Origin of the sequence: Phenylobacterium koreense (genome assembly GCF_040545335.1) — a bacterium.
Lineage (GTDB): Bacteria > Pseudomonadota > Alphaproteobacteria > Caulobacterales > Caulobacteraceae > Phenylobacterium > Phenylobacterium koreense.
This window is the reverse complement of record NZ_JBEPLU010000002.1, coordinates 556,461-609,605: the sequence shown is the minus strand read 5'-3', so window position 1 is coordinate 609,605 and position 53,145 is coordinate 556,461. Positions and strand designations below refer to the sequence as shown.

The following is a 53,145-nucleotide window of genomic DNA, read 5'->3' as shown; positions in this document are numbered from 1 at the left end:
ATCTCGATCCTGTCGACGCCGAAGGGCGTCATGTCGGACACGGCCGCGCGCGACGCGAACGTGGGCGGCGAAGTGCTCCTGCAGGTGTACTAAGATGTCGCGGATCGGAAAGAAGGCGGTCGCCGTCCCTTCGGGCGTGACGGTGACCATCGATGGTCAGACGGTCACGGTGAAGGGGCCCAAGGGCCAACTCGCGTGGACTGTGGCCGAAGAGATCGAGGTCAAGCAGGAAGGCGCCGAGCTGGTGCTCTCCAAGCGCGTCGAAACCACCCGGGCGCAAGCCATGTGGGGCCTGTCGCGCACGCTGGTGAACAACATGGTCGTCGGCGTGACCCAGGGCTTCGAGCAAACCCTCGAACTGGTCGGCGTCGGTTACCGTGCTGCGATGAAGGGCCAGGCCCTTTCGATGCAGCTCGGCTTCAGCCACGACGTGGACGTGCCCCCGCCCGCCGGGATCACCTTCGCCACGCCGAAGCAGACCGAAATCAAGATCTCGGGCATCGACAAGCAAGCCGTCGGTGAGATCGCGGCCCGCATTCGTCGCATCCGTCCGCCGGAGCCCTACAAGGGCAAGGGCGTCCGCTATGCCGGCGAAAATGTCCGCCGCAAGGAAGGCAAGAAGAAGTAGGCCATGGCTCTCAAACCCCGTGACACCGCCAAGCGTCGCGCCGAGCGCACGCGTATCCGCCTCCGGGCGGTGGCGAACGGCCGTCCGCGTCTGTCGGTCTTCCGCTCGTCCAAGAACATCTACGCCCAGATCATCGATGATGAGAACGGCGTGACCCTGGCTGCGGCCTCGACCCTCGAGGGCGACAAGCAGAAGGGTTCCGACAAGGACGCCGCCGCCCGTGTGGGCGCGCTCGTGGCGCAACGCGCCATCGAAAAGGGCGTCAAGGACGTCGTCTTCGATCGTGGCGGTTACATCTACCACGGCCGGGTGAAAGCCCTGGCCGACGCCGCGCGCGAAGCCGGCCTGAACTTCTAAGGGTACGCTGATGGCTCGTGGAAACGAACAACGTGGCGAAGGCGGCGGTCAACGTCGCGGTCGGGATCGTGGCGCCCCGCAGGAAGAGCGCGTCGACTCCGAAATCGTCGAAAAGCTGGTTCACATCAACCGCGTCGCAGCGACCGTTAAGGGCGGCCGTCGCTTCTCCTTCGCGGCCCTGATGGTGGTTGGCGATCAGAAGGGCCGGGTCGGCTACGGTCATGGCAAGGCGCGTGAAGTGCCGGAAGCCATCCGCAAGGCGACCGAAGAGGCCAAGAAGTCCATGATCCGCGTGCCGCTCCGCGAGAGCCGCACCCTGCACCACGACGGGAATGGCCGTTGGGGCGCTGGCAAGGTCATGGTCCGCTCGGCTCCTCCCGGCACCGGCGTCATCGCCGGCGGTCCGATGCGCGCCGTGCTTGAAACCCTCGGCGTCCAGGACGTCGTTGGCAAGTCGGTCGGTTCGTCGAACCCCTACAACATGGTGCGCGCGACCTTCGAGGCGCTGAAGGCTCAGTCTTCGCCCCGCCAGGTCGCCGCCAAGCGCGGCAAGAAGGTCGCCGACGTGCTGGGCCGCAAGGCCGACAGCGCTGCGGTCGCCGCCGCTGACGGAGAGTAATCCATGGCTAAGGTGACCGTTCGTCAGACGGCGAGCCCCATCCGCCGTAAGAAGGACCAGCGCGCGACCCTGATCGGCCTGGGCCTGAACCGTATCGGCCGCGTGTCGGTCCTTGAAGACAGCCCGTCCGTGCGCGGGATGATCGCCAAGGTCCATCACATGGTGGAAGTCATCGAAGGCTAGACCAGCCTTTCGACTGGACCTTTAGGGGAGGCGGCGCCAAAAGCGTCGCCTCTTCGGCCGTTTCAGCGGCCAGCATTTGTTTTCAGCCGAGTCCGGGCCTGGCCCGGGCGACAGATCTCTTGAGGAGAGGCGTCATATGACCAAGCTCAACGAACTCAGCCCCCGCGAAGGCTCCACCAAGAACCGCATGCGCGTCGGCCGCGGCCCGGGCTCGGGCAAGGGCAAGACCGGCGGCCGTGGTGTGAAGGGCCAGAAGTCCCGTACCGGCGTCTCGATCGCCGGCTTCGAAGGCGGTCAAATGCCGCTGCACATGCGTATGCCGAAGCGCGGCTTCAACAACCCGTTCGCCCTGGAATTCGCCGAAGTGAACCTGTGGCGCCTGGAGCAGGCGATCGCCGCCGGCAAGCTCGACGCCAAGCAACCGATCGACGGCAAGGCCCTGGTGGCCGCCGGGGTCCTGCGCCGTGAGAAGGACGGCGTGCGCCTGCTGGGCAAGGGCGAACTGAAGTCCAAGATCGACATCACCGTCCATTCGGCTTCGGCTTCGGCCAAGGCGGCGGTGGAAAAGGCCGGCGGCAAGGTCACCACGACCGCTCCGGTCGCGGAAGCCGCCGAGTAAGCTTGCCGCCGATCCCCGCGCCCGCCGCGGGGACCCACGCCATGTTCTTCGGCGCCGCGCTCAGTTAACGCGGCGCCGGATGACAGCGCAGGACGGACGCCCTATGTACGACGCGTCCTTCAGTCTGGGGTTCTAAATGGCTTCGGCCGCCGAACAACTTGCAGCCAATATGAACTTCGGCGCCTTCCAGAAGGCGACGGAGCTGCACAAGCGCATCCTGTTCACGCTGGGCGCGCTGATCGCTTACCGACTCGGCACCTACATCCCGATCCCGGGCATCGATCCGGGGGCCTTCGCTCAGGCGTTCCAAGGCCAGGCGCAGGGTATCCTGGGCATGTTCAACATGTTCTCGGGGGGCGCCGTCGAACGGATGGCGATCTTCTCGCTGAACGTGATGCCGTACATCTCGGCCTCCATCATCGTTCAGTTGCTCGGCACGGTTTATCCGCCGTGGGAGAAGCTGCGTAAGGAAGGCGGGGAGGCGGGCCGCAAGACCCTCAACCAGTATACCCGCTACCTGACGGTCGTGTTGGCGCTGTTCCAGTCGTTCGCCATCGCCACTGGGCTGCAGAACAGCCCAGGCCTGGTGCTGAACCCTGGCGTCTTCTTCCTGGCCTCGACGGTCGTCACCCTGACCGGCGGCACGCTCTTCCTCATGTGGCTGGGCGAGCAGATCACCGCCCGCGGGGTGGGCAACGGCGTCTCGCTGATCATCTTCGCCGGTATCGTCGCGGTCCTGCCGCGCGGGGTCTGGCAGATGTTCACCATGACCCGCACCGGCTCGCTCTCGGCGTTCGCGATGTTCGCGATCATCGCCCTGGCCATCGCCGTCGTGTTCGCCATCGTCTTTATGGAACGCGCGCAGCGCCGCCTGCTGGTCCAGTATCCGAAGCGCCAGCAGGGCAACCGGATGTTCGGCGGCGACACCTCGTTCCTGCCGCTGAAGATCAACACCGCCGGCGTCATCCCGCCGATCTTCGCCTCGTCGCTGCTGCTGCTGCCGACGACCGCCATGGGCTTCCTGGCGACCGCCGAGCTGCCGGCCTGGGCGCAGTGGCTGCCCGGCCTGGTCGGCCACCTGCAGCACGGTCAGCCGGCGTTCATGGTGCTCTATGCGGCGCTGATCATCTTCTTCTGCTTCTTCTACACCTCGGTCGTCTTCAATCCCGACGACACGGCGGAGAATCTGCGCAAGTACGGCGGCTTCCTGCCCGGCATCCGGCCTGGCAAGCGCACGGCCGAGTACCTGGACTATGTGCTGACCCGTCTGACGGTGATCGGTGCGGCCTACATCACCCTGGTGTGCCTCATGCCCGAGGCTTTGATCGGCTACTTCAAGGCGCCCTTCTATCTGGGCGGCACGTCGCTGCTGATCGTGGTCAGCGTCACCATGGACACGGTGACCCAGATCCAGTCGCACCTTCTGGCGCACCAGTACGAGGGCCTGATCAAGAAGTCCAAGCTGCGCGGTCGCGCTCGCTAGGGACCAGGTACTAGACCGGCCATTGGGGTGGCCGGGGAGGGGACAAGAAAAAGATGAATTTGATCCTGTTCGGCCCGCCCGCTGCGGGGAAGGGCACTCAGGCCAAGCGCCTGGTCGAGAACCGCAAGATGGTCCAGCTCTCCACCGGAGACATGCTGCGGGCCGCCATCGCCTCGGGCTCCGAGCTCGGCAAGCGCGTAGAGGGCGTGATGCAACGGGGCGAGCTGGTGACGGACGAGATCGTCATTGCGCTCATCGAGGAGCGCCTGCCCGAGGCCGAGGCCGCCGGCGGCGCGATCTTCGACGGTTTCCCGCGGACCCTGGCGCAAGCCGAGGCTCTCGATCGGATGCTGGAGCAACGCGGCTCGCGAATCGATCTAGTGGTCCGCCTCAAGGTCGATGACGAACAGCTTCTGAAGCGCGTGGCCGGCCGGTTCGCCGAGTCGGGCCGCCCGGACGATAATCCTGAGAGCTTCTCGGTCAGGCTCTCGGCCTATAACGACCAGACCGCGCCCTTGCTGCCCTACTACCAGGGTCAAAAGAAACTGGTGGAAGTGGACGGGATGGGTTCAATCGAGGTGGTCGCCGCCAGCATCGACCAGGCCCTGGACGGGCCGCGCTGACGGAAGACGCTTTTTTCTGTGATCGCAAGATTCCGAAAAGGTTGCGGAATTTTGCGATTGCGCCATTGACGGAAACGCAACGTTCCCTATAACGGAGCGCTTCCGCGAAAGGGCGCGAAAGACGTGCTGGCCTACCCATCCGGGATTACGGGCCGGGGCGCCGTTCGCGCTTCTCTGCGTGACTAGGAGATTCTACGCGTGGCCCGTATCGCTGGCGTCAACATTCCGACTAACAAGCGCGTCGTCATCGCGCTGCAGTACATCCATGGGATCGGCCAGGCGAAAGCCAAGGAGATCGTCCAGAAGGTTGGTATCGAGGACGCTCGTCGCGTCAATCAACTGACCGACGCCGAGGTGCTGCAAATCCGCGAAGCCATCGACCGTGACTACGTGGTCGAAGGCGATCTCCGTCGTGAGACCGCGGTCAACATCAAGCGTCTGATGGACTTGGCCTGCTATCGCGGCCTGCGTCACCGCAAGGGCCTCCCGGTCCGCGGTCAGCGCACCCATACCAACGCCCGCACCCGCAAGGGTCCGGCCAAGCCGATCGCCGGCAAGAAGAAGTAAGAGAGCTTAAGCGATGGCCAAGGAACCGGCTCGCGTCAAACGCCGCGAACGCAAGAACATCACCTCGGGCGTGGCGCACGTGAACGCCTCGTTCAACAATACCATGATCACCATCACGGACGCGCAGGGGAACACCATCTCCTGGTCGTCGGCCGGCATGATGGGCTTCAAGGGCTCCCGGAAGTCGACCCCGTACGCCGCTCAGATGGCGGCCGAGGACGCCGGCCGGAAGGCTGCCGAGCATGGCGTGAAGACCCTCGAAGTGAACGTCTCGGGTCCGGGTTCCGGGCGTGAGTCGGCGCTGCGGGCGCTTCAGGCGGTCGGCATGACGATCACCACCATCCGCGACGTGACCCCCATTCCGCACAACGGCTGCCGCCCGCCCAAGCGCCGGCGAGTCTAAGTACCGCAGTATCGCACTCCCCACGCGCCGGACCGAGAATTTCGCGTCCGGCGATCCTGCGTTTCGAGGGACATCTCTACGTGATCGAAAGAAACTGGAACGAGCTCATCCGTCCCGAGAAGCCGCTGATCGAAGCCGGAACCGACGCCAACCGCAAGGCGCGTCTGGTGGCCGAGCCGCTCGAGCGCGGTTTCGGGGTGACGCTCGGCAACAGCCTTCGCCGGGTTCTACTGTCGTCGCTGCAGGGCGCGGCTGTGACCGCCGTCCAGATCGACGGCGTTGTCCACGAGTTCTCGTCGCTTGAAGGCGTTCGCGAGGACGTCGTCGACATCGTCCTCAACATCAAGCAACTCGCCCTCCGGATGCACTCGGAAGGCCCGAAGCGCATGACGCTGAAGGCCACCGGTCCCGGTTCGGTGACCGCCGGCCAGATCGAAGTTCCGGCCGACATCGAAATCCTGAACCCCGACCACGTGCTCTGCACGCTGGACGACGGCGCGACCGTCCGCATGGAGTTCACGGTCAATAACGGCAAGGGCTACGTCCCGGCCGAGCGCAACCGTCCGGAAGACGCGCCGATCGGCCTCATCGCCGTCGACAGCCTCTATTCGCCGGTCAAGCGCGTGGCTTATCGCGTCGAGCCGACCCGCCAGGGCCAGAGCCTCGACTACGACAAGCTGATCATGGAAGTGGAAACCAACGGCGCGATCTCGCCGGTGGACGCGGTGGCCTTCGCCGCCCGTATCCTCCAGGACCAGCTTCAGATCTTCATCACCTTCGAAGAGCCGAAGAAGAAGGTCGAAGGCGAAGCCAAGCCGGAACTGCCGTTCAATCCGGCGCTGCTGAAGAAGGTCGACGAGCTGGAGCTTTCGGTCCGCTCGGCGAACTGCCTGAAGAACGACAACATCGTCTATATCGGCGACCTGATCCAGAAGACCGAGGCGGAGATGCTCCGTACCCCGAACTTCGGCCGCAAGTCGCTGAACGAGATCAAGGAAGTGCTCGCGGGCATGAACCTGCATCTCGGCATGGACGTGCCGAACTGGCCGCCGGAAAACATCGAAGAACTCGCCAAGAAGTTCGACGATCAGATGTAAGACCCTGCACGTCGGGCGATCGCCTGACGTGCTCTCTGCGCCGACTCCGTGCCGCCTCGGCGGCAAGGGCCTATGGAAGCCGCAACCGCGGTGGAGGGCCCCGGCGCTTCGCTTTGACCCAGGCGGGAGCAGGCTGGGACTTGGTTAGGCAAGGGACGTAACCCCGAAGATCGGGATCGTCCGGCGGGTCGATCGACCCAGGAGATACGAAATGCGTCACGGCAAAGCCCACCGCAAACTGGGACGGACCACCGCCCACCGCACCGCGATGTTCGCCAACATGGCGGCGAGCCTGATCAAGCACGAGCAGATCGTCACCACCCTGCCGAAGGCCAAGGAACTGCGTCCGGTCGTCGAAAAGCTGGTCACTCTGGCCAAGCGCGGCGACCTGCATGCCCGCCGCCAGGCGATCAGTCAGGTCCGCGACGTCGAACAAGTCGGCAAGCTCTTCGCCGTCCTCGGCCCGCGCTACAAGGAACGTCAGGGCGGCTACATCCGCGTCCTGAAGGCCGGCTTCCGCTACGGCGACAACGCCCCGCTGGCCGTGATCGAATTCGTCGATCGCGACCCGGCTGAAAAGGGCAAGGACTCCGGTCCGGTCCAGGTCTCGGCGTTCGGCGACGAATAAGCCAGGTTAGACCTTTATCGAGCTCTGAAAGGCCCCGGACGGCGACGTCCGGGGCCTTTTGCTTAAGCCTGTCATGGGGGCGCGCTAAACGGAGCGAATGATCAGATTCGCCCGCGCCGCCCTGGCGGCTCTCTTCGCCTGCAGCCTGCTCTCGGCTTGCGCCACGAGGCCCGGCGCCCCGGCCCCGACGGCTGAGCGTCCGACGCCGACGATCCTGGTATCCATCGACGGCTTCCGCGCCGACTATCTGGACCTCGGAGTCACCCCGGAACTCTCGCGTTTGGGGCGGATGGGGGCGCAAGGGGCGATCCGGCCCTCGTTCCCCTCCAAGACCTTCCCGAACCATTACACCCTGGTGACTGGCCTGCGGCCCGACCACCACGGCATAGTCGACAACAACATGCGCGACCCGCAGATCCCCGGGGTCACCTTCCGTCTTTCAGACCGGGGCGCGGTCACCGACCGCCGCTGGTGGGACGATGGCGAACCGATTTGGGTCACCGCCGAGCGGGCAGGGCGGTCCACCGCCATCATGTTCTGGCCTGGGTCGGAGGCGCCGGTCCACGGCGTGCGGCCGACCGAGTGGCGAGCCTTCGATCAGGGGACGCCGGCGACCGCCAGGGTCGACCAGGTGCTGGCCTGGCTCGACGCTCCAGCCGAGAAGCGCCCGCGCTTCATCGCCCTCTATTTCGACGCGGTGGACACCGCTGGCCACAACTACGGTCCCGGCTCGGATCAGGTGAAGGCCGCCTTGCGCGACACCGACGCCGCACTGGCCCGGCTCACCGAGGGCCTCGCCAGGGCCGGCGTGCGCGCCAATCTCGTGGTGGTCTCGGATCACGGCATGGCGGAGATCTCTGGCGCGCGGGTCATCCGTCTCGACGAGGTCGTCCCGCAGGAAGCGGGCGAGACCCTGACGATGGGGGCGTTCCTTACCTACTACCCGGCCGTCGGCCACGAGGAGCAGGCCCGCGCGGCGCTCCTACGTCCCCACGACCACATGACCTGTTGGGCGAAGGGCCAGATCCCGGCCGTCCATCGCTACGGAACCCACCGTCGCGTCGCCCCCATCCTCTGTCTGCCGCAGACCGGCTGGGAGATCGCCACCACCGCCAGCCTTGCGAGGCGGGCCGTCAAGGGCGGCGACCACGGCTTCGATCCCGCCGCGCCGGAGATGCGGGCCCTGTTCCTTGGCGTCGGGCCGGCTTTCAAGCCGGGGGTGCGGACCCCCCTGACCGACAATGTGGACGTCTATCCGCTGCTGGCGCGTCTCCTGGATGTTCAACCGCGCCCCAATGACGGCGGCCAGACCCTGATCGAGGCGGCGCTCGTTCGATAGGTGATTGCGCAAAGTGGAAAATATTGCAATATGACGGAATAAATAACGCAGGGAGTTTCCCCATGAGCGTTACGCCCGTCGCCTTCTATCGCGACCCGATCGCCGCCCTGAAGTGGCTCGAGGCGGCCTTCGGATTCGAGACCTCCGTCCTGATGACCGACGAAAATGGCCGTGTCGGTCACGCTCAGATGAGCTTCCTGGGCAGCGAGATCGGCATTGGCGGCGAGTGGGAGGGGCCGCAGCTCGGCGGCGCCCGCATGCGCAGCCCAGCCTCGCTGGACGGAGCCGGCACGCAGTTCATGCGCATCGATCTGCCCGAGGGGCTGGACGCCCATTGCGAGCGGGCGAGGGCGGCCGGCGCGGCCATCACCCAGGAGCCTGAGGAGCAGTTCTACGGCGCGCGGACCTATCGGGCCCGCGATCCAGAGGGGCATGTGTGGAACTTCAGCCAGATGACACGCGCGGTCGCCGCCCAGGACATGACCGAAGGTACAGGGCTCAAGTTCGACATCGCGCCGAAGGAAGGGTGAGATGAGCGAGCGCAAACCCACCATCGGGCCGCTGCTCTGGTATCTCGATCCGACCGCGGCCATCGCCTGGCTTGAAAAGGCGTTCGGCTTCCAGACGCAGATGGTGGTCGAGGACGGTCAGGGCGGCGTCATCCACTCCGAACTGACCCTGGGCGACGGCTACATCATGGTCGTCGGCCCACCCGATGGGCGATCGACCAGCCCGGCGGCGTTCGGGGGCCGCTCCACCCAATCGGTCCATGTTCAGCTCACCGAAGGCCTTGACGCGCTCTGCGAGCGCGCTCGCGCCGCGGGGGCGCCGATCGAGCGCGAGCCGGCTGACCAGCCTTATGGCGACCGGGTCTTCACCTGCCGCGACCTGGAGGATCACCCCTGGTCGTTCGGCCAGACGGTGCAGGTCCTCTCGGCGGAGGAAATGTCCAAGGCCACCGGCCTCGCCATCAAGACCCAAGGAGGAGTAAGTTCATGACCGCGACCTTCCGTTCGGCCCTGTTCTACCAGGACCCGAAGGCGGCCCTGGCCTGGCTGGAAAAGGCCTTCGGCTTCGAGCTGACCATGCTGATCGAGGACGCCGACGGCGCCCTGGCCCACTCCCAGATGAGCTTTGGCGACGGCTGTGTGATGATCGGTCAGGAGTGGAGCGCCGACCACAAGAGCCCCAAGTCAGTCGGCGGCAAGAACACCCAGACCGTGGGCGTCCATATCGACACCGACATCGAGGCCCATTTCCAGCGCGCCAAGGCGGCCGGAGCGGTCATCGACCAGGAACCGGCGACCCAATTCTACGGCGACCGGACCTACCGCTGCCGCGACCCGGAAGGCCACATCTGGACCATCTCGCAGACGGTCCAGGCGGTGACCCGCGAGGAGGCAGAGAAGGCTAGCGGCCTGAAGATCACCGGATGGGTGTGAACGCCTCCCTCGACACCACCCTGGCGGCGCTGGCCGACCCGCATCGCCGCCGCGCCGTCGATCTTCTGGCGCGGGGGCCGCGGCCGGCCGGCGAGCTTGCCCGGGAACTGGGGCTCTCGGCCCCGACCATGAGCCGCCATCTGCGCACCCTGCGCGAAAGCGGCCTAGTGGAAGAGAGCCATCCGGAGTTCGACGCCCGCGTCCGCATCTATGCCCTGAGGCCCGAACCCATGGTCCATCTGCTCAAATGGCTGGAGGAAAGCGAAAAGCTGTGGAGCGCCCAGCTCCTGGCCTTCAAGGCGCACCTCGAAAAGGCCGCGCCATGACGTCCAAGGTCTTCGTCGCCCTGCGGGTGAAGGCTACGCCCGAGCGCGCCTTCGCCGCCTTCGTGGATGAGATCGGCGTCTGGTGGCGGCCGAACAGCCTCTTCCAGACGACGCCCCGCGATCCAGGGCGGCTCTCCTTCGAGCCGGGGGAGGGCGGGCGGCTCGTCGAGACCCTGGCGAACGGCAAGGTCTTCGAGATCGGCCGGATACGGACCTGGGAACCGCCTGGCCGGTTGGTCTTTTCCTGGCGGCAGGCGACCTTTCCGTCCGACCTTCACACCGAGGTCGAGGTGCGTTTCGAGCCGGTGGGCGAGGAGACGCGCGTCAGCGTCGAGCATCGCGGCTTCGACCAGGTGCCTGAGGGCGCCGCGCGGCACGGGTTCCCCGACGAGGTGCTGCTCATGCGCCTGGCCGACTGGTGGCGCACGCTGCTGACATCATATCGCGACAGCTCGTCCTAAAAGGCCGAACATGGCAGGCAGAACAGAGAGAGAGGGCCACGATGCCCCACGCGGAGGAAACCATGACCGAGCAAGACGCCCCAGTCTCGGCCAAGCGGCGGACCGCCGCGTTCCAGTTCATCTTCGCCGCCGCGGTGATCAACGCCATCTCGTTCGGCATCATGATCCCGGTGCTGCCGAACCTGATCAAGGAGTTCACGGGCGGCGACACGGCCGCTGCTTCGGAATGGAACGTGGTGTTCGGCGCGGTCTGGGGCGTGATGCAGCTCTTCTGCGGCCCGATCCTGGGCATGATGTCCGACCGCTACGGCCGTCGGCCCATCCTGCTGGTCTCGCTCGGCGGCCTGGCGATCGACTTCCTGTTCATGGCCCTGGCGCCCAGCCTGATGTGGCTGTTCGTCGGCCGCGTGATCAACGGCCTGACCGCAGCCAGCTTCTCGACCGCTAACGCCTATGTCGCCGACGTCACGCCGCCTGAAAAGCGCGCCAAGACCTTCGGCTGGATGGGCTCGGCCTTCTCGTTCGGCTTCTTGGTCGGCCCGGCGGTCGGCGGCTTCCTGGGCGACATCGACCTGCGCCTGCCGTTCTTCGTCGCCGCGGGCCTGACGACCCTCAACTGGCTCTACGGCTTCTTCGTGCTTCCGGAGTCATTGGCGCCCGAGAAGCGGGTGAAGAAGTTCGACTGGAAGCGGGCCAATCCGGTCGGCTCCCTGGTCTTCCTGCGTTCGCACAACGACCTCCTGGGCCTGGCCACGGTGGGCTTCCTCTTCCAGCTCGCCCATACGGTCCTGCCGGCGATCTTCGTGCTCTATACTGGCTATCGCTACGGTTGGACGCCGGGCTTCATGGGCCTGACCATGATGGGGACGGGCATCGCCGGGGTGATCGTCCAGACCTTGCTGGTCGGCCCGGTCGTCGCCCGGATCGGCGAGCGCGGCGCCCTGCTGCTGGGCTGCCTCGCCGGGGCCGCCGGCTTCGCCATCTACGGGCTTGCGGCCGACGGGTGGACCTATCTGCTGGGCGTCCCGGTCTTCGCTCTGATGAACTTCCTGATGCCGGGGCTCCAGGGGCTGATGACCCGGCGGGTCGAGCCGTCCGGCCAGGGACAACTTCAGGGCGCGAACCAGGCGCTCCAGGGGATCGCATCGGTCATCGGCCCGGTCATGTTCGGCATGACCTTCGCCTGGTCGGTGCGCCACGACAGCGAGCTCCACGAACCGGGCCTGGCCATCTTCCTGGCCGCCGGGCTGCTGATCGGCGCGTTCCTTCTGTCGTTGAAGGTCGGGCGCGCGAGCAAGGCCGCGACGGTGACTGCCTAGCGCGCTAATTCTTTGCCATTATTGCGCCCCGAAGAGCTCTACAGAGAGAATGGGAGTAAGCGGCAACATGCTTGGAGATTCCATGCGCGCCTATCGCGTCCTGATTCCCGCCCTGGCCATCCTTGGCGCCTGCTCTGACCCCGCGTCCAAGTCGAACGCGCAGATACCGCCCCTGGCGCAACCCACGCGCGCCGCGCCCAGCGATGCGGCCACCGTGAAGAGCTCCTTCGCCCCCGTGGTGAGGCGCGCCGCGCCGGCCGTGGTCAACATCTCCTCCAAGCGCCTGGTGCGCGTGCGGCCTGACCCCTTCTGGGAGATGTTCGGCATGGGCGTGCCGCGCGACCGCATCCAGGGCTCACTGGGCTCCGGCGTCATCGTCCGCTCCGACGGCATCATCGTCACCAACAACCACGTCGTGGAGGGCGGGCAGGAGATCACCGTCGCCCTGGCCGACCGACGCGAATACACCGCCCGCATCCTGCTGGCCGACCCGCGCACCGACCTGGCGGTCCTGAAGATCGACGCGGGCGCCGAGCGCCTGCCGACACTGGCCATCGACGACACCGGCGATGCGCAGGTGGGCGACCTGGTCCTGGCCATCGGCGACCCCTTCGGCGTCGGCCAGACGGTGACCAACGGCATCGTCTCGGCCCTCAACCGCACCGCCGACCCGAACGGTGATCCGGCCAACGCCTACATCCAGACCGACGCGGCGATTAACCCCGGCAACTCCGGCGGCGCCCTGGTGGACATGGACGGCGACCTGATCGGGGTGAACAGCTTCATCCTCTCGCGCTCGGGCACGTCGTCCGGCGTCGGCTTCGCCGTGCCCGCGACCATCGTCAAGCGCGTGGTCGAGACGGCGGCCGGCGGCGGCCAGGCGGTCGTGCGGCCCTGGCTCGGCGCCCGGACCCAGACCGTGACCGCCGAGATCGCCCGCAGCATGGGGCTTGCCGCGCCGCAAGGGGCGCTGGTGGCCGACATCTGGCCGAACGGTCCGGCCGCTAAAGCGGGCCTGCGCCAGGGCGACATCATCGTCTCCGTCGACGGACGCCCGGCCGTGGACGCCGCCGCGGTCTCCTACGCCATCTCGTCGCGCCGCCCGGGCGAGACCCTTCGGCTCGGGATCCGGCGCGGCAGCGGCGAGCAGACCCTGAACTTCCGCACCGAGGCGCCGCCCGCGACGCCGGCCCGCGACCAGCAGGTGATCTCCGGCCGCAATCCCTTCGATGGCGCGACCGTGGTGAACTTCTCACCGGCCGTCGCCGACGAGTTGGGGCTCGATCCCTTCCTCGGCCGCGGGGTCCTGGTGACCGATATCTCCCGCGGCTTCGCCATGAACGCAGGCCTGCGCCCCGGAGACCTGATCCGGCGGGTGAACGGCCAGGAGATCACCAGCGTCCGAGACCTGACGGGCGTGCTCGGCCGAGGCGGCGCCCAGTGGCAGATCACCATCGAGCGCAACGGCCAGGAAGTGACCGCGAACTTCCGGACCTGACGGGAGAGGCGAGGGGCGTTAGAAGGCGCCATGGCCGATCTCTTCGAAGCCGCCGGTTTGACGCCCCAGGCGCCGTCGCCGCTTGCCGACCGTCTGCGCCCGCAGCGCCTGACCGAAGTCGTGGGCCAGGAACATCTCCTGGGCCCCGACGGCCCCATCCGCCGCATGGCCGAGGCCAAGCGCCTGTCCTCGATGATCCTCTGGGGCCCGCCCGGCACCGGCAAGACCACCATCGCCCGGCTGCTGGCCAAGGAAGCCGGCTACGAGTTCCAGCAGATCTCGGCCGTGTTCTCCGGCGTCGCCGACCTGAAGAAGGCGTTCGAGCAGGCTCGCATGCGCCGGGCCGCCGGCCAGTCCACCCTGCTCTTCGTCGACGAGATTCACCGCTTCAACCGCGCTCAGCAGGACGGCTTTCTGCCCTTCGTGGAGGAAGGGATCGTCACCTTGGTGGGCGCAACGACAGAAAACCCGTCGTTCGAGCTCAACGGCGCCTTGCTGTCGCGCGCGCAGGTCTACGTTCTCAAGCGCCTGGACGACGAGGCCCTGGCCGGGCTGCTGGAGAAGGCCGAGGCCCACGAGCAGCGCCAGCTTCCCCTTGAGCCCGAAGCCCGCCAGGCGCTGATCGCCCTGGCCGACGGCGATGGCCGCTACCTGCTGACCCTGGCCGAGACGCTGTTCAATATCGGCTCGCCGAAACCGATGTCGGTCAAGGAGTTGGGCCAGGTCCTTCAGAAGCGCAGCCCCGCCTACGACAAGGATCGCGAGGAGCACTACAACCTCATCTCGGCGCTGCATAAGTCGGTCCGCGGCTCGGACCCCGACGCCGCCCTCTATTGGCTGGCGCGGATGCTGGGGGGCGGCGAGGACCCGCTGTTCATCGCGCGGCGGCTGATCCGCATGGCCGCCGAGGACATTGGCGAGGCCGATCCCATGGCCCTCGTCCTCGCCAACGCGGCCAAGGAGACCTACGACTTCCTGGGAAGTCCCGAAGGCGAGCTGGCCCTGGCGCAGGTCGTGGTTCACCTGGCCGCCGCGCCGAAGTCGAACGCCGTCTACATGGCCTTCAAGGCCGCCCAGCGCGCCGCCCGCGAGACCGGCTCGCTGATGCCGCCGGCCCACATCCGCAACGCCCCGACCCGGCTGATGAAGGACCTCGGCTACGGCAAGGGCTACGCCTACGACCACGACGTCGAGGGCGGCTTCTCCGGCCAGAACTACTTCCCCGAGGGCATGGCGCGGCAGAGCTTCTACCAGCCCAAGGGGGAGGGCGTCGAAGCGCGCATCAAGGACCGCCTGGAGCGCTGGGCGGAGATGCGGAACCGCAAGTCGTGAGGCCACGCACGCCGCCGCCCAAGACGCCGCCCAAGGCGCGTCCCGAACCCAAGCCGGTCGTCCTGAGCCCCGACGAGATCGCCCTGGTCCGCAGCCTGGTGATCTACGAGGACGCCCAGGTCATGGCGCTCAACAAGCCGTCGGGCCTTTCGAGCCAGGGCGGCCGCGGCCAAGTCAACACACTGGACGAGATGCTCTGGGCCTTCGCCAAGCCCGGCAAGGCGAGGCCCCGCTTGATCCATCGCCTCGACCGCGACACCTCGGGCGTGATCCTCACGGCCAAGACCAAGCCGGCCGCAAGCTTCCTCGGCAAGCACCTGATGGGGCGGCGCTTTTCCAAGACTTACCGGGCCATCGTCACGCCCGGCGCGCCGGACCGCGCCTCTGGCGTGATCGAGACGCCGCTGCGCCGCGAGGAACTCGGCCGCGAGGCCTATATGCGGCCCTGCGCGCCCGACCATCCCGACGCCGAAACCGCCATGACCCGCTACCGCACCCTGGCGAGCGGCGAGGGCGCGGCCCTGCTCGAGCTCAATCCCGAGACAGGGCGGATGCACCAGATCCGTGTCCATCTGGCTTCCATCGGCCGGCCGATCGCCGGCGACGTCCGCTATGGCGGGGTCCTGATGGTGGGCGGCCAGCCCGTGCCGCGCCTGATGCTGCACGCCGCTGCGCTTTCGTTTCCGCATCCCGACGGCGGCATGAAGCGCATCGAGGCGCCGACGCCGCCGGATATGGAACGCCTGCTGCAAGCGCTCGGGCTGGCGACCGGGAACAGCGGGCAGGCTTGACCGTTAGGCCTGAGAGCCGCAGGCATAGCGGGTCAGTGAGGTGAGACATGCGACGCTTGCTCGTGATCCTTGGCCTTGCGGGCGTGCTCAGCGCCTGCGCGACCGCCCCGACGGTCTATGGTCCCGCCGCCGGCGCTTCCGGCGTCGGCTTCTCCGAGATGAGGATCGAGCAGGACCGCTATCGGGTGACCTTCCGCGGCGGCCCGGGCGCGCCCATGGCCCAGGTCGCCGACTACGCCCTGCTGCGCGCCGCAGATCTCACCCTGGCCGCCGGCTATGACTGGTTCCGGGTCGTCGAGCGCTACATGGTCCAGGACAGCTACGACAACGGGCCGCGGGTCTCGGTGGGCGCCGGCGGCGGCCGCGGGTCCTACCGCAGCAGTTTCGGCGTGGGCCTGGGCACCAGCTTCAATCTTGGCGGCGGCCCGGCCATGAGCCAGACCCTGGAAATCCTCATGGGCCGGGGCGCGCCTCCGGCGGGCGGCGAGGTCTACAACGCGGCCGAGATCCGGCGCGCCATCGGCCCGCGCGCCTGACGCGCTCCTAGGGCGCGCTCGCCTCGCACTTCAGCGAAACGTGAGTGAAGCCCGCCACCTCGGCCACGGCGAAGAAGCCGTCCGAGGTCAGGCCCTGGGCCACCAGCAGCGGCGCGCGTCCTTGCGCAAGCTCGCCGATCTCCAGCAGGGTCGAGGCGACGTAGCTGTCCGTGCCCGGAATGTCGCCGGCGTCCAGGCTCAGGCCCTGCGCGCGCACCTCGCGGATCGGCGTGATGGCGTCCCGTCCGGGCTGCAGGCGCACGAAGACGCCCTTGCAGGCGGAGCCGAGCAGGTTGCAGACCTCGCCGAGCCGTCCGCTCGGCGTGCCCCGATCGACCTCGGTGAGTTCGATGATGATCTGCGATTTCAGGGTCTTGGGGTCACCGTTTGTGGCGAGATTCAGGTTCCCCCGGCCGCGGCGGCTGGTGGCGGTGCGAAAGGACTGCGGCAGGATCAGCGGAAGCTGGCCGCCCGCGGGGCGCAGGCGCTGCGCGAACTCCAACGTCGCGTGGTCGATCGCCTCCATGTCGGTGTCGGAAAGCCGTCCATAGGCCCAGGTGGGGATGATCGCGCCGGTCTTCACATGCCGGATCACCGGCCGGACCCGCAGCGCGGCCGCCGCGCCCTGGCGCAGGTTGATCAGCTCCTCGGTGGAGAAGTCCACGGCTAGGATGCGCTGCGCGGTGGTGGCGATGGTCCAGGGCGGCAGGCCTTCGGCCGGCCCCGCGGATAGCTCTGCTCGGTTATCGCGCGACACGCCTGCATCCGAATCTGACTGGAGGGTGAAGATGCGCGAGCGGCCTTAACCGACCGTTTGCGTCCCGGGCGCTGACCAGCGCATAAGGAGCCCATGGATAAGGTTCTGTTGGTCGCCGCGGGCGTCGGCCGCCTGTCGGCGGCGCGGAGGGTGTTCGCGTGAGGGAGGTCCGCAACATCGCTGTCGATCCGGGTGAGGACGGCGTCCGCCTTGACCGCTGGTTCCGCCGACGCTGGCCGCACGTGTCGCAGATCCAGATCCAGAAGCTCGCCCGTTCGGGCCAGATCCGCGTCGACGGCGCCCGCGCCAAGCCCGAGCAACGCCTCTCTGCCGGCGAGATGGTCCGCGTCCCGCCGCTGCCCGATGCGCCCAAGGCCGGCGAGAAGCCCGGCCTCGACCCGCGCGACATCGCCTATGCCAAGTCGCTGGTGATCTATGAGGACGAGGAAGTCCTGGTGCTCAACAAGCCCTCGGGCCTCGCGGTGCAGGGCGGCACCAAGACGACCAAGCACATCGACCGCCTGCTCAGCGCCTGGGGGGAGGGGCTGGAGCGCCCGCGCCTCGTCCACCGGCTCGATCGCGACACCTCCGGCGTTCTGGTGCTGGGCAAGACGCCCGGCGCCGCCGCCAAGCTCTCGGGCGCCTTCGCTCGCCGCCGGGCGGAGAAGACCTATTGGGCCCTGGTCCTTGGCAATCCCAAGCCGTCCGAGGGGGTGATGGAGCTGCACCTGGCCAAAAAGGGCGTCGGCGACCGCGAGATGGTCGTGCCTGCCGATCCCAAGGACCCGCACGCCGATCCGGCCGAGACCGAGTTTGTCACCGTCTCCCGCGCCGCCCATCGGGTCGCCTGGATGGCGCTGCGCCCGCACACCGGCCGCACCCACCAGCTTCGCGCCCACATGCTGGCCATGGGCCACCCGATCCTGGGCGACCCAAAGTACAAGACCGACGCCTCCGCCGAACTGTCGGGCAAGCTCAAGCTGCAGCTCCACGCCCGTCGTTTGACCATCCCGCACCCTTCGCGCGGCGTGCTGATCCTCGAGGCGCCCATCAGCAAGGAGCTGAAGGAAGGCTTCGACCGCTTCGGTTTCGACGAGCACGAAGCTGACCCCGAACCCTTCAAGTCCCGCAAGAAGCGCTAGCGGCCTGGTCCCGGCCATCCACGGGGAGGGGCGAGCCACCCTCCAGCCATCCCGGCTGGGGCCTTTGCCAGGATCCGGTGTTCATGGATCCCGGTCTTTGGCTTGCAGCCAAAATCGCGACGGCACGATTGGATAGGCTTCCTCGCCTAATCTCCGAACGTCACCGCTAGGGCCGCTTCAGGCGCCAGGAACTTCGCCACCGAAGCCGCTTCGGCCTCGATCGCCTTGCGGTCTTTCGCGCTGACCTTCTCGAACAGGCGAATAGCGACAGCGCAGGTCTTGCGCTTGACCTCGACCCGCCAGGTTCCGGCCACCACGCCGTCCACCAGCACCATGGCCGGGATCAGGCCGTTCTTGCTGGCCATCAGCTTGGTGTGTTCGGGCCGAATGATCCCGGTCCGGTCGGCTCGGCCGAGCACCGCTCCGTCGAAGTCGGCCAGCAGCCGGACCGGCGCAGGCGTCTCGCCGCTCGGCCTCGGCGCGTTCTTTAGGTCGTAGAGCGTTCGGCCCCCCCATCCCTGAACCTCACCAGATCGTCGCCCAGCGCCTCAAAGGTCGCGGCGGCGCCCTTCAACCCCGACCACGCTGCGAAGTCGGCGGGCAGCGCCGGGCCGTGGGACGCCAGATAGCGCCGCGCCAGAGCCGCGGCCTGCGGCTCGGCTTGTTCGTCCTCGCCCAGCCAGGCCTTCGCCATCACGAAACGCCCGCCCGGCTCGTGGCCAAACTCGGTCTCGGCGGCCGCCTGGACCAGCGGCAGGAATATCCGCACGGCGTAGGCGAGGGGGCGGACCGGCTCGACACCCTCGGCCTCCAGCACTTGGCGGATGCTCTCGAAGTCCTGTGGCGTCTCGGCGAAGTGCTGGCGCCCGATGGACAGCACCTTGTCCAGCAGCTCGGGCGTCGGCCTCACGCTTCCCGGCAGGGTGACGTCGCGAGGCGGCATGATCGTCGTGCGGAAGGTCAGCACGTCGCCGCTGGCGGCCAGGTGTAGGGTCCCGCGCATCAGGGTCGAGCGCACGACCTTGCGCTCCTCGATGGCCTTGCGCAGGTCGGCCTTGGAGAAGCCCTTCAGCCGCGCCCACAGCCCGAGGAACGGCGCGCGCGGCAACTGCGCCTGGACCGCGAACAACTGCTCCAGCGCCTCCACGGGCGCCAGTTCCGCCCGCTCCAGCAGCATCTGCCTCGCCAGCAGGATGCGGTTCAGGTCGCGCGGGGTAAGCAGGTCTTCGGCCATCGGGTGAAGGATGCCGGTGCAGTGGTGCTTGCGCAACGCGTCCCGGGCGGTCATTTCCACGCCCTCGCGCAGTGTTTCGCGGCGCAAGGAGGCGAGTGTGCAGAAAGGCTTCATCGAACCCGGCGAAAAGCCCAGGCGGTTCTACAAGGACGTCGCGGTGGTGGCCGAGGACGGCGGCTTTGCGGTCAAGCTCGATGGACGCAACGTGCGCTCTCCCAAGGGCGGCAAGCTTTCGGTTCCGACCCGCGCCCTGGCCGAACTGGTCGCCGCCGAATGGAAGGCCCAGGGCGAGCACATCGAGGTCGCGGCCATGCACGTCACCCGCCTGGCCTTCACCGCCACTGAGGCCGTTCCCCAGGCCAGGGACGCGACCGCCGCCCAGGTCGCGCAATACGCGGCCTCCGACCTGCTCTGCTATTTCTCCGAAAGAGGCGACAGCCTCTACGAGCGCCAGGTCGCCGCCTGGGAGCCTGTGCTGCGCCGGGCCGAACACGAGCTGGCCCTGGTCTTCAAGCGCGCCACCGGCATCATCCACACCGAACAGCCCGAAGACACCCTCGCCAAGGTGAAGGGCCTGGCGCAGGCGCTCGACGACTTCGCCCTGACGGGCGTCGCCTTCGGCACGGCCCTGTTCGGCTCGGCGGTTCTCGCCTTCGCGCTCCAGCGCGGTTGGGTGAACGGCGAGGAGGCCTGGACCCTCTCGCGTATCGACGAGGCCTATCAGGAAGAAAAGTGGGGCGTGGACGAGGAGGCGGCCGAGCGCACGGCGCGCCTGTTGGCCGAAGCGCAGATGCTCGAAGCCTGGTTCAAGGCGCTCGCCTAGCTGCGAGACCTGACGCGGCGGGAATGTTGCCAGGGGGGAACCGTCCGACTACCCCTTCGAGCTTCGGAGTGGAGCCGGGCATGAAGCATATCCTTGAAGAGCTTGAGAAGCGTCGGGAAGAGGCCCGCCAGGGCGGCGGCCAGCGCCGGATCCAGAACCAGCACGGCAAGGGCAAGCTGACGGCGCGCGAGCGGCTCGACCTGCTGCTCGATGAAGGCTCCTTCGAGGAGTTCGATATGTTCGTCGAGCACCGCGCCACCGACTTCGGCATGGCCGACAACAAGGTGCCGGGCGATGGGGTGGTGACCGGCTGGGGCAAGATCAACGGCCGCCTGGTGTTCGTGTTCTCTAAGGATTTCACGGTCTTCGGCGGCTCGCTCTCTAACGCGCACGCTCGCAAGATCGTCAAGGTGCAGGAGCAGGCGCTCAAGGTCGGCGCGCCGATCATCGGCCTGTTCGACGCCGGCGGCGCCCGCATTCAGGAGGGCGTGGACGGCCTGGCCGGCTATGCCGACATCTTCCTGCAGAACACCCTGGCCAGCGGCGTCATCCCCCAGATCAGCGTGATCATGGGCCCCTGCGCCGGCGGCGACGTATATTCGCCCGCGATCACCGACTTCATCTTCATGGTGAAGGACACCAGCTACATGTACGTGACCGGCCCGGACGTGGTGAAGACGGTCACCCATGAGGAAGTCACCCACGAGGAGCTGGGCGGCTATCGGGTTCACGCCCTGAAGTCCGGCGTCGCCGACGGCGCCTTCGAGAACGACCTCGAGGCGCTGACCCAGGTCCGCCGCCTCATCGATTTCCTGCCGCTGTCCAATCGCGAGAAGCCGCCCATCCGGGAAAGCTACGACTCTCCTGAGCGCGCCGAGGCGTCGCTGGACACCCTGGTCCCGACCAATCCGAACAAGCCCTACGACATGAAGGAGCTGATCCTGAAGGTTGTGGATGAGGCCGATTTCTTCGAAGTTTCACCGGACTACGCCAAGAACATCATCTGCGGCTTCGGGCGCATCGAAGGCGCCACGGTCGGCGTCGTCGCCAACCAGCCGCAGGTGCTGGCCGGCGTTCTCGACATCGATTCCAGCCGCAAGGCTGCGCGCTTCGTCCGGTTCTGCGACGCCTTCGAAATCCCGCTGGTGACCTTCGTCGACGTTCCGGGCTTCATGCCGGGCACCAAGCAGGAGCAGGGCGCCCTGATCCGCCACGGCGCCAAGCTGCTGTTCGCCTATGCCGAGGCCACCGTGCCGAAGGTGACTCTCATCACCCGCAAGGCCTATGGCGGCGCCTATGACGTGATGAGCTCCAAGCACATCCGCGGCGACGTGAACTATGCCTGGCCGTCGGCCGAGATCGCGGTCATGGGCTCCAAGGGCGCGGTGGAGATCATCTTCCGCTCCGAGATCGGCGATCCCGACGCCATCGCCGCCCGCGAAGCCGAGTACAAGGACCGCTTCGCCAATCCGTTCGTCGCCGCCGCCCGCGGCTATATCGACGATGTGATCATGCCGCATTCGACCCGGCGGCGGATCGCCCGGGCGCTGAAGAACCTGCGTGGCAAGCAGCTCAGCAATCCCTGGAAAAAGCACGACAATATCCCGCTCTAGCTTGGCCTGAGCGGGCTGTCGCCAGTTCGGAACCCTCGCCGTCACCCCTTCGTTGTCGCTCGCAAGACGAACGATGATTACAGGGAGAACAGCCATGGCCGACAGGTGGATGGACGAGCGCGAGGAGCTTGACCGCCAAGGCCGCGAGCGCGGACCTCACCGCTACCGGCGCTACGCTTCCGACGATCGCTACGAGCGCGGCTATGATCGCGACGAACGCAGCTTCCAGCCGCGCGACTATGACCGCGGCCGGACCTTCGGAGAGCGCGAGACCGGCATGGACTACACCGGCTCACGCTATGGGGGGCGTAACTACAGCTACGACACCGACCCGCGCGGCGGCCGGTTCTACGGCGACACCGGGCGCGAGCGCCTCTATCGCGAAGAGTACGCGCCCTACTCGATCACCCGCGGCGGCGCCCAGCCCATGAGCCGCTACGCAGGCGGCTATGATCCGGATCGTTACGGCGACCGCTGGCGCGACGATGAGCGGGCCTATCGGGTGGCCTATGGCGAGCATCATGGCGACCACCGCGGCCACTACGAGGACGAACGTCGCGGCTTCTGGGAACGGGCCTCTGATCGTGTCGCCTCCTGGTTCGGCGAGGACGACCGCGGCCAGCATCGCGGTCGCGGGCCCAGCGGCTACAAGCGCACTGACGAGCGTATCAGCGAGGACGTCCACGAGCGGCTCACCGAGGACCCGTGGCTCGACGCCAGCGCCATCAGCGTCGCCGTCTCGAACGGCGAGGTGACGCTCTCCGGCGCCGTGCCGGAACGCGAATCCAAGCATCGGGCCGAACGCCTGATCGAGGACATGTCCGGCATCAGTCATGTCCAGAACAACCTCCGCGTCCGCCGGCCCGATCCGATCACCGGCTCAGGCGTCGGCTTTGGCGACAGCGCCAACGCCGAGCGCATCGCCACCGAGGGCGCTCCACCGGCGCGCGGCCGGACGAATTAGAGGAGAGAGGCTTCCCCCGTGATGCTCGGCGCCTAGATTGCCTTGCATGACGGGGGAGCGCTTCCAGCCTTGGCTCGACCTTTGGGGACTGGTCCCCGACGGCGAAGCCTTCACCACCGAATACACCGATAGCCGGTTGCTGCCGGTTCGGCAGGGCGGGCTCGCCGCCATGCTCAAGCTCAGTTCCGCGCCGGAGGAGCTGGCCGGCGGCGCGCTCATGGAATGGTGGGGCGGGAAGGGCGCCGCCCAGGTGCTCGCCCGTGATGGCGAGGCGCTGCTCTTGGAGCGCGCCACGGGAACCGGCTCCCTCGCGGAGATGTCCAGGCGCGGCCAGGACGACGCGGCGACCCTGATCATCTGCGAGGCGCTCGAGGTGCTGCACCAGCCCAGGAGCCGTCCGCCGCCGCCGAGCCTGGTCCCGCTGGACGTCTGGTTCCGCGCCCTGGAACCGGCCGCTTCAGCACGCGGCGGCGTGCTGCTGGAGGCGAACAGGGCCGCGCAGGCGCTGCTGGCCGAACCGCGCGACGTCGTTCCCCTGCACGGGGACATGCATCACGCCAATGTCCTCGATTTCGGTCCGCGGGGATGGCTCGCCATCGACCCGAAGTCGGTGATCGGCGAGCGCGGCTACGACTACGCCAACCCCTTCTGCAATCCCGACCTGGCGAACGCCTTGCAGCCAGGACGCCTCGACCGTTATCTGACGTTGGTCTCGCAGCGCGCCGGCATCGAGCCGCGGCGCCTGCTCATGTGGATCCTGGCCTACAGCGGGCTTTCCGCCGCCTGGTTCCTCGAAGACGACCCGGCGAGGTTCGACCTCTCCATCGTCGAACTCGCCGCCGCGGCCTTGAAAACCTAGGCGGTCGCCAAGGCCGCCTGATCGCCGCGGCCTAGGGGATCGCGTAGCGGCTGGCCGTTCTGCACGAACTCCAGCGACACCGAGTTGATGCAGTAGCGCAGCCGCGTCGGCGGCGGGCCGTCAGGGAACACGTGGCCTTGATGGCTGTCGCAGCGAGCGCAGCGGGTTTCGATGCGGACCATGCCGTGGCTGACGTCGCGCACGCCGACCACATGCGCCTCGTCGAAAGGCGCGAAGAAGCTGGGCCAGCCGGTGCCGCTTTCGAACTTGGTCTTGGCGCGGAACAGCGGCAGCCCGCAGAGGCGGCAGCAGTAGACCCCATCCTCCTTGTTATCGAGCAGGCCGCCGCAGAACGGGGCCTCGGTTCCGTGGCGCAGCAGGACGTCCGCCTCTTCTTGCGAAAGGCCTGCTTCCAGGCGCTTGCGTTCCGCCGCGTCCGGCGGTGTCAGGTCGAATCCGGAAGGGGAGGCGGCTGGCGTGCTCATGGGCTCCAATCTAAGGTCCTCATGGTCTTTTCGAAAGTGCGCCCCTGGAGGATGAGAGCATGATCACCAGCACGACGCCATACATCGCCGAACGCGAAATCTCGCAGACGGTGGGCGTGGTCAGCGGCGAGGCGATCATCGGCGCTCATATCTTCCGCGACCTCTTCGCCGGCATCACCAACATCATCGGCGGCCGCGCCGGGGGCTACGAAAAGGCCCTGCGCGAGGCCCGCGACATCGCTCTGCGCGAAATGTGCGACGAGGCTGCAAAGCTCGGCGCCGACGCCGTGGTCGGGGTCGATCTCGACTACGAAAGCCTCGGGGCCGACAACGGGATGCTGATGGTCACCGCCGCCGGAACCGCCGTCAAGCTGCGCTAGGGTTCAATGTTTTCGAAGATTCTCATCGCCAACCGGGGCGAAATCGCCGTCCGGATCATCAAGACCTGCCGCCGTCTCGGCATCGCGACGGTGGTGGTCTATTCGGAGGCCGACGCCGACTCCATGGCCGTGGAGATGGCCGACGAGAGCGTCTTCATCGGCGGCGCGCCGGCCTCGGAGAGCTATCTTGTCGCCGACAAGATCGTCGCCGCCTGCAAGCAGACCGGCGCCGAGGCGGTCCACCCGGGCTTCGGCTTCCTCTCGGAGAACGCGGGCTTCGCCAAGCGGCTGGCCGACGAGGGGATCGTCTTCATCGGCCCGAACCCCAAGGCCATCGAGGCCATGGGCGACAAGATCGAGAGCAAGAAGTTCGCCGCCAAGGCCGGGGTCTCGACCGTGCCCGGCCACGTGGGCGAGATCGACGACGCCGCCCACGCCCTGAAGATCGCCGCCGACATCGGCTATCCGGTGATGATCAAGGCCTCCGCCGGCGGCGGCGGCAAGGGCATCCGCGTCGCCTGGAAGCCCCAGGACGTCGAGGAAGGCTTCCCCGCCGTCCGAGCCGAGGCCAAGGCCAGCTTCGGCGACGACCGCATCTTCATCGAGAAGTTCATCGAGAGCCCGCGCCACGTCGAGATCCAGGTGCTCGGCGACAAGCACGGCAATGTCGTGCACCTCTTCGAGCGCGAATGCTCCATCCAGCGCCGTAACCAGAAGGTCATCGAGGAGGCGCCGTCCCCGCTGCTCGACGAGGCGACCCGCGCGGCCATGGGCGCCCAGGCCGTGGCTCTCGCCCAGGCCGTCGGCTACGACAGCGCCGGCACCGTCGAGTTCGTCGCCGGCCAGGATCGCAGCTTCTTCTTCCTGGAGATGAACACCCGCCTGCAGGTGGAGCATCCGGTCACCGAGATGATCACCGGCGTCGACCTGGTCGAGCAGATGATCCGCTCGGCCTATGGCGAAAAGCTCGCCTTCGGTCAGGATGGCCTCTCGATCAACGGCTGGGCCATCGAGAGCCGCATCTACGCAGAAGACCCCTACCGCGGCTTCCTGCCCTCCATCGGCCGACTGGTCCGCTACGCGCCGCCGGAGGAGGGCGAGTTCGGCAAGACCAAGGTCCGCAACGACGCCGGCGTCCGCGAGGGCGACGAAATATCGATGTTCTACGACCCGATGATCTCCAAGCTCTCCACCTGGGGGCCTGATCGCACGGCCGCCATCGACGCCATGGGCCGGGCGCTGGAGGATTTCCACATCGAGGGACTGGGCCACAACATCCCGTTCCTCGCCGCGGTGATGGACCAGGAACGCTTCCGCAGCGGCGCGCTCTCCACCAACTACATCAAGGACGAGTTCCCTGAGGGCTTCATCGGCGTCCCGCCCACCGACTCCCAGCGCGATCTGCTGGCGGCGGTGGCCTGCGCCATGCACCGCCGCCTGACCGCCCGCGCCGCGCCCGAGCTCCTGCGTGACGAGTGGGTGGTGGTCGCCGGCCATGACCGCCGCCGCGTGCGCCTTTCGAACGGCGGCGACGCCTTCCAGGTCACCTTCGAAGGCGACCGCGCCGTCACCCTCACCGACGTCGACTGGCGGCCCGGCCTGCCGCTCTTCCGCGGCGCCCTCGACGGCAAGCCCTTCACCGCCTCGGTGAAGCCGGCGGCCGAGGGCTTCGTCATCCGCCATCGCGCCACGACCCTGCACGTGCTGGTCCTGACGCCCCGGTCCGCCGAGCTGCACGAGAAGCTGCCGCCCAAGAAGGCCGCAGACACCTCCAAGTTGATCATCTCGCCGATGCCGGGCCTCGTGGTCAGCATCGACGTCGAGCCCGGACAGTCGGTCCAGGCCGGCCAGGCCGTGGCGGTGGTCGAGGCGATGAAGATGCAGAACATCATCCGCGCCGAGCGCGATGGGGTCGTGAAGTCCGTCGGTCCGAAGGCCGGCGACAGCGTCGCAGCCGATGAGGTGCTGCTGGAGTTCGCCTGAGCTATTGTCCCCGCTGCCGAAAAGAATCTGAGCAGCATTCGATTGGATTCGATCGGATGCTGCTTGGCGAATCCGGGGACTGACGGCGATGAACGGCCAGACCGATTTTGGAGCCCTGCTGCTGTCGGCCGACGGCCGCATCGCCCGCGCGCCGTTTCTGATCGTGGCCGCGGCCCTGCTGGGCGTCGCCTCGGTCTACGAGGCCGTGGTCGGGGTGACCCTGCACTGGCTGACCGGTTGGTTCGTCTATCCGGCCCTGATCTATGCCGGGGCCTGCGTGCTCTCGAAGCGTTTGCACGACCGCGGCAAGTCCGGCTGGTGGGCGGCCCTGATCCTCTTCGCCCTGGTCGCGGTCTGGCCTCGGCCGATCGGCTTCTTCGACTTCCTCTTCGGCCTCGCCCTGGTCTGGGCGGTGGTTGAACTCGGCGTCATGGGCGGCGAGATGGGATCCAACCGCTATGGCCCCAACCCGCTGCGCAGCGGCGTCTAGGCGCACGAAGGGGAGGGAGAAGTCGCTTCTCAGCCGACCAGCGCGAACAGCTCGGCCTGCCGGTTGGCGCCGGTCTTCCGGAAGATCGCCTTCAGGTGGCTGCGAATGGTGCTCTCTGCGACGCCCAGGGCCTCGGCGCAGGAACTCACGGCGCCGCCCTCGGTGAGATGCAGCACCACCTGCGCCTCCTTGGCGCTCAGGCCGTAGCGGTCGCGAAGGACCGTTTCCCGCGCTCCTTCGGCGCGCCTCTGGGCCGCGGCTATGGCGCTCGCCGCCTGCCGCGCGGCGGGATGGCCGGAATCGTAAGCCGCCTTCAACCTTGGTCCGATACTCGGATAGAGCCGGGCATAGGCTTGGGCGGACTTGATCAAGCGCTGGTCGAATGCGTCGTCGTCGCTCATGGTCGAGTCGGGCAGATGAATCGAATTCCATGAGCCTAGCTGAAATTGCTGACCAATTCGTCGCCGGAGGGCGCGTCGAGTTCCGCCAGATGGACGCGCCGGCCGGCCTCCAATCGGCGTGGCGCAGATTCGTCAACCGGACCATGCAGGCCATCGTGACCCGAACCATGCGGGCCACCTTGCGGGCCGAGGCCGCCGGTCCCGAGGCGCTCGCCGCCCACACCGCCCGCCAGCGCCGCATCCACGAGCGCTTTGATGCGCCGATCCTGCCGCGGCTTGAGGCCGAGGCCGTGCGCCAGATCGGCCCCGGCGCGGGCCTTTCCTCGCCGCCCGCGCCCTCCGAGTGGTTCGCCCCGCGCAAGGCGACGCCCAGAGGCTTCGTCTTCTACGTCCACGGCGGCTCGTTCATCGCCGAGCGCAGCCCGAAGATCACCGAGTTGGTCGCCCGGTTCGCCGCCGCGGCCGAGGCCCGCGTCTTTGCCCCCAGTTATCGCCTCGCGCCCGAGCACCCCTGTCCGGCCGCCGTCGACGACATCCTCGCCGCCTGGCGGTGGTTCCATGAGACCTGGCCCGACGAGCCTGTCGTCGCCCTGGCCGAATCGGCCGGCGCGGCCATCTTGCTGGCGGCCCTGCAGCAGGGACGGGACGAGGGCCTGCCCCTACCGTCCGGCGTCGTCCTGCTTTCGCCTTGGGTGGACCTGTCGCTGCAGAGCTGGTCGGTGACCGTGGCTTCCCTGATGGGCACCACGCCTTACACCATGGAGAGCCTGGCCCTGGTCGCGCGGTTCTATCTCGACGGCCGTCCGGGCACCGACCCGATCGCCTCGCCCCTGTTCGGGGACTGGAGCGGCTTTCCGCCGATGCTGATCCACGCCAGCCGCGGCGACATCCTCTACGACGACGCCGTCCGCCTCGCCGACAGGATCCGCGAAGTCGGCGGCGATCTCACTGTCCGGCTCTGGTCCGACGAAACCCACGTATGGGAGCGCATGCGCACTCCAAAGGCCCGCCAGTCCATCGAACTCGCCGCCGAATTCATCCGCCGCCGGTTGGATGCTTAGCGTGGCGAGCAGACCGTCTGGCTCCAATTACATTGTCATCCCGGTTTGCGAAGCAAGATCGGGACCCATACGCGCCGCGCCCGACAAGGATGCGCGGCCGGCCCAACCTGTTTCTGAGAGATCCGGTGTTCATGGGTCCCGGCTTCGGCCTGCGGCCGAAGCCGGGATGACACCGTAAGTCCCGTCACCCCGCCCTAAACCGGCGCCACGACCTCTTCCACCTCGCCGAACACGATCTTGAAGCTGGCCTTCAGGGCCTCGTCCGCCTCGTCCATGGTCACCGGCAGGCCCAGGTCCACCAGGCTGGTGACTCCGTGCTCGGAGATCCCGCAGGGCACGATGCCGGAGAAGTGCGAGAGCTCGGGCTCCACGTTCAGCGAGATGCCGTGGAACGACACCCAGCGGCGCAGTTTCACGCCGATCGCGGCGATCTTGTCTTCGCGGGGAGGGACGCCCGGCGCGCGCCGCTCGACCCACACCCCGACCCGGCCGTCGCGAATCTCTCCCTCGACGTTGAAGCGGGCCAGCGCCCCGATGACCCAGGCCTCCAGGCTGGCGACGAAAGCCCGCACGTCCCGACGGCGCTTGGTCAGGTCCAGCATCACATAGGCCACCCGCTGGCCGGGCCCATGATAGGTGAACTGTCCGCCGCGCCCGCTCTGGAAGACCGGGAATCGATTCGCATCCAGCAGGTCCGACTCCTTCGAGGAGACGCCGGCGGTGTAGAGCGGCGGGTGCTCCAGCAGCCAGACTAGCTCCCCGGCTGTGCCCTCGGCGATGGCCGCGGCTCGCGCCTCCATGGCCGCCACGGCCTCGGGGTAGGGGACCTGACCCTGCGAAACCGCCCATCCGGCGGGCGCGCCGTCCTCGCGGCCGAAGACCGGGGGCTCGGTAAGGATGTTTAACGACCGGTCAAGCATGTCAGACCCAATGTGGTGCTCGCGCGGCGTCTCGCAACGCCCGCGCTTGCCAGACTTCTAGTGTTTTGGGGGCTTTGCGTCTTGGGTCAGGTCGATGCGGTCAATGTCGAGATCTCGGTCCTCCTGGGCCGCTCGAGCCTGCCGATGCAGCAATTGCTGCGTATGGGCCGGGGGGCGGTGATCCCGCTGGACGCCGGCGTGAACGAGGAAGTCTGGATCCTGGCGAACAACCATCCGGTCGCTCGCGGCGAGATCCAGATCAACGAAGATCGCATCTCGATCGCCGTCACCCGTGCGGCAGATGTGTATGACTTCATGGCAGGTGGTCAGTAGGGCTTCACAAAGGCGTGGGGGTTTGCTACCAGCCGCGCCTCACCACGAGCGGTCGTGGCGGAATTGGTAGACGCGCAGCGTTGAGGTCGCTGTGGGGCAACCCGTGGAAGTTCGAGTCTTCTCGACCGCACCAGTGAATCAGGGTCTTCAAGAGCGACTGAGCAAAACTTTGTCCGACGCCTAGGGAGGTCCGCATGAGCCGCGAAACGGCCGACCTGTCCGAAGCCGAAGACAAGAACGCTCCGGAACTCGAAGAAGACCTGGAAGACCTCGCCCTGGGCGAGGACTACGCCCTAAATCCCGAATTCGTGGCCATGGTGGTGGACGCCGCCGATCGCGGCGACGCCGAGCGCCTGCGGGAGCTGCTGGGCGCGCTTCACCCGGCCGACGTGGCCGACCTGATGGGCTTCCTCTCGCCGGACTATCGCGAGGAGGTGCTCGCCCACCTGCCGTCCGACGCTCTGGCCGAGATTCTCTCCGAACTCGACACCGAGATTCGCGAAGAAGTGCTCGAGACCGTCGCCCCGGCGACCTTGGCCAAGGTCCTCGAAGAACTCGATTCGGACGACGCGGCCGACGTCGTCGACGACCTGGAGGACGAAAAGCGCGTCCAGGTGCTCGCCGCCATGCCCGAGACCGAGCGGACGGCGATCGAATCGTCCCTGGCCTACGAGGACGAGACCGCTGGCCGAATCATGCAGCGCGAGGTCGTCGCCGCCCCCCAGTTCTGGACCGTCGGCCAGACCATCGACCATTTCCGCCGCGAAGCGGACGGCCTGCCGGAGCTGTTCTTCGACGTCTATGTGGTGGACCCGGCCTACAAGCCGGTCGGCGCCGCGCCCGTCAGCCACCTCATGCGCGCCCCGCGCAACACGCCGCTGGCCCAGCTCATGGAGCCGGTCACCGAAATCCCGGTCGGGATGGACCAGGAAGAGGTGGCCTACATCTTCGACAAGTACCACCTGATCTCCGCCCCGGTGGTGGAGCCGGGCGGTCGGCTGGTGGGCCAGATCACCGTCGACGACATCGTCGGCGTCATCCAGGAAGAGAGCGAGGAGGACATCCTCGCCCTGGCCGGCGTGTCCGACGCCGGCCGTAACGCCGACGTGCTGGACATCATCCGTGCGCGGCTGCCCTGGCTCGCCCTCAACACCGTCACCGCGGCCCTTGCGGCCAGCGTCATCCGCGCCTTCGAGGGCGAGATCAACAAGCTGGTCACCCTGGCGGTCCTGATGCCCATCGTGGCCTCCCTGGGAGGCAACGCCGCCACCCAGGCCCTGGCCGTGGCCGTGCGCGCCCTGGCCAGCAAGGAACTGTCCGAGGTGAACGCCTACCGCACGGTCTTCCGGGAAATGGCCGTGGGCCTGGCCAATGGCACAGCCCTGGCCTTGGTCACCGGCGGGGTGATCTTCCTGCTGTTCCACGACGTAAAGCTCAGCGTGACCTTCGGGCTGGCGCTGATCATCAACCTCTTCGTCGCCTCCCTGGCGGGGGTGCTGGCGCCGCTGGTGCTGGATCGGATCGGCCGTGACCCGGCCGTCTCGTCGTCGGTCTTCGTGACCTTTGCGACGGATTTTACGGGGTTTTTGTCGTTTCTCGGCCTTGCGGCGCTGATCCTGCTGTAAGCGGCCCCTATCTTGCCGGTTAATGACCGGGTGGGTGCGCCCGTGTGTCAGGATGGGTCAACGGGATCGATGAAATCGCGCAATCAAGTGTCGCGAGCGGCCATCGAGCTGATCAAGCGCTGCGAGGGCTATCGCCGGAAGGCGGCCCAGGCGCCCGACGGGCGCTGGACCATCGGCTATGGCCACACGCTCACGGCGCGCGAGGGCGCCGAGGTTTCGGCGGACGACGCCGAGGCGCTGCTGATCTACGACCTCATCGCCATCTCCCACGTGGTCAATGAGTGGGTCTTCGCGCCCCTCAACCAGAACCAGTTCGACGCCCTGGTGGCCTTCGCCTTCAACATCGGCGCGGAGAATTTCCGCCACTCGGCGGTGCTGCGCCGCTTGAACGAGGGCGCCTTCATCCAGGCCGCCTGTGCGATGGAGCTCTGGCGCAAGGCCGAGTTCGAGGGCGAGAAGATCGTGGTCGACGCCCTGGTCCGCCGCCGCTCGGCTGAGAAGGCGTTGTTCCTGACCCCGCCGAACGGATGGGTTCCGACCCCCAGTCCGGTGGTGCGGCCGAATGTGGACCTCGACGCCACCGGTGTCGTGCCGCGCCAGGTTCCGGCCGCTTTACGCACCTCGCTGGAGGGGACGACGGCTGCGCTCTATCTCGACGAGACCGAGCAGGAACATCCCATCTCCCATGACGAGCCGCCCAGCGCGGCGGCGCAGGCCGCGGCATCCGTCTCCTCGCGCCTGGCCGGGGTGTTCAAGGAGGTCGAACTGCCGCCCGAGCCGCCGCGCCTCGTGGTCGAAGAGCGCAACGCCATGGCGCCGTTTCCGCATGCGGCGGCCGACGCGCTCTTCGTGCTGACCCCGCCCGAGGAAGAAGAGCCGGAGCCGGCGGATCTCTTCAAGGAGCCCAAGCTCGAACTGGTCGCCGCCAACGAATCCGAACCGACCCTGTTCGAGGCCGAATCGGCGCCGGCGGCCCGGCCGCAGGAGGAGCCGGTCGCCGATCTCTTCACCGATCGTCTCGGTCCGCGTCCGCGGGCCAAGCGGAAGGGCGGCCTTGGCCCCGCCGTGGCGCTGGCCGCCGCGGGCCTGGCCATCTTCGGCGGCTCAGTGTTCTGGGCGATGAACACGCCCGCCACCTATGCGAACGGCCCGTTGAGCCGCGGCGCGGTGGTATGGCTCGCCGGAATCCTCGGCGTCGCCCTGGTCGGTGTGGCGGTCTACCTGATCCTCGATCGGCTCGGCCGGCCGGCGCTGGAGCAGATCGACGGACGTCCCGACCGCGACCAATAGGCACGCGCCGGTTTCTCGCTAGGGGCGACGCATGCTAACGACGCATCCGATGATGCGTCTCGTTTCCATATCGGCGATGGCGGGAGCGCTCGCGCTGGCGGGTTGCGCGGCCCTGCCGACGCCTGCCGCCTGCCCGGTGGGGCAGGAGCCGATGCGTACGGCGCAGCTCTTCTTCGGCCAGAACATAGGCGGCAAGCCCGGCGTTTCGGACGCCGAGTTCCGCAGGTTCGTGGACGAGGAACTCACTCCGCTGTTTCCCAGCGGCCTGACCGTGCTCGACGGCGGTGGCCAATGGAAGGGCGACGAGAACCGGCTGATCCGTGAGGCCTCGAAGGTCGTGGTCCTGGTCCTGCCCAACGGGCCGGAGGCCGGCAAGAAGCTCGAGGCCGCTCGCAAGGCCTACAAGGCCCGCTTCCATCAGGAATCGGTGCTGCTGGTCACCCAGGCCGCCTGCGTCGATTTCTAGGCGTTCGCCGCCAGTCGCCGGACGGCCTCGGCCGTGGCCGCATCGGCCGGGAAGAAGGTTTCCAGGGTCAGCTCGGCCAGGGTGACGTCCACCGGCGTCCCGAACACCGTCGTGGTGCTGAAGAACGACAGCAGGCCGAGCTGGGTGTGCAACTGGAACGGCGCGGCCACCCCGCCGTATTCGTCCGAGGCCTTGCGCGGCGTCTGGCCGCCTGGGATCGGATAGGCCTTCAGCTCGGTAAGCAGGTCGGCCAGGCCGGGATCGGCGGTGAGCTGCACCTCCCGCCGCAGCCGATCCAGCAGGTGCGTCCGCCATTCATGCAGGTTGGCGATTCGCGGCGCCAGTCCTCTCGGATGCAGCGTCAGGCGCAGCACGTTGACCGGCCCAGCCAGCAGGTCCGCCTCCACGCCCTCCAGCAGCGGCGCGATCATCCGGTTCGCGCTGACCAGATTCCAGCCGCGGTCGACCACGAGGGCCGGATGCGGCTCATGGCCGGTCAGGATCAGTTCCACGGCCTTGCGCGCGGCCGCCAGGGCCGGGTCATTCAGGGACCTTTGTGGAAACATCGGCGCAAAACCTGCCGATACGAGGATGGTGTTGCGCTCGCGCAGGGGGATTTCCAGGTGCTCGGCCAGCCGCAGCACCATCTCGCGACTCGGCTGTGCGCGGCCGGTTTCCAGGAAACTCAGATGTCGGGTGGAGATCTCGGCGTCGAGCGCCAAGTCGAGCTGGCTGAGCCTGCGGCGCTGGCGCCATTGGCGAAGATGATCGCCGACTGCGATGGCTTGTGCGGTCATGGGATAAGCCTAGCGGTGCTTGGGACCCGGCTCCATGACCTGCGAGGTAATGATCCCTGAAAGACAAAGGGCCGGCTCCCTTTCGAGAACCGGCCCTTCCATTGTCGGACCGCAGTGCGGTCCACGACGCGGCGCTTACTTGGAGACCTCGTAAGCGGCGACCCGGGTCGCGGCTTCCACACTCGGATGAGGACAATGAGACACTGGGTCACCTCCTTTCAGCTGTTGAACAGGACCCCCAGTATGGGACGGCCCCGGGCCATCTGCAAACGGCCTTTCTGCGTCATTGGGCCGCTTTCGTCTCGATCGCCTCGCTTTCGTGCATGCTGGGGCGTCGCCGCAACTCCGTGACCGGATGCTTCAACTTGTCGAGGGCCTCGAGCGTCGCGCGATAGCCTGCCTCCACCGCCGGCTCGAAGGCCGACCAGTCGCGGATTTCCACCCCCGTCAGGTCGGGAGTGACCAGGACGTCGGTCGCCTCTCGCGCCGCCGCCAGGTCTCGGCCGGTCGAGACGGTCGCGGCCCGCATCAGCAGCGAGACGATCGGCGGGCCCTTGCGCCAGTCGCCGGTGCGGATCCAGCGCCAGACCGACTCCGGCCGGGCCACGTCGTCGGCGGTGATCGAGCGGCCGCGGCTGACATCGACCCCGACGATCGGCCCCAGGTGGGACAGGCGCATCAGGTCGGCCGGGAAGTTCTTCATCACCGCCCCGTCGACCAGGACGTTGTCCTCGGCGTTGGTGGCCGGCGGCAGCACTCCCGGCAGCGAGATCGTGGCGCGCAGAGCCTCGCGCAGCAGGCCGCTCTTGTGGATCTCGTAGGAACCGGTGGTCAGGTTCGACGAGACGCAGAAGAACGGCAGCCACAGGTCGGAGATCTGCGTGTCCCCGAAGTGCTTGGCCAGGCGTTCGCGAACCTTGTCGCCCCGAGTCATGGCCAGGAGGGGCAGGGCGATGTCGTCCAGCGGGCTGGTCGCCACGAACGCGTCGCGGATCCGCGCCTCCAGCTCGGGCTCGTCCCAGCCCATGGCCAGGCCCGCGCCGATGATCGCCCCCATGGAAACACCGCCCACAAAGTCGATCGGAACGCCGCGTTCCTGCAGCGCCTTGATCGCACCGACGTGGGCGTAGGCGCGCGCCCCCCCGCCCGAAAGCACCAGCCCCACGGATTGGCCGGCGATCACCCGGGCGATTCGCTTGACGTCCGCCGCGCCGTCGCGGTGCAGTTGGAAGACGCGGGCCGGGCGCAGGACGTCCACCCAGGCCTGGGAGCGCCGCGGCGCCCGGCGCAGTCTGGGCTGGACGAGGATGAGGTCCACCAGCCCCTGGGCGGCGAGGGGGGCCTGGATCGGCGGTACGGATGGGGACGACGCCTCGCCGTCGCCGACCCAGAACAGCCGGTCGACCTGTCGGCCGACCACGGTGCGCCAGCCGCCGTCCTCGGCCTCGGCGGCATAGAGCACGAAGTCCGTGCGCTGCTCGATTTCCGAGAACCATCCGGTGGAGGCCTGCGACGCCTCGGCGCCGACCACCTTCACCGAATAGCCGAGCTTGCCGATTTCGCGGCCGATCCGGTCGGCGATCGCGCGCACCTGCAGCCCGGGGCTGGCGGCAAGGAAACCGAAGACCGAGGGCTCGCCGATCGAGGCCTTGGTTTCGGCCTGTCGGCTACGCAGGATCATCAGCCGGGCCAGCTCCGTCATCACGTGGGCGTCGGATTCGCAGGCCTCGAAGAAGACGTCGCTCGGCAGGGCGAAGATCTCGGAGTCGCGCAGGGCGATCACGGTGCCGCTGTGCGGCGCGCCGGAGATCAGCGACATCTCGCCCGCCGGCTCTCCCGGCCGGATCACGCCCATGAATTCCAGCTCGCCGTTCTCGCTGCGCCGGAAGGCGCCGAGGCGGCCGGTGCGCAGGAAATAGAGGTGGTCCGCCGGCTCCCCTGTTTCGAACAGGGTGGCTCCGCCGGGCAGGGAGAACCAGGTCGCCTCGCCCTGGCTCCGCTCCTCCTGGAAGAGCTGCGTCAGGGCTGAGGTCCCAGGGATGTCGGGCAAACTGACCACCTCGGCAGCCTAGCTTGCCTCGCTTTCCCCGGCTATTGGCTTGGCCAGATCCACTAGGCCGTCTTCGGCGTTCATTGAAACGCCCCTCGGAGTGCGCAGCCATGACCAATCCCATCGCCGATCCCCTGGTCGAAGTGACCGACACCGACGCCGAGTCGCGCTTCGTCGACCTCGACGCCACGCCCGAAGGCGTCGCGTTCGTGACCATCACGCGGGCCGCGCGCCGCAACGCGTTCAATGCGGAGGTGATCGCCGCCCTGCATGAAGCCTTCGAAACCCTGCAGGGCGCCGAGGGCGTCCGCGTGGTCTTCGTGCGCGGCGCAGGCGGAACCTTCAGCGCCGGCGCCGACCTCGAATGGATGCGCGACGCCGCCGAGCACACCGAGGCCGACAATCGCGATGACGCCATGCAGATGGCCAAGATGCTCAAGAGCCTCTGGGACATCCCGGCCCTGACCGTCGCCCTGGTCGAGGGCGGCGCCTACGGCGGCGGCGCTGGCCTGGCGGCCGCCTGCGACATGGCCATCGCCACGGCGGACGCCAAGTTCAGCTTCTCGGAAGTGCGCCTCGGCATCATCGCCGCCACCATCAGCCCCTATGTCGTGGCCGCCATCGGCCCGCGGAACGCCCGCGCCCTGTTCGCGACCGGCAAGGTGTTCGACGCCGCCCACGCGGAGAAGGTCGGCCTGGTGAGCGAGATCGTCGCCGACGCTGCGGCCCTGGACGCCGCTCGCGAGGCCATCGCGCGGGAGATGATGGCCTGCGGCCCGATCGCCGTCGCCGAGTCCAAGAAGCTCGTAGAAGACGTGGCCTATCGCCCGGTCGAAGAGGTGATGGAGGAGACCGCCCGCCGCATCGCCCGCGCCCGAGTCAGCGAAGAAGGCCAGGAAGGCGTGCGGGCCTTCCTCGAAAAGCGCAAGCCGAGCTGGCTCGCCTGAGGCCTGAACTGATGGCCCTGAACATGATCAAGCTGGTGGTGGGATGCGACACGGTCGAGGACCTTGTCGCCTGGCACCAGAAAGGCCAGCCCTGGATCATGCACACGCGCCAGACGCCCAAGCGCGCCGCCGAACTGTTGGACGGCGGCTCGCTCTACCGGGTGTTCAAGGGCGTCATCCTCTGCCGCCAGACGATCCTGGCGGTCGATACGGTGGGCGAGGGGGCTGCCGCCCGCTGCGAGGTCACGGTCGATCCGGAGATCATCCGCGTCGCCCCGACGCCGCGGCGCGCTTTCCAGGGTTGGCGCTATCTCGAGGCCAAGGACGCGCCGCCGGACCTGGCCGGCGACGTGGACGGCGAAATCCCGCCCGAACTCGCCCGCCAGCTCCGCGAGGCCGGCGCCTGGTAGGTCTTGGAGCGTGACAGCTCCGCTTGGACCGGAAAGGTGCTAGACCGCCATGTTGTCGATCAGCCGCGTCCGGCCGATGACCGCGGCGGCCAGCACCCGGCCGGGAACCGCCAGCGGCCCAGGGCCCGGATGGCTCAGGTCGTCGGCGTTGCGCACCTCGAAATAGTCGATCCGCTGGAAGCCGGCCCGCTCGAGGGCCGCGCGGCCCGTAGCTTCGACCCGCTCCACGGTCTCACCGGCCTGCAGGCGACGCACGGCGTCGGCCAGGGCGAGGTTCAAGCGTTCGCCGACCTCGCGCTCGGCGTCGCTGAGGTAGGCGTTGCGCGAGGAACGGGCGAGGCCGCTCTCGAGGCGCGAGGTCGGCGCGCCGATGATTTCCACAGGAATATCCAAGTCACGCACAACCCGCTTGATGACCTGGAGCTGCTGGTAGTCCTTCTCCCCGAACACGGCGACGTCGGCTCCAGACTGCAGCAGCAGCTTGGTCACCACGGTCGCCACGCCCGCGAAGTGGCCGGGCCGGGCGGCGCCGTCGAGAGGCTCGGAAACCCCGGTGACATTGACCGTGGTCGCGAAGCCTTCGGGATACATCTCCGCCACGGTCGGGGCGTACATCAGGTCGCACTGTGCGCTCGCCAAGGCCTCGGCGTCCTGCGCCTCGCCCCGCGGATAGGCGTCGAAATCCTCGTTCGGGCCGAATTGGGTCGGGTTGACGAAGACGCTCGCGACCACCCGGTCCGTCTTGGTCCTGGCCAGGGCCACCAGCGACAGGTGGCCGTCATGCAAGGCGCCCATCGTGGGCACAAGCGCCACGCGCTCGCCTTTGGCCTTCCAGGCGCGGACCTGCGCGCGGAGATCGGCGACGGTACGGACGATGGGGATCTGAGACATGCTTGGACTCGCTGGAAGGACCGTCCGCGCTTATGGCGCGGGCCCGCCTCGGCGTCCATTCCATCCACAGGCCTAGAGGATGACTGCGTTGACGCGGCGTCGCGGTGAAGGTTCCTGTTAATAAATGGAATCGGCGGGTACGCCCCCGGTGTTGGAGTTGAGGATCGATGTCGCAAGCCAAGGTGATCGTCGTCGGTAATGAAAAGGGCGGGGCGGGCAAGTCCACGATCGCCATTCACGTGGCTACGGCCCTGCTGCACGGCGGCGCGCGCGTCGCGACTCTGGATCTAGACCTGCGCCAGCAGAGCATGGCCCACTTCTTCGCTCACCGCCGCGCTTGGCTGGACGCCAACGGCGCGGTCGCGCCGGTCCCGATCGAGTTCCTGCTCGGCGCGGAACTGGCCAAGGCGCCTGACGCCGAAGCCGTGGCCCACTTCGAGGACGCCTTCGATCGCGCCTGCGATCAGGCGGATTTCGTGCTGATCGATACGCCCGGCAGCGACACCGCCGTCGGCCGGGCGGCGCACGGGGCGGCAGACCTCGTCGTCACCCCGATGAACGACAGCTTCGTCGACTTCGATATGCTGGGCGTGGTCGATCCCGTCAGCCTCGATCTGAAACGGCCCAGCCTCTATTCTGAGACCGTCTGGAACAGCCGCAAGGCCCGCGCCGTCGCATCCGGCAAGTCGATCGACTGGGTGGTTCTGCGCAACCGCCTGGCCCCCACCGAGGCCCGCAACCGCAAGCGCCTGGACGAGCGGGTCCAGGCGCTGTCGCGCCGCGTCGGCTTCCGCGTCGGGCCTGGCCTGCGCGACCGGGTGATCTATCGCGAGCTCTTCCCCTTCGGCCTGACCATCGCCGACCTGTCGCCGGCGATCCGTCCGGTGGCGATGTCGCTGCAGCACGTGGCCGCGCGCCAGGAGCTTCGCGCCCTGATGGGTTCGCTCGGAATCTCCGGACTGGATGGCGAAGAGCGGCTCGCCGCGCAATAACAGGCGCCATGATTTATCTCGCCCTCGGCTGCGCGGCCCTGCTTCTCTATATCTGGGTAAGCCGAGGTAAGTTCACCCTCAAGCGCCGCGAGTGGCGCTTCCTGGCTGGAGCCCTGGCGATCGCCTGCTTCGCCGCGGCGGCCTATGTCGGCGTGCGGGGAGGGTGGGGTAAGTCCATCGTCCTGGTGGTGATGGGCCTGTGGCTGGCGGTTTCGACCCGCCGTACCGGACCGTCCCCGCAGCAGCCCTCACGCACCGTCAGCGATGCGGAAGCCCGCTCGATCCTGGGCGTCGGGCCGGAAGCTTCGAATGACGAGATCAAGGCCGCCTATGCGCGGCTGATGCGGATGGCCCACCCCGACAAGGGCGGAACCAGCGGCCTGGCGGCTCAGCTCAACGCCGCCAGGGACCGCCTACTGAGGAAGTAGCCGTCAGGCCGGCTTCACCACCATGCAGGCCAGGCGCTTGGCCTTGAGGGCCTGGCAGGCGTTCTTGGCCGAGACTTCGCTGTAGCCGGAGAAGCGGGCGCGATAGGAGCCCGACTTGCCGCTGACCTGGCCGTCCTTGACCCGGAAGTGCTTGCTGAAGCGCTTGGTGACGAAGGTGATCTGTTCCTTGGCGTCGGACTTCGACTTGAAGGCGCCGACCTGGACGACCCACTTGCCCTTGCCGAGGGAGGTCTTCGACGATTCGACGATCTTGGTCCGCGACGCCGCGGCCGGCGGAGGGGCGGAGGCCAGCACGATCTTCAGTCCGTCCTGGTCGCCATCGCCCTGCTCGGTGGAGCCGCGGACGACCGGACCCGAAGGGGTCGGCTCGAACAGGTTCTGCGCCACGGTGATCTTCTCGCCGCGCTCGCGACGGGCCATCACGTCGAAGCCGGTGAGGATCAGGTCCTCGGCGTTGTTGTTGCGGATGGCGGTGGACGGCGCGCCCAGCACCACGGTGATCAGGCGGCGGTTACCCCGCACGGCTGAGACCGCGATGTTGAAGCCGGAGGCGTTGGTGAAGCCGGTCTTCAGCCCATCGACGCCATCCATGCGGCCCAGCAGACCATTGTGGTTGCGCATCGTCTGGCCGCGGAAGGTGAACGACCGCTGGCTGAACAGGTCATAATACTGCGGATAGTCGCGCATCACGGCGCGCGAAAGGATGGCGATGTCGCGCGCCGTCGAGATCTGACGGCTGTCGGGCAGGCCGGACGCGTTGACGAAGCGGGTGTTGCGCATACCCAGTTCCTGGGCGCGCAGGGTCATCATCGCGGCGAAGCGGGCTTCGGTGCCGCCCAGCTTTTCGCCCAGCGCCACGGCGATGTCGTTGGCCGACTTCACCGCCAGGGCCTGCATGGCCTGATCGACGGTCAAGCTGTCGCCGGGGCGCAGGCCGAGCTTGCTGGGCGCCTGCGCGGCGGCGTGGGGCGAGATAGGCACCAGATCGTTCGGATGCAGCCGCCCCGCCTGAAGCGCCTCGAAAGCCAGGTACAGCGTCATCACTTTCGTCAGCGACGCAGGATACCTCGGGCTGTCCGCGCGTTTGGCGTACAGCACTTCGCCGGTTTTCGCATCGACAACCAGCGCGGCGTATTTCGGCTGGTTGGCAGGCGTTTGCAGATAGGGAACTCGAGCCTGAGCGGTCGTGGTGACCACCGGGGCGAGGGTCGTCGCACCAGCGATCAGCAGGGACACAAACAGGCGGCGGGCGCGCTCGAACATGCAGTTCGTCCGTCGGTACAAGGGTTAGGCGGCCCCCCGGCCGCTCCTGATGAATCGTAGCATGACAGTCAGAGCGTTGCGCGATGGTAAACAGGACTTGAACGGGCTGTTTTGTCGCGCTTTTTCCGATCAACTGTTGCGTGATCGGATGTCGTTGTCACCTGAGCGTCAAATTTGTGCGGTGCACAAAAGTTGCTTGACTGCTGCACTGCAACATGGGACGTAAGGGGCCGAGTTCGAGGCAATTTCCCTTCCCATCTGCGCCGCGGCCCCCGCGCCGCCCCGTCTGATTTCAGGAGCCCCGCCCCATGGCCGCTGAGACCGTCAAGTCCACCGTCGAGCAGTTCACGACCGCCGGTAACGTCGCCTTCAAGGACGCCATCGAAAAGTCGCTGGCGCAACTCAACGAGTTCAACGCCCACTCCAAGAAGAACCTGGAAGCCATGGTCGCTTCGGTGACCGCTTCCACCAAGGGCGTCGAAGCCCTGAGCGCCCAGGCCATGGCCTATTCGAAGAAGGCTATGGAAGACCAGGTCGCCGCGGCCAAGTCGCTGTCCGGCGTGAAGTCCTTCCAGGAAGCCGTCGAGCTTCAGAGCGCCTACGCCAAGTCCGCGCTGGACGCTTACATCGCCGAAGTCTCGAAGATGTCGGACATCGTGACCGCCTCGATGAAGGACTCGGTCAAGCCGCTCAACGAACGCGTCACCGCCGCTGTCGAGCGCCTGCAGGCCGCGCGCTGATATAGACCTCTGTTCAAACGCCTTGCGTATCTAGGCGTCCTCCCGGGAACGGGCTCGCGAACCTCCAGCGCGAGCCCTTTTCTCTTTCCGCTTTCGAGCGCCAGGGTTAGACCTGCGGCATGTCTCAGGTCGAAGAACGTCTCGCTGCGCTCGGCATCACCCTGCCGCAGCCCAATCCGCCGGTCGCCAATTACGTGCCCTTCGTTCGGTCGGGCGACCTGGTCCACATTTCGGGTCAGGTCTCGGTGGACGCCAATGGCGGGATTCGCGGCGTGGTCGGCGAGGACGTCGACCTGGAGGCCGCGAGGGCCGCCGCGCGGCTCTGCGGAATCAACCTTCTGGCCCAGATGAAGGCCGCCTGCGAGGGCGACCTCTCCCGCGTCGTTCACGTGGTGAAGCTGAGCGGCTTCGTCCAGGCCGGCCCGAACTTCTTCGACATTCCCCAGGTCGTGAACGGAGCCTCCGACCTCATGGTCGCGGTCCTCGAGGACGCCGGCAAGCACGCCCGCTCGGCGGTCGGGGTCTACCGCCTGCCGCTGAACTTCGCGGTCGAGGTCGACGCCGTGGTGCAGGTTCGGTGACCAATTCCTTCGGCGAGGCTTGGGACCTTTTGTTCCACCCGCCGGTGGCCCATCGCGGGCTGTGGACCAAGGGCGGCGCGCCGGAGAACTCGCTGGCCGCCTTCCAGGCCGCCTGCGACGCAGGTTACGGCATTGAGCTCGATGTCCAGCTCTCGGCGGACGGGGAGGCGATGGTCTTCCACGACGACGACCTTGCCCGCATGACCGGCGTGGCGGGCAAGCTTCGCGACCGCACCGCCGCCGAGCTCGCCGAGCTGCGGTTGGCCGGAACCGACGAACCGATCCCGACCTTGCGCGAGACCCTGACGCTCATCGGCCGCCGGGCGATGACCCATGTGGAGCTCAAGACCCCCTATGGCGAGGTCGGCCCGCTGGAGCAGCGGACCCACGAAGTCCTCATCGACCATGCCGGCCCGGTCTGCGTGATCGGCTTCAATCCCTATTCCCACGCGTGGTTCGCCGACCGCTATCCCGGCGTGCTGCGTGGCCTGGACAGCTACGACTACAAGCGCGCGCCGCACATGACCGAGACCCAGCGGCAGTCCTTCGCTCGTCTGGAGCACGTGGCCATCGCCAAGCCGCATTTCCTGGCTCTCCATGCCGAGATGCTGCCCGATGAGCGGGCCGCCAAGTATCGGGAGGAGGGGATGCCGATCATCGCCTGGACCATTCGCGATCCGGCCCAGTGGGAAGCGGTCCGGCCTCATTGCGACAACCTGATCTTCGAGGGTTTCGCGGCGTGAAGCTGAAGGCGGCGGTCCAGATCAACCGCCGGATCTCCGAGATCGGGCATGAGGCGTGGGACGGTTGCGCCGGCAATCCCGACTACTGCGCCAATCCCTTCATGTCCTTCGACTTCCTGGACATCGCCGAGGAAGCCGGCTGTGCGGTCGAGAAGGCCGGTTGGGGGCCCCAGCACCTGTCGGTCGAGGACGAGCAGGGAGCGGTGGCGGCGGTCATGCCGCTCTATCTGAAGTCCCACAGCCAGGGCGAATACGTCTTCGACCACGCCTGGGCCGACGCCTATGAGCGCGCTGGCGGCCAGTATTATCCCAAGCTGATCTCGGCCGCGCCCTTCACCCCCGCCACGGGGCCGCGCCTGCTCGCGCGGCCAGACGTCGATCGCGAGGAGGCCTGGCGCATCCTGCTCGGCGGTTCGCTCGCGGTCTGCGAGCGCTATGAGGCCTCGTCCCTGCACGTCAATTTTCCCACCGAGGCCGAATGGACCTGGATGGGCCAGCAGGGGCTCTCCCTACGCCAGGGCCAGCAGTACCACTGGGAGAACCGTGGCTATTCCAGCTTCGACGACTTCCTCGGCGACCTGTCGTCAGGGCGGCGCAAGACCATCCGCCGGGAGCGCCGCGATGCGCAGAGCCAGGTCGAGATATTCGCCCTGACCGGTTCGGAGATCACCGAGGACCACTGGGACGCCTTCTTCGCCTTCTACATGGACACCGGGTCGCGCAAGTGGGGGCGGCCCTATCTCAACCGCCTGTTCTTCTCGCTGCTGGGCGAGCGGATGGCCGATCGGGTGCTGCTGGTCATGGCCCGCCGCAACGGTCGCTGGATCGCCGGCGCGCTCAACCTGATCGGCGCGGACTGCCTCTATGGCCGCAACTGGGGCTGTATCGAGGACGTGCCATTCCTCCACTTCGAGCTCTGCTATTACCAGGCCATCGAGTGGGCGATCGGGAAGGGCCTCGCCCGCGTCGAGGCCGGCGCCCAGGGCCAGCACAAGATCGCCCGCGGCTACCTGCCCAGCCCCGTCTACTCCGCCCACTTCATCGCCGATCCCCGACTGCGTGGCCCGGTCGAGGACTTCGTCCAGCGGGAGCGCGCCGCCGTCGAAGGCGAGATGGAGTGGCTGGCGGAGGAGTATTCGCCCTTCCGCCAAGAAGGCTGACTTCGCGCCCTAGATCTTCCGGTCCTGCCAGTAGGCGTCGCGCAGCACGCGCTTGTAGAGCTTGCCGGTCGGCAGCCGCGGCATCTCCTCGATGAAGTCGATGGAGCGCGGCGCCATGTAGCGCGCCAGCCGTTCGCGGGCGTAGGTCATCAGTTCCGCGGCCAGTTCGTCGGTGGGGATCTGGCCCGGAGCGGGCTCGATCACCGCTTTCACCGCTTCGCCCATTTCCGGGTCCGGAACCCCGAATACCGCCACGTCGGCGACCTTCGGGTGGGTGACCAGCGCGTCCTCGATGGCCTGCGGATAGATATTCACCCCGCCGGAGATGATCATGAAGGCCTTGCGGTCGGTGAGGTAGAGATAACCGTCCTTGTCGAGGTAGCCGACGTCGCCCAGGGCGTTCCAGTTGGGGTGCTTGGGGTGCCGGGCCGACGCGGTCTTGGCCGGGTCGTTGTGATACTCGAAGGTCGGCGCCTCGCGCTCGAAATAGACCAGGCCCGTCTCGCCCACCGGCAGCTCGTTCCCGTCCTCGTCGCAGATGTGCAGGACGCCCACGGAGGCGCGGCCGACCGAGCCGGGATGCTCCAGCCAGTCCTCGCTGGTGATGAAGGTGGAGCCCGAGCCCTCGGTCCCGGCGTAGTACTCGTAGAGGATCGGCCCCCACCACTCGATCATCTGCCGCTTGACCTCCACCGGGCAGGGCGCGGCGGCGTGGATGGCGACTTGGTGGCTGGAGAGGTCGTAGCGGGCGCGGACCTCCGGCGGCAGCTTCAACATCCGGACGAACATGGTCGGCACCCACTGGCTGTGGGTGACGCGGTACTTCTCGATGAGTTGCAGCGCCTGTTCGGGATCGAAGCGCTCCATCATCACCACTGTCCCGCCGAAGGACTGCACTGACAGCACATAGGCCAGCGGCGCGGCGTGATAGAGCGGCGCCGGCGACAGGTAGACGGACTCCGCGGTCAGGCCATAGCGGTTGGCCATCTGGCGGTTCTCGAACCCCTCGGCCGGAGTGATGTCGGGCAGGGGCCGCAGGATGCCCTTGGGCCGCCCTGTGGTGCCGGATGAGTAGAGCATGGAATCGCCCATCCACTCCTGCGCCAGCGGCTCGGGCGAGCCGGAAGCCACGGCGTCCTCGTAGGATGCCCAACCGGGAATGGTCCCGCCGGCCATCAGGCGGATCGGGCAATTGGGGATCAGGTCGATGAGCCCCTCGGCCGTCTCGCGCTTGGCGTAGGAGGTGACCAGCGCCTTCGCTCCGCAGTCGTTGGCGATGTAAGCGGCCTCGTCCGGCGGCAGGTAGCGGTTGATCGTCGTGACATAGAGGCCCGAGCGGAAAGCCGCCCAGATCGGCTCCATGAACGAGAGGTTGTTCTCCATCAGCACGGCGATGTGGTCGCCCCGCCGAAGGCCCTGTGCGTAGAGGAACTGCGCAAAGCGGTTCGACCGTTCGTTCAATTCGGCGAAGGTCACCGCCTGGCCGGTGTCGGCCGAAATGATGGCCGGCTTGTCGGGCGTCAGGCGCGCGTGATCGGCGAGATACATCAGTCCCTCCCTCTGCGGCCTTTCCGGCCGTCGACTTGTGTTTTCGACGAACAGGTTATCGCAAGCCGAGGGGCCGTAAACCCGTTGCGGTGCTTGACGTGGCGTCCGGATTGTTTCGTGTCGCCGGCCTCTCCTATGCTCCATTCACAAGAAAAATTTCGGATTGTGGGAGGGTTCGATGGGACTTCTGGATGGCAAGGTGGTGCTGGTCACCGGGGGCGGGCGCGGCATCGGTCGCGACGTAGCGATCCTGTCGGCGCAGCAGGGCGCCAAGGTGGTGGTCAACGACCTCGGCGGCGGCATCCATGGCGAAGGCGCGGACAAGTCTCCGGCCCAGGAAGTGGTCGACACCATCAAGTCCGCGGGCGGCGAGGCGGTGGCCAATTTCGACAGCGTCGCCGATCTTTCCGCCGTGAACCGCATGATCCAGCAGGCGGTCGACACTTTCGGCGGACTGCACGTCATCAGCAATCCGGCTGGCTTCCTGCGCGACCGCATGATCCACAACATGACCGAGGAAGAGTGGGACGGGATCATCGAGGTGCATCTGCGTGGGCACTTCAACGTGGTCCGGGCCTCCATCGGCCTGTTCCGCAACCAGCAGGAGGGCAACTATGTGATGTGGTCCTCCACGTCCGGCCTGATCGGCAATGTCGGCCAGACCAATTACGGCGCTGCGAAGATGGGCGTCGCGGGCCTCTCGCGGATCGTCGCCCTGGAGGGCGCGCGCAACAATGTCCGCTCCAACACCATCGCGCCCGGCGCGGCCACTCGCCTGACCGATTCCATCCCCACCACCGATCCTGAGCGCATCGCCCGGCGCGAGGCCATGCGGGCGATCAACAGCCCCGAGCGCCCGGCTCAGCTCGCCGTCGCCCTCTCTGCGCCGGCCAGCGCGCCGCTGTCGGGCCAGGTGTTCGGCGCCGGCGGCTACAACCTCTCGATCTTCCAGCAGCCGCGGCCGATCGAGACCTTCAGCCGTGAAGGCGGGTGGGACGCCGACACCATCATCCGCGAGTTCCTGCCGAGGATCGAAAAGCACATCACGCCGCTGAACGACACCGCCATCAGCGGCGGCGGCAAGGCGCCCACGCCGGTCAACGGCTAACGGCTTTTGCCGAGGTTCCGTCCTCGCCGGCGATGCGCTACCACCGAGACCTAGAGTCTGGAGGAGCGAGGCATGAGCCTGGACGGGACCTACGACGACGGCAACATCTTCGCGAAGATCCTCCGTGGCGAGGCGCCTGCGGCCAAGGTGTTCGAGGACGGCGATATCTACGCCTTCATGGATGTTTTTCCGCAGGCCAAGGGCCACACCCTGGTGATCCCCAAGCACACCCACGCCCGCAACCTGCTGGAGGTGGAGCCGGAGGTGCTGGGCCCGCTGATGCTGGGCGTCCAGCGCGTGACCCGCGCAGTTCGCGCCGCCCTCAATCCGGACGGCATCGTCGTGACTCAGTTCAACGGCGCGCCGGCTGGGCAGACGATCTATCACCTGCACTTCCACATCATCCCGCGCTGGGAAGGCGTCGCGCTCGGCCGTCACGCCGGCGGCGGCATGGCCGATCCGGCCGAGCTGAAGGTCCTGGCGGAACAGATCGCCGCGAAGATCGCGTGACCATGCTTCCGGAGCGTCCCTGGTTCGAAACCGAGGCCTATGAGGATTACATCGTCCGATCGGGCTTCGACACCGAAACGGCGGCCTTCATCCGGGACATGGCCGAGCATGGCTATGCAGTGGTCGATCTGGGCGACGAGGCCCGCGAGCTCTGCGACCGGGCGATCGCAGACACCCGACGCTATTTCAAGCGCCCCGGGATCAGCCGGGTGCAGGACGCCTGGTACCGTTCCCGCGCCGTCCGCAAGCTGGCCTCTTCATCGCGCATCCGCGAGTTGCTGCGCGCCGCCTATGGCCGCGACCCGTTCCCATTCCAGACGCTGAACTTCGAGGCCGGCAGTCAGCAGCCGCTGCACGCCGACACTATCCACTTCAGCAGTGTGCCCGAGCGCTTCATGTGCGGGGTGTGGATCGCGCTGGAGGACGTGGAGGAGGGGGCCGGCCCGCTGGTCTATCATCCCGGTTCGCACAAGCTGCCGATCATGACCATGCGGGAGGCCGGGGTGAACACCGCCTTGCCCGCGGTCGAAGACTACGAGCGGGCCTTCGTGCCGCGCTTCGCCGAGCGCATCGCGGCCGCCGGCCTGCCGGCCCGCCATGCGCTGATCAAGAAGGGCTGGGCCTTCGTCTGGGCCGCCAACCTCGCCCATGGCGGATCGGCCATCACCAAGCCCGGCTCCACACGCCGGTCCCTGGTGGTCCACTGCTACTTCGAGGACTGCCTCTACTATACGCCGATGACCTCGGACGAGACCGCCGGACGCTACGACCTGCGTGTCCCGGCCAACGTCCGCACCGGCCTCTGGACCTGGCCAAGGCTCAACGGCCGCCCGGCCCAGATGCGCGCCAAGCGCGTCTTCGGCGGCGTCATCCGCGACGTCCTGCGCATTCCCTTCGCGAATTAGGGCCGGGTGAGCGCGCCTGCGGAAATCCGGATCTTGCGGCCTTTGGCGGGCGGCGGCGGCGTCGCCTCCGTACATCTCGTGGAGGTCGCTGGTCGGTTGCTCGTCCTCAAGCAGAATCGGCGCCGCGATATCGCTGGCGAGCGCCTCTTTCACGAGGCGCTGGGCGTGGCCGGCCTGCCGCGCCTGCACATCGAGGATCACGCCGAACTCGGTCCGGAGGCGGTGCTTCTCGAGTATGTCGATGGCTCGCCGACGATCGGCGGCTCGCCGTCGCTTCAAGCCTGCAGGCTGTGGGGCGACGCGGTCGGCAAGCTTCATCACCTGCCGTCAGCCGGCTTCCTGACGCTGACCGACGACGGGGCGTTGCTGGAGTCCAGTTGGCGAGACTTCACCAAAGCCTTGATCCACCAGGCGCTCCAATGCAGCCGTAGGTCGGACTTGGAGCCGTCTCTTATCACCGAGGCCGAACGACGCTTGGCGTTGCTCCTTCAGTTCGAGCCGGAAAGCTTCGTCTTGGCGCACGGCGATCTCCATCTCAACAACGCGCTCATCAGGAACGGCGATCTGGTTCTTTTCGACAAGGCCAGCGAAATCTGGAGCGCGCCGGCGGTTTTCGATCTCGCGCTGATCTATTCCGAAGCGTTCTTCGCGGGCCGATATGGTGTTGTCCGGGAAGACGACGCCGCGCGCCTGAGGGCCTTTCACGAGGGTTATGGGGAACTGTCGCCCGATCAGGCGGGCTGGCTCGACCACTTTGTTCTTCTCAGGTCGCTGCGGCGATATCCAAGCCCTTTCGTTCCGCAGTTGGGCCAAGTCATAGAGACTGCGCTGGAGCGCCTGCGCAGGTGACGGCAAAGAAAAACCCCGGAGCGTGAGCTCCGGGGTTTCCCGTTCTAGCAGTCTGGCGCTGGTCAGTTGGCCAGTTCGGGCGCGGGATCCTCGGCCGGGTCTTCGATGACCGGGGCGCCGGGCTCGCGCTCGTCCCCTTCGATCTCGAAGGCCAGCTTGGAATCCTTGAGCACCACCTTGACGTGGCCGCCCTTGACCAGCCGTCCGAAAAGGATCTCGTCGGCCAGCGGCTTCTTGATGTTGTCCTGGATGACCCGGGCCAGAGGCCGCGCGCCGTACAGTTCGTCGAAGCCGTTCTTGGCCAGCCAGTCCGCCGCCTCTTCCGTCGTCTCGATGGTGACGTGACGATCGGCCAACTGGGCTTCCAGTTGGATGACGAACTTCTGGACGACCTGGCGGATGATCTCCTGGGTCAGCGCCTTGAACTGCACCACCGCATCCAGGCGGTTGCGGAACTCCGGCGTGAACAGGCGCTTCAGGGCCTCGTCCACCTCGTCGTCCTGCTTGCCGCGGCCGAAGCCGATGGCGTTGCGTTGAGCGTCGGACGCCCCCGCATTGGTGGTCATGATCAGGACCACGTTGCGGAAGTCGACCTTCTTGCCGTTGGCATCGGTCAGCACGCCGTGGTCCATGACCTGCAGCAGGATGTTGAAGACGTCGGGGTGCGCCTTCTCGATCTCGTCCAGCAGGACCACCGCATGCGGATGCTGGTCGACCGCGTCGGTCAGCAGGCCGCCCTGGTCAAAACCGACATAGCCGGGAGGCGCGCCGATCAGCCGGCTGACCGTGTGCCGCTCCATGTACTCCGACATGTCGAAGCGCAGGAGTTCGATGCCCATGGTCGAGGCGAGCTGCCGGGCTGTCTCGGTCTTGCCGGTGCCGGTGGGGCCGGAGAACAGATAGCAGCCGATCGGCTTGTTGGCGTCGCGCAGGCCCGCCCGCGCCATCTTCATGGCGGCGGAGAGCTGCTCGATCGCGTCATCCTGGCCGTAGACCGCCCGCTTCAGGTCGGTTTCCAGCTCCTTCAGCGCCACCGTGTCGGACTTGGAGACAGACTTCGGCGGGATGCGGGCGATCTTGGCGACGACCGCCTCGATCTCCTTCACGCCGATGATCTTCTTCCGCTTGCCTTCAGGCAGCAGCATCTGACTGGCGCCGGCCTCGTCGATGATGTCGATCGCCTTGTCCGGCAGCTTCCGGTCAGTGATGTACTTGGCCGACAGCTCCACCGCCGTCTTGATGGCGTCGTTCGTGTAGCGGAGCTTGTGGAAGTCCTCGTAGTAGGACTTCAGGCCCTTCAGGATCTTGATGGTGTCCTCGATCGTCGGCTCGTTGACGTCGATCTTCTGGAACCGGCGCACCAGGGCGCGATCCTTTTCGAAGTGCTGACGGAACTCCTTGTAGGTCGTCGAGCCCATGCAGCGCAGGGTGCCCGAGGCCAGGGCCGGCTTCAGCAGGTTCGAGGCGTCCATCGCCCCGCCGCTGGTCGCGCCGGCGCCGATGACGGTGTGGATCTCGTCGATGAACAGGATCGCGTCGGGGTGGTTTTCCAGCTCCTTGACGACCTGCTTCACGCGTTCCTCGAAGTCGCCGCGATAGCGGGTGCCCGCCAGCAGCGAACCCATGTCGAGCGAGAAGATGGTCGAGCCGGACAGCACCTCGGGCACCTGGCCGTTGACGATCTTGCGCGCCAGGCCTTCGGCGATGGCGGTCTTGCCGACGCCAGGGTCGCCCACCAGCAGCGGGTTGTTCTTGGTCCGGCGGCACAGGATCTGGATGCAGCGCTCCACCTCGGCCGAACGCCCGATCAGCGGGTCGACCTTGCCCTGTTTGGCCTTCTCGTTGAGGTTCACGCAGTAGGCCTCGAGGGCCTCGCCGCCGGTCTTCACGGCGGGCTTGTCCTCGTCCTCGGCGCCCTTGACCGTCTTGGGCTGGTCGGCGCCCGCCTTCTTAGCGATGCCGTGCGCGATGTAGTTCACCGCGTCGTACCGCGTCATGTCCTGCTCCTGCAGGAAATACGCGGCATGGCTCTCGCGTTCGGAGAAGATGGCCACGAGCACGTTGGCTCCGGTCACTTCCTCGCGGCCCGAGGATTGGACGTGGATCACCGCGCGCTGGATTACGCGTTGGAACGAGGAGGTCGGCTTGGCGTCCTCGCCGTCGTCCACGATCAGCGATCGCAGTTCGTTGTCCACATAGTTGGTCAGCGTGGTGCGAAGGGCCGCCAGGTCCACGTCGCAGGCACGCATCACACCAGCCGAGTCCTCATCGTCAATGAGGGCGAGCAGCAGGTGCTCGAGCGTCGCGTACTCGTGCTTACGCTGATTGGCGAAAGCAACGGCGCGATGCAGGGATTCTTCTAGCTGGCGAGAGAATGACGGCACTGAGCCTCAATCCTTTTCCATGGTGCATTGCAGAGGGTGTTGATGCCTGCGAGCAGTATCAACGACCTGAGCGACTTTGGTTTCCGCGACCTCGTAAGTGAATACGCCGCAGACGCCTACGCCGTGCTGATGAACGTGCAGCATGATGCGCGTCGCGTCTTCGCGCGACTTATTGAAGTATTGCTCAAGAACGTAGACGACGAATTCCATCGGCGTGTAGTCATCATTCAGGATGAGCACGCGATACATCGACGGCTTCTGCGTCTTCGGCTTGGTCTGAGTTATGACCGCCGACCGGACGCCCGTATCTTGATCACCTTGCTTGCGCTCGGCCATCGCACAGGTCTCCTGAGGGCAGGCGCCCTCTCTACTAATGGATTAGATATGAAAAAGGCTGCGGTTTGGAAGGGTCGAAATCGCCCCGGAACACCCTAACGCCTCCTTCCGCGTGTTTTTGTCACGCCCAGCGCTTCGGAAACGGGCGACTTTCAATCGTCGTTCGTTCGCTTGGAGCCCAAGGCGCGTCCCGAAGTGACCACCCCCGGGCCGAATCGGGCACGCAGCTTATCCACTGCCCTTTCTTCAACCAGGGCCTTTTGCTCGGCCCCGGCGAAGAAGTCGTGCTCCACCGCCGCGGCGTCGATCAACTCGGCCATGCCTACGCCGATCAGTCGCCAGGGCCGGCCATCGGCCTCCCTGGCCAGCAGTTCGCGGGCGGTGGCGAACAGGGTCTTGGCCGTCTGGGTCGGAACCGGCAGGGCCCGGCGGCGGGTGATGATCTTGAAGTCGGTCTTGCGCAGCTTCAGCGTGACGACCCGGCCCGCGACGCCGCCGGCCCGGGCCTGACGCGCCACGCGCTCGCACAGCGGCGCCAGCCGGTCCTCCAGGTCGGAGACCTTGCTGAGGTCTTCGTTGAAGGTGGTCTCGGCGCTGATCCCCTTGCGCTCCTCGTTGGGATTGACCGCCCGGGCGTCGCGCCCGTGCGCCAGATCGTAGAGTCGCAGGCCGCCGGCGCCGAGCCGCTGAGCCAGGGCCTTGCGGTCGGCCCGCGCGATGTCGCCGACCTTGAAGAGGCCGGCCCCCTCCAGCGACTTGACCATGGCCGGCCCGACCCCGGGGATAATGCCCACCGGCTTGCCGGCCAGGAAGCTCTGCGCCTCCGCCGCGCCGATCACCGAAAAGCCTCGGGGCTTGTCCAGGTCCGAGGCGATCTTGGCGAGGAACTTGTTGGGGGCCAGGCCGATGGAGACGGTGATGCCGATCTCGGCCTCGATCTTCGCCTGCAGTCGCGCCAGGGTCTCGGCCGGCGGCGCGCCGTGCAGGCGCTCGGTGCCGGAAAGGTCCATCCACGCCTCGTCCAGCGACAGCGGCTGCACCAGCGGCGTGAGGTCCCGGACCAACTCCATGATCCGCCGACTCTCGGTGCGGTACTTGGCGAAGTCGGGCTTGAGGATCACCGCCTGCGGGCAGAGCTGGCGCGCCTTGAACATCGGCATAGCCGAGCGCACCCCGGAGATGCGGGCGATATAGCAGCAGGTCGTCACCACGCCGCGCTTGCCGCCGCCGACGATCACGGCCTGGTCGCGGAACTCGGGCCGGTCGCGCTTCTCCACCGAGGCATAGAAGGCGTCGCAGTCCATGTGGGCGATGGACAGCCGCTCCAGTTCCTCGTGCGCCACGATCCGCGGCGAGCCACAGGCCGGGCAGCGGCGCTCGAAGGCGCCGCGTCGGAAGCAGTCGC

At 67.4% G+C, this 53,145-nt stretch carries 61 protein-coding genes, 1 tRNA gene and 1 pseudogene (2 of these 63 running past the window's edge); 49 read left to right on the top strand and 14 right to left on the bottom strand.

Going from position 1 to position 53,145, the window contains the following annotated elements; translation table 11 throughout:
- The 23 genes from rpsH to ABID41_RS14700 all read left to right on the top strand — a co-directional run.
- Positions 1–93, top strand: the 3' end of a protein-coding gene (gene rpsH, locus ABID41_RS14810) for a 30S ribosomal protein S8 (RefSeq protein WP_331929434.1). It extends 303 nt beyond the left edge of the window; only the last 93 of its 396 coding nucleotides appear in the window; the start codon falls outside the window, past its left edge; it ends in the stop codon at positions 91–93.
- Between the two features lies 1 nt (position 94).
- Complete coding sequence (rplF, locus tag ABID41_RS14805) at positions 95–628, top strand: 50S ribosomal protein L6 (protein ID WP_331929436.1); 534 nt, start codon at positions 95–97, stop codon at positions 626–628.
- Between the two features lie 3 nt (positions 629–631).
- Complete coding sequence (rplR, locus tag ABID41_RS14800; RefSeq protein ID WP_331929438.1) at positions 632–985, top strand: 50S ribosomal protein L18; 354 nt, start codon at positions 632–634, stop codon at positions 983–985.
- Between the two features lie 10 nt (positions 986–995).
- Positions 996–1,604: a 30S ribosomal protein S5 gene (rpsE, locus tag ABID41_RS14795; RefSeq protein WP_331929440.1), complete on the top strand. Its 609-nt coding sequence runs from the start codon at positions 996–998 to the stop codon at positions 1,602–1,604.
- A 3-nt stretch (positions 1,605–1,607) separates the two neighbouring features.
- The gene (gene rpmD / locus ABID41_RS14790; RefSeq protein ID WP_331929442.1) at positions 1,608–1,787 is read left to right on the top strand and encodes a 50S ribosomal protein L30; all 180 of its coding nucleotides are present in this window, start codon (positions 1,608–1,610) and stop codon (positions 1,785–1,787) included.
- Between the two features lie 136 nt (positions 1,788–1,923).
- On the top strand, positions 1,924–2,406 hold the full coding sequence (gene rplO / locus ABID41_RS14785; protein ID WP_354297914.1) for a 50S ribosomal protein L15: 483 nt from the start codon (positions 1,924–1,926) through the stop codon (positions 2,404–2,406).
- Positions 2,407–2,542: 136 nt separating this feature from the next.
- Complete coding sequence (secY, locus tag ABID41_RS14780; RefSeq protein ID WP_331929446.1) at positions 2,543–3,889, top strand: preprotein translocase subunit SecY; 1,347 nt, start codon at positions 2,543–2,545, stop codon at positions 3,887–3,889.
- A 53-nt stretch (positions 3,890–3,942) separates the two neighbouring features.
- Complete coding sequence (locus ABID41_RS14775; RefSeq protein WP_331929448.1) at positions 3,943–4,512, top strand: adenylate kinase; 570 nt, start codon at positions 3,943–3,945, stop codon at positions 4,510–4,512.
- 198 nt (positions 4,513–4,710) lie between these two features.
- Complete coding sequence (rpsM, locus tag ABID41_RS14770) at positions 4,711–5,079, top strand: 30S ribosomal protein S13 (protein WP_331929450.1); 369 nt, start codon at positions 4,711–4,713, stop codon at positions 5,077–5,079.
- A 13-nt stretch (positions 5,080–5,092) separates the two neighbouring features.
- Complete coding sequence (gene rpsK, locus ABID41_RS14765) at positions 5,093–5,482, top strand: 30S ribosomal protein S11 (protein ID WP_056018114.1); 390 nt, start codon at positions 5,093–5,095, stop codon at positions 5,480–5,482.
- A gap of 80 nt (positions 5,483–5,562) precedes the next feature.
- Positions 5,563–6,579: a DNA-directed RNA polymerase subunit alpha gene (locus ABID41_RS14760; protein WP_354297913.1), complete on the top strand. Its 1,017-nt coding sequence runs from the start codon at positions 5,563–5,565 to the stop codon at positions 6,577–6,579.
- Between the two features lie 211 nt (positions 6,580–6,790).
- Positions 6,791–7,207 carry a 50S ribosomal protein L17 gene (gene rplQ / locus ABID41_RS14755; RefSeq protein ID WP_331929455.1) on the top strand — a complete coding sequence of 139 codons (417 nt, stop codon included), beginning with the start codon at positions 6,791–6,793 and terminating at the stop codon, positions 7,205–7,207.
- A 97-nt stretch (positions 7,208–7,304) separates the two neighbouring features.
- Positions 7,305–8,546 (top strand): alkaline phosphatase family protein, encoded by a 1,242-nt coding sequence (locus tag ABID41_RS14750; protein WP_354297912.1) that lies wholly within the window; start codon positions 7,305–7,307, stop codon positions 8,544–8,546.
- Positions 8,547–8,608: 62 nt separating this feature from the next.
- Complete coding sequence (locus ABID41_RS14745; RefSeq protein ID WP_331929459.1) at positions 8,609–9,076, top strand: VOC family protein; 468 nt, start codon at positions 8,609–8,611, stop codon at positions 9,074–9,076.
- A gap of 1 nt (position 9,077) precedes the next feature.
- On the top strand, positions 9,078–9,545 hold the full coding sequence (locus ABID41_RS14740) for a VOC family protein (RefSeq protein ID WP_354297911.1): 468 nt from the start codon (positions 9,078–9,080) through the stop codon (positions 9,543–9,545).
- Entirely contained in the window at positions 9,542–9,988 is a 447-nt protein-coding gene (locus ABID41_RS14735; RefSeq protein ID WP_354297910.1) for a VOC family protein, read from the top strand. Before ABID41_RS14740 ends, ABID41_RS14735 begins: the two co-directional genes overlap by 4 nt.
- Positions 9,979–10,314, top strand: coding sequence for an ArsR/SmtB family transcription factor (locus ABID41_RS14730; protein WP_331929465.1), 336 nt, complete (start codon positions 9,979–9,981; stop codon positions 10,312–10,314). The genes ABID41_RS14735 and ABID41_RS14730 overlap by 10 nt, the downstream gene beginning before the upstream one ends.
- Positions 10,311–10,775, top strand: a complete 465-nt coding sequence (locus ABID41_RS14725) for an SRPBCC family protein (protein WP_354297909.1) — start codon at positions 10,311–10,313, stop codon at positions 10,773–10,775. The genes ABID41_RS14730 and ABID41_RS14725 overlap by 4 nt, the downstream gene beginning before the upstream one ends.
- Positions 10,776–10,837: 62 nt before the next feature.
- Positions 10,838–12,094 (top strand): TCR/Tet family MFS transporter, encoded by a 1,257-nt coding sequence (locus ABID41_RS14720; protein ID WP_354297908.1) that lies wholly within the window; start codon positions 10,838–10,840, stop codon positions 12,092–12,094.
- Between the two features lie 82 nt (positions 12,095–12,176).
- Entirely contained in the window at positions 12,177–13,592 is a 1,416-nt protein-coding gene (locus tag ABID41_RS14715; protein ID WP_354297907.1) for a Do family serine endopeptidase, read from the top strand.
- Between the two features lie 30 nt (positions 13,593–13,622).
- Positions 13,623–14,924: a replication-associated recombination protein A gene (locus tag ABID41_RS14710; protein ID WP_354297906.1), complete on the top strand. Its 1,302-nt coding sequence runs from the start codon at positions 13,623–13,625 to the stop codon at positions 14,922–14,924.
- The gene (locus tag ABID41_RS14705) at positions 14,921–15,715 is read left to right on the top strand and encodes an RluA family pseudouridine synthase (RefSeq protein ID WP_354297905.1); all 795 of its coding nucleotides are present in this window, start codon (positions 14,921–14,923) and stop codon (positions 15,713–15,715) included. The genes ABID41_RS14710 and ABID41_RS14705 overlap by 4 nt, the downstream gene beginning before the upstream one ends.
- Positions 15,716–15,762: 47 nt before the next feature.
- Positions 15,763–16,251, top strand: a complete 489-nt coding sequence (locus tag ABID41_RS14700; RefSeq protein WP_331930511.1) for a CC0125/CC1285 family lipoprotein — start codon at positions 15,763–15,765, stop codon at positions 16,249–16,251.
- A 7-nt stretch (positions 16,252–16,258) separates the two neighbouring features.
- Here ABID41_RS14700 and ABID41_RS14695 read toward each other — a convergent pair whose 3' ends face one another.
- Positions 16,259–17,008 carry a hypothetical protein gene (locus ABID41_RS14695; protein WP_331930509.1) on the bottom strand — a complete coding sequence of 250 codons (750 nt, stop codon included), beginning with the start codon at positions 17,006–17,008 and terminating at the stop codon, positions 16,259–16,261.
- Positions 17,009–17,166: 158 nt separating this feature from the next.
- Here ABID41_RS14695 and ABID41_RS14690 point away from each other — a divergent pair, with 158 nt between their 5' ends.
- Positions 17,167–18,150: an RluA family pseudouridine synthase gene (locus ABID41_RS14690; RefSeq protein WP_354297904.1), complete on the top strand. Its 984-nt coding sequence runs from the start codon at positions 17,167–17,169 to the stop codon at positions 18,148–18,150.
- 146 nt (positions 18,151–18,296) lie between these two features.
- On the opposite strand, the pseudogene ABID41_RS14685 reads toward ABID41_RS14690, so the two are convergent.
- Together ABID41_RS14685 and ABID41_RS14680 are read right to left on the bottom strand one after the other, a co-directional pair.
- Positions 18,297–18,614, bottom strand: a pseudogene (locus tag ABID41_RS14685) (DNA glycosylase AlkZ-like family protein); the annotation flags it as partial.
- Between the two features lie 23 nt (positions 18,615–18,637).
- Complete coding sequence (locus ABID41_RS14680; RefSeq protein WP_331930505.1) at positions 18,638–19,438, bottom strand: DNA glycosylase AlkZ-like family protein; 801 nt, start codon at positions 19,436–19,438, stop codon at positions 18,638–18,640.
- Between the two features lie 43 nt (positions 19,439–19,481).
- On the opposite strand from ABID41_RS14680, the gene ABID41_RS14675 reads away from it, so the two are divergent.
- From ABID41_RS14675 to ABID41_RS14660, 4 genes are all read left to right on the top strand, one after another.
- A complete protein-coding gene (locus tag ABID41_RS14675; protein ID WP_331930503.1) occupies positions 19,482–20,207 on the top strand; it encodes an ATP12 family chaperone protein in 726 nt (241 codons plus the stop codon).
- A gap of 80 nt (positions 20,208–20,287) precedes the next feature.
- Entirely contained in the window at positions 20,288–21,820 is a 1,533-nt protein-coding gene (locus ABID41_RS14670) for an acyl-CoA carboxylase subunit beta (RefSeq protein ID WP_331930501.1), read from the top strand.
- 94 nt (positions 21,821–21,914) lie between these two features.
- Positions 21,915–22,784 carry a BON domain-containing protein gene (locus ABID41_RS14665; RefSeq protein WP_331930499.1) on the top strand — a complete coding sequence of 290 codons (870 nt, stop codon included), beginning with the start codon at positions 21,915–21,917 and terminating at the stop codon, positions 22,782–22,784.
- Positions 22,785–22,830: 46 nt separating this feature from the next.
- Positions 22,831–23,643 (top strand): aminoglycoside phosphotransferase family protein, encoded by an 813-nt coding sequence (locus ABID41_RS14660; protein WP_331930497.1) that lies wholly within the window; start codon positions 22,831–22,833, stop codon positions 23,641–23,643.
- Here ABID41_RS14660 and msrB read toward each other — a convergent pair.
- On the bottom strand, positions 23,640–24,128 hold the full coding sequence (gene msrB, locus ABID41_RS14655) for a peptide-methionine (R)-S-oxide reductase MsrB (RefSeq protein WP_331930495.1): 489 nt from the start codon (positions 24,126–24,128) through the stop codon (positions 23,640–23,642). The two genes, ABID41_RS14660 and msrB, sit on opposite strands and share 4 nt — an antisense overlap.
- Positions 24,129–24,187: 59 nt before the next feature.
- Here msrB and ABID41_RS14650 point away from each other — a divergent pair, with 59 nt between their 5' ends.
- From ABID41_RS14650 to ABID41_RS14640, 3 genes are all read left to right on the top strand, one after another.
- Positions 24,188–24,508, top strand: coding sequence for a heavy metal-binding domain-containing protein (locus ABID41_RS14650; protein WP_331930493.1), 321 nt, complete (start codon positions 24,188–24,190; stop codon positions 24,506–24,508).
- Between the two features lie 6 nt (positions 24,509–24,514).
- Positions 24,515–26,491 carry an acetyl/propionyl/methylcrotonyl-CoA carboxylase subunit alpha gene (locus ABID41_RS14645; RefSeq protein ID WP_331930491.1) on the top strand — a complete coding sequence of 659 codons (1,977 nt, stop codon included), beginning with the start codon at positions 24,515–24,517 and terminating at the stop codon, positions 26,489–26,491.
- 88 nt (positions 26,492–26,579) lie between these two features.
- A complete protein-coding gene (locus ABID41_RS14640; protein WP_331930489.1) occupies positions 26,580–26,981 on the top strand; it encodes a DUF805 domain-containing protein in 402 nt (133 codons plus the stop codon).
- Between the two features lie 29 nt (positions 26,982–27,010).
- Here the strand turns inward: ABID41_RS14640 and ABID41_RS14635 are convergent, their stop codons facing one another.
- Positions 27,011–27,382, bottom strand: a complete 372-nt coding sequence (locus ABID41_RS14635) for a helix-turn-helix transcriptional regulator (protein ID WP_331930487.1) — start codon at positions 27,380–27,382, stop codon at positions 27,011–27,013.
- Positions 27,383–27,411: 29 nt separating this feature from the next.
- On the opposite strand from ABID41_RS14635, the gene ABID41_RS14630 reads away from it, so the two are divergent.
- Complete coding sequence (locus tag ABID41_RS14630) at positions 27,412–28,443, top strand: alpha/beta hydrolase fold domain-containing protein (protein ID WP_354297903.1); 1,032 nt, start codon at positions 27,412–27,414, stop codon at positions 28,441–28,443.
- Positions 28,444–28,637: 194 nt separating this feature from the next.
- Here the strand turns inward: ABID41_RS14630 and lipB are convergent, their stop codons facing one another.
- A complete protein-coding gene (gene lipB / locus ABID41_RS14625; RefSeq protein WP_331931413.1) occupies positions 28,638–29,363 on the bottom strand; it encodes a lipoyl(octanoyl) transferase LipB in 726 nt (241 codons plus the stop codon).
- A gap of 60 nt (positions 29,364–29,423) precedes the next feature.
- Between lipB and ABID41_RS14620 the strand changes: the two genes are divergently transcribed.
- The 5 genes from ABID41_RS14620 to ABID41_RS14600 all read left to right on the top strand — a co-directional run bounded on the left by ABID41_RS14620 (position 29,424) and on the right by ABID41_RS14600 (position 33,077).
- A complete protein-coding gene (locus ABID41_RS14620) occupies positions 29,424–29,696 on the top strand; it encodes a FliM/FliN family flagellar motor switch protein (RefSeq protein WP_414695963.1) in 273 nt (90 codons plus the stop codon).
- A 48-nt stretch (positions 29,697–29,744) separates the two neighbouring features.
- A tRNA-Leu gene (locus tag ABID41_RS14615) sits at positions 29,745–29,829 on the top strand.
- Between the two features lie 61 nt (positions 29,830–29,890).
- Positions 29,891–31,321: a magnesium transporter gene (mgtE, locus tag ABID41_RS14610; protein ID WP_331931417.1), complete on the top strand. Its 1,431-nt coding sequence runs from the start codon at positions 29,891–29,893 to the stop codon at positions 31,319–31,321.
- 69 nt (positions 31,322–31,390) lie between these two features.
- On the top strand, positions 31,391–32,611 hold the full coding sequence (locus ABID41_RS14605) for a lysozyme (protein WP_331931419.1): 1,221 nt from the start codon (positions 31,391–31,393) through the stop codon (positions 32,609–32,611).
- 49 nt (positions 32,612–32,660) lie between these two features.
- Positions 32,661–33,077, top strand: coding sequence for a DUF3574 domain-containing protein (locus ABID41_RS14600; protein ID WP_354297902.1), 417 nt, complete (start codon positions 32,661–32,663; stop codon positions 33,075–33,077).
- On the opposite strand, the gene ABID41_RS14595 is transcribed toward ABID41_RS14600, so the two are convergent.
- Together ABID41_RS14595 and ABID41_RS14590 are read right to left on the bottom strand one after the other, a co-directional pair.
- Complete coding sequence (locus tag ABID41_RS14595) at positions 33,074–33,874, bottom strand: helix-turn-helix domain-containing protein (protein WP_331931423.1); 801 nt, start codon at positions 33,872–33,874, stop codon at positions 33,074–33,076. The genes ABID41_RS14600 and ABID41_RS14595 overlap by 4 nt on opposite strands.
- 283 nt (positions 33,875–34,157) lie before the next feature.
- Positions 34,158–35,933: a patatin-like phospholipase family protein gene (locus tag ABID41_RS14590; RefSeq protein WP_414695962.1), complete on the bottom strand. Its 1,776-nt coding sequence runs from the start codon at positions 35,931–35,933 to the stop codon at positions 34,158–34,160.
- A 101-nt stretch (positions 35,934–36,034) separates the two neighbouring features.
- Between ABID41_RS14590 and ABID41_RS14585 the strand changes: the two genes are divergently transcribed.
- Both ABID41_RS14585 and ABID41_RS14580 read left to right on the top strand, forming a co-directional pair.
- Positions 36,035–36,871 (top strand): enoyl-CoA hydratase-related protein, encoded by an 837-nt coding sequence (locus ABID41_RS14585; protein WP_331931427.1) that lies wholly within the window; start codon positions 36,035–36,037, stop codon positions 36,869–36,871.
- An 11-nt stretch (positions 36,872–36,882) separates the two neighbouring features.
- Positions 36,883–37,281, top strand: coding sequence for a DUF1489 family protein (locus tag ABID41_RS14580; protein WP_331931429.1), 399 nt, complete (start codon positions 36,883–36,885; stop codon positions 37,279–37,281).
- Between the two features lie 39 nt (positions 37,282–37,320).
- On the opposite strand, the gene panC is transcribed toward ABID41_RS14580, so the two are convergent.
- Complete coding sequence (panC, locus tag ABID41_RS14575) at positions 37,321–38,172, bottom strand: pantoate--beta-alanine ligase (RefSeq protein WP_331931431.1); 852 nt, start codon at positions 38,170–38,172, stop codon at positions 37,321–37,323.
- 167 nt (positions 38,173–38,339) lie between these two features.
- Between panC and ABID41_RS14570 the strand changes: the two genes are divergently transcribed.
- Together ABID41_RS14570 and ABID41_RS14565 are read left to right on the top strand one after the other, a co-directional pair.
- Positions 38,340–39,164, top strand: coding sequence for a division plane positioning ATPase MipZ (locus ABID41_RS14570; protein WP_331931433.1), 825 nt, complete (start codon positions 38,340–38,342; stop codon positions 39,162–39,164).
- Positions 39,165–39,172: 8 nt separating this feature from the next.
- The gene (locus tag ABID41_RS14565; RefSeq protein WP_331931435.1) at positions 39,173–39,592 is read left to right on the top strand and encodes a J domain-containing protein; all 420 of its coding nucleotides are present in this window, start codon (positions 39,173–39,175) and stop codon (positions 39,590–39,592) included.
- Positions 39,593–39,595: 3 nt separating this feature from the next.
- Here ABID41_RS14565 and ABID41_RS14560 read toward each other — a convergent pair whose 3' ends face one another.
- Positions 39,596–40,876, bottom strand: coding sequence for a D-alanyl-D-alanine carboxypeptidase (locus ABID41_RS14560; RefSeq protein WP_331931437.1), 1,281 nt, complete (start codon positions 40,874–40,876; stop codon positions 39,596–39,598).
- Between the two features lie 308 nt (positions 40,877–41,184).
- Here ABID41_RS14560 and ABID41_RS14555 point away from each other — a divergent pair, with 308 nt between their 5' ends.
- From ABID41_RS14555 to ABID41_RS14540, 4 genes are all read left to right on the top strand, one after another.
- Positions 41,185–41,616 carry a phasin family protein gene (locus ABID41_RS14555; protein ID WP_331931439.1) on the top strand — a complete coding sequence of 144 codons (432 nt, stop codon included), beginning with the start codon at positions 41,185–41,187 and terminating at the stop codon, positions 41,614–41,616.
- Between the two features lie 119 nt (positions 41,617–41,735).
- Complete coding sequence (locus ABID41_RS14550; RefSeq protein ID WP_331931441.1) at positions 41,736–42,197, top strand: RidA family protein; 462 nt, start codon at positions 41,736–41,738, stop codon at positions 42,195–42,197.
- A complete protein-coding gene (locus ABID41_RS14545; RefSeq protein ID WP_331931443.1) occupies positions 42,194–42,940 on the top strand; it encodes a glycerophosphodiester phosphodiesterase family protein in 747 nt (248 codons plus the stop codon). Before ABID41_RS14550 ends, ABID41_RS14545 begins: the two co-directional genes overlap by 4 nt.
- Positions 42,937–44,100, top strand: a complete 1,164-nt coding sequence (locus tag ABID41_RS14540) for a GNAT family N-acetyltransferase (protein WP_331931445.1) — start codon at positions 42,937–42,939, stop codon at positions 44,098–44,100. Before ABID41_RS14545 ends, ABID41_RS14540 begins: the two co-directional genes overlap by 4 nt.
- A gap of 9 nt (positions 44,101–44,109) precedes the next feature.
- Here ABID41_RS14540 and ABID41_RS14535 read toward each other — a convergent pair whose 3' ends face one another.
- Complete coding sequence (locus ABID41_RS14535) at positions 44,110–45,648, bottom strand: acyl-CoA synthetase (RefSeq protein WP_354297901.1); 1,539 nt, start codon at positions 45,646–45,648, stop codon at positions 44,110–44,112.
- A gap of 178 nt (positions 45,649–45,826) precedes the next feature.
- Here ABID41_RS14535 and ABID41_RS14530 point away from each other — a divergent pair, with 178 nt between their 5' ends.
- The 4 genes from ABID41_RS14530 to ABID41_RS14515 all read left to right on the top strand — a co-directional run bounded on the left by ABID41_RS14530 (position 45,827) and on the right by ABID41_RS14515 (position 49,020).
- Positions 45,827–46,756: an SDR family NAD(P)-dependent oxidoreductase gene (locus ABID41_RS14530; RefSeq protein WP_331931449.1), complete on the top strand. Its 930-nt coding sequence runs from the start codon at positions 45,827–45,829 to the stop codon at positions 46,754–46,756.
- A gap of 72 nt (positions 46,757–46,828) precedes the next feature.
- Entirely contained in the window at positions 46,829–47,266 is a 438-nt protein-coding gene (locus tag ABID41_RS14525) for an HIT family protein (protein WP_331931451.1), read from the top strand.
- Between the two features lie 2 nt (positions 47,267–47,268).
- A complete protein-coding gene (locus ABID41_RS14520; protein ID WP_331931463.1) occupies positions 47,269–48,171 on the top strand; it encodes a phytanoyl-CoA dioxygenase family protein in 903 nt (300 codons plus the stop codon).
- A gap of 6 nt (positions 48,172–48,177) precedes the next feature.
- Positions 48,178–49,020, top strand: a complete 843-nt coding sequence (locus tag ABID41_RS14515) for a phosphotransferase (RefSeq protein WP_331931453.1) — start codon at positions 48,178–48,180, stop codon at positions 49,018–49,020.
- A gap of 62 nt (positions 49,021–49,082) precedes the next feature.
- Here ABID41_RS14515 and clpA read toward each other — a convergent pair whose 3' ends face one another.
- From clpA to ABID41_RS14500, 3 genes are all read right to left on the bottom strand, one after another.
- On the bottom strand, positions 49,083–51,404 hold the full coding sequence (gene clpA / locus ABID41_RS14510; RefSeq protein ID WP_331931455.1) for an ATP-dependent Clp protease ATP-binding subunit ClpA: 2,322 nt from the start codon (positions 51,402–51,404) through the stop codon (positions 49,083–49,085).
- Positions 51,405–51,410: 6 nt separating this feature from the next.
- Positions 51,411–51,740: an ATP-dependent Clp protease adapter ClpS gene (gene clpS, locus ABID41_RS14505; RefSeq protein WP_331931457.1), complete on the bottom strand. Its 330-nt coding sequence runs from the start codon at positions 51,738–51,740 to the stop codon at positions 51,411–51,413.
- Between the two features lie 152 nt (positions 51,741–51,892).
- Positions 51,893–53,145, bottom strand: partial view of a DNA polymerase IV gene (locus tag ABID41_RS14500; protein ID WP_331931459.1) — the 3' portion only. Its footprint extends 16 nt past the window's final position; only the last 1,253 of its 1,269 coding nucleotides appear in the window; the start codon falls outside the window, past its right edge — the gene reads right to left on this strand; its stop codon occupies positions 51,893–51,895.

Bases quoted from the DNA above. Each gene is read 5' to 3' on its own strand.
- rplF (WP_331929436.1), top strand. From the start codon at position 95: ATGTCGCGGATCGGAAAGAAGGCGGTCGCCGTCCCTTCGGGCGTGACG.
- rplR (WP_331929438.1), top strand. From the start codon at position 632: ATGGCTCTCAAACCCCGTGACACCGCCAAGCGTCGCGCCGAGCGCACG.
- rpsE (WP_331929440.1), top strand. From the start codon at position 996: ATGGCTCGTGGAAACGAACAACGTGGCGAAGGCGGCGGTCAACGTCGC.
- rpmD (WP_331929442.1), top strand. From the start codon at position 1,608: ATGGCTAAGGTGACCGTTCGTCAGACGGCGAGCCCCATCCGCCGTAAG.
- rplO (WP_354297914.1), top strand. From the start codon at position 1,924: ATGACCAAGCTCAACGAACTCAGCCCCCGCGAAGGCTCCACCAAGAAC.
- secY (WP_331929446.1), top strand. From the start codon at position 2,543: ATGGCTTCGGCCGCCGAACAACTTGCAGCCAATATGAACTTCGGCGCC.
- ABID41_RS14775 (WP_331929448.1), top strand. From the start codon at position 3,943: ATGAATTTGATCCTGTTCGGCCCGCCCGCTGCGGGGAAGGGCACTCAG.
- rpsK (WP_056018114.1), top strand. From the start codon at position 5,093: ATGGCCAAGGAACCGGCTCGCGTCAAACGCCGCGAACGCAAGAACATC.
- rplQ (WP_331929455.1), top strand. From the start codon at position 6,791: ATGCGTCACGGCAAAGCCCACCGCAAACTGGGACGGACCACCGCCCAC.
- ABID41_RS14750 (WP_354297912.1), top strand. From the start codon at position 7,305: ATGATCAGATTCGCCCGCGCCGCCCTGGCGGCTCTCTTCGCCTGCAGC.
- ABID41_RS14745 (WP_331929459.1), top strand. From the start codon at position 8,609: ATGAGCGTTACGCCCGTCGCCTTCTATCGCGACCCGATCGCCGCCCTG.
- ABID41_RS14740 (WP_354297911.1), top strand. From the start codon at position 9,078: ATGAGCGAGCGCAAACCCACCATCGGGCCGCTGCTCTGGTATCTCGAT.
- ABID41_RS14735 (WP_354297910.1), top strand. From the start codon at position 9,542: ATGACCGCGACCTTCCGTTCGGCCCTGTTCTACCAGGACCCGAAGGCG.
- ABID41_RS14730 (WP_331929465.1), top strand. From the start codon at position 9,979: ATGGGTGTGAACGCCTCCCTCGACACCACCCTGGCGGCGCTGGCCGAC.
- ABID41_RS14725 (WP_354297909.1), top strand. From the start codon at position 10,311: ATGACGTCCAAGGTCTTCGTCGCCCTGCGGGTGAAGGCTACGCCCGAG.
- ABID41_RS14720 (WP_354297908.1), top strand. From the start codon at position 10,838: ATGACCGAGCAAGACGCCCCAGTCTCGGCCAAGCGGCGGACCGCCGCG.
- ABID41_RS14715 (WP_354297907.1), top strand. From the start codon at position 12,177: ATGCGCGCCTATCGCGTCCTGATTCCCGCCCTGGCCATCCTTGGCGCC.
- ABID41_RS14710 (WP_354297906.1), top strand. From the start codon at position 13,623: ATGGCCGATCTCTTCGAAGCCGCCGGTTTGACGCCCCAGGCGCCGTCG.
- ABID41_RS14700 (WP_331930511.1), top strand. From the start codon at position 15,763: ATGCGACGCTTGCTCGTGATCCTTGGCCTTGCGGGCGTGCTCAGCGCC.
- ABID41_RS14680 (WP_331930505.1), bottom strand. From the start codon at position 19,438: ATGACCGCCCGGGACGCGTTGCGCAAGCACCACTGCACCGGCATCCTT.
- ABID41_RS14670 (WP_331930501.1), top strand. From the start codon at position 20,288: ATGAAGCATATCCTTGAAGAGCTTGAGAAGCGTCGGGAAGAGGCCCGC.
- ABID41_RS14665 (WP_331930499.1), top strand. From the start codon at position 21,915: ATGGCCGACAGGTGGATGGACGAGCGCGAGGAGCTTGACCGCCAAGGC.
- ABID41_RS14660 (WP_331930497.1), top strand. From the start codon at position 22,831: ATGACGGGGGAGCGCTTCCAGCCTTGGCTCGACCTTTGGGGACTGGTC.
- msrB (WP_331930495.1), bottom strand. From the start codon at position 24,128: ATGAGCACGCCAGCCGCCTCCCCTTCCGGATTCGACCTGACACCGCCG.
- ABID41_RS14650 (WP_331930493.1), top strand. From the start codon at position 24,188: ATGATCACCAGCACGACGCCATACATCGCCGAACGCGAAATCTCGCAG.
- ABID41_RS14645 (WP_331930491.1), top strand. From the start codon at position 24,515: ATGTTTTCGAAGATTCTCATCGCCAACCGGGGCGAAATCGCCGTCCGG.
- ABID41_RS14640 (WP_331930489.1), top strand. From the start codon at position 26,580: ATGAACGGCCAGACCGATTTTGGAGCCCTGCTGCTGTCGGCCGACGGC.
- ABID41_RS14635 (WP_331930487.1), bottom strand. From the start codon at position 27,382: ATGAGCGACGACGACGCATTCGACCAGCGCTTGATCAAGTCCGCCCAA.
- ABID41_RS14630 (WP_354297903.1), top strand. From the start codon at position 27,412: ATGAGCCTAGCTGAAATTGCTGACCAATTCGTCGCCGGAGGGCGCGTC.
- lipB (WP_331931413.1), bottom strand. From the start codon at position 29,363: ATGCTTGACCGGTCGTTAAACATCCTTACCGAGCCCCCGGTCTTCGGC.
- mgtE (WP_331931417.1), top strand. From the start codon at position 29,891: ATGAGCCGCGAAACGGCCGACCTGTCCGAAGCCGAAGACAAGAACGCT.
- ABID41_RS14605 (WP_331931419.1), top strand. From the start codon at position 31,391: ATGAAATCGCGCAATCAAGTGTCGCGAGCGGCCATCGAGCTGATCAAG.
- ABID41_RS14600 (WP_354297902.1), top strand. From the start codon at position 32,661: ATGATGCGTCTCGTTTCCATATCGGCGATGGCGGGAGCGCTCGCGCTG.
- ABID41_RS14595 (WP_331931423.1), bottom strand. From the start codon at position 33,874: ATGACCGCACAAGCCATCGCAGTCGGCGATCATCTTCGCCAATGGCGC.
- ABID41_RS14585 (WP_331931427.1), top strand. From the start codon at position 36,035: ATGACCAATCCCATCGCCGATCCCCTGGTCGAAGTGACCGACACCGAC.
- ABID41_RS14580 (WP_331931429.1), top strand. From the start codon at position 36,883: ATGGCCCTGAACATGATCAAGCTGGTGGTGGGATGCGACACGGTCGAG.
- panC (WP_331931431.1), bottom strand. From the start codon at position 38,172: ATGTCTCAGATCCCCATCGTCCGTACCGTCGCCGATCTCCGCGCGCAG.
- ABID41_RS14570 (WP_331931433.1), top strand. From the start codon at position 38,340: ATGTCGCAAGCCAAGGTGATCGTCGTCGGTAATGAAAAGGGCGGGGCG.
- ABID41_RS14565 (WP_331931435.1), top strand. From the start codon at position 39,173: ATGATTTATCTCGCCCTCGGCTGCGCGGCCCTGCTTCTCTATATCTGG.
- ABID41_RS14560 (WP_331931437.1), bottom strand. From the start codon at position 40,876: ATGTTCGAGCGCGCCCGCCGCCTGTTTGTGTCCCTGCTGATCGCTGGT.
- ABID41_RS14555 (WP_331931439.1), top strand. From the start codon at position 41,185: ATGGCCGCTGAGACCGTCAAGTCCACCGTCGAGCAGTTCACGACCGCC.
- ABID41_RS14550 (WP_331931441.1), top strand. From the start codon at position 41,736: ATGTCTCAGGTCGAAGAACGTCTCGCTGCGCTCGGCATCACCCTGCCG.
- ABID41_RS14535 (WP_354297901.1), bottom strand. From the start codon at position 45,648: ATGTATCTCGCCGATCACGCGCGCCTGACGCCCGACAAGCCGGCCATC.
- ABID41_RS14530 (WP_331931449.1), top strand. From the start codon at position 45,827: ATGGGACTTCTGGATGGCAAGGTGGTGCTGGTCACCGGGGGCGGGCGC.
- ABID41_RS14525 (WP_331931451.1), top strand. From the start codon at position 46,829: ATGAGCCTGGACGGGACCTACGACGACGGCAACATCTTCGCGAAGATC.
- ABID41_RS14520 (WP_331931463.1), top strand. From the start codon at position 47,269: ATGCTTCCGGAGCGTCCCTGGTTCGAAACCGAGGCCTATGAGGATTAC.
- clpS (WP_331931457.1), bottom strand. From the start codon at position 51,740: ATGGCCGAGCGCAAGCAAGGTGATCAAGATACGGGCGTCCGGTCGGCG.